Origin of the sequence: Pseudomonas frederiksbergensis, assembly GCF_003732275.1 — a bacterium.
GTDB classification, from domain to species: Bacteria; Pseudomonadota; Gammaproteobacteria; order Pseudomonadales; family Pseudomonadaceae; genus Aquipseudomonas; species Aquipseudomonas frederiksbergensis_H.
Genome location: NZ_MOBM01000002.1, coordinates 112,244 through 169,914, shown reverse-complemented (window position 1 = coordinate 169,914; position 57,671 = coordinate 112,244). Strand labels below are relative to the sequence as shown.

44 protein-coding genes, 1 tRNA gene and 1 pseudogene (2 of these 46 running past the window's edge) are annotated in these 57,671 nt (G+C 59.3%); 25 read left to right on the top strand and 21 right to left on the bottom strand.

The genetic code is table 11. The features are described from left to right. The 7 genes from nusA to BK662_RS01075 form a co-directional block, all read left to right on the top strand. Positions 1-1,008, top strand: the 3' portion of a protein-coding gene (gene nusA, locus BK662_RS01105; RefSeq protein WP_123355981.1) for a transcription termination factor NusA. Its footprint begins 474 nt before the window's first position; the window shows 1,008 of its 1,482 coding nt (coding positions 475-1,482); its start codon lies off the left edge, out of view; the stop codon is at positions 1,006-1,008. A 27-nt stretch (positions 1,009-1,035) separates the two neighbouring features. After that, complete coding sequence (gene infB / locus BK662_RS01100; RefSeq protein ID WP_007900470.1) at positions 1,036-3,561, top strand: translation initiation factor IF-2; 2,526 nt, start codon at positions 1,036-1,038, stop codon at positions 3,559-3,561. Between the two features lie 159 nt (positions 3,562-3,720). After that, complete coding sequence (gene rbfA / locus BK662_RS01095) at positions 3,721-4,122, top strand: 30S ribosome-binding factor RbfA (RefSeq protein WP_123355979.1); 402 nt, start codon at positions 3,721-3,723, stop codon at positions 4,120-4,122. A gap of 3 nt (positions 4,123-4,125) precedes the next feature. Next, positions 4,126-5,043: a tRNA pseudouridine(55) synthase TruB gene (gene truB / locus BK662_RS01090; protein ID WP_123355977.1), complete on the top strand. Its 918-nt coding sequence runs from the start codon at positions 4,126-4,128 to the stop codon at positions 5,041-5,043. A 117-nt stretch (positions 5,044-5,160) separates the two neighbouring features. Further along, positions 5,161-5,430: a 30S ribosomal protein S15 gene (rpsO, locus tag BK662_RS01085; protein WP_003176135.1), complete on the top strand. Its 270-nt coding sequence runs from the start codon at positions 5,161-5,163 to the stop codon at positions 5,428-5,430. Positions 5,431-5,625: 195 nt separating this feature from the next. Continuing rightward, positions 5,626-7,731: a polyribonucleotide nucleotidyltransferase gene (gene pnp, locus BK662_RS01080; protein ID WP_052965657.1), complete on the top strand. Its 2,106-nt coding sequence runs from the start codon at positions 5,626-5,628 to the stop codon at positions 7,729-7,731. A 211-nt stretch (positions 7,732-7,942) separates the two neighbouring features. Further along, positions 7,943-8,018: transfer RNA gene (locus BK662_RS01075), tRNA-Thr, on the top strand. A 9-nt stretch (positions 8,019-8,027) separates the two neighbouring features. On the opposite strand, the gene BK662_RS01070 is transcribed toward BK662_RS01075, so the two are convergent. Further along, positions 8,028-8,573 (bottom strand): hypothetical protein, encoded by a 546-nt coding sequence (locus BK662_RS01070; protein ID WP_123355975.1) that lies wholly within the window; start codon positions 8,571-8,573, stop codon positions 8,028-8,030. A 302-nt stretch (positions 8,574-8,875) separates the two neighbouring features. Here BK662_RS01070 and BK662_RS01065 point away from each other — a divergent pair, with 302 nt between their 5' ends. After that, positions 8,876-9,181: a DUF6388 family protein gene (locus BK662_RS01065; RefSeq protein WP_123356110.1), complete on the top strand. Its 306-nt coding sequence runs from the start codon at positions 8,876-8,878 to the stop codon at positions 9,179-9,181. A 114-nt stretch (positions 9,182-9,295) separates the two neighbouring features. Here BK662_RS01065 and nadC read toward each other — a convergent pair whose 3' ends face one another. After that, positions 9,296-10,144, bottom strand: a complete 849-nt coding sequence (nadC, locus tag BK662_RS01060; RefSeq protein ID WP_123355973.1) for a carboxylating nicotinate-nucleotide diphosphorylase — start codon at positions 10,142-10,144, stop codon at positions 9,296-9,298. Positions 10,145-10,501: 357 nt separating this feature from the next. Here nadC and BK662_RS01055 point away from each other — a divergent pair, with 357 nt between their 5' ends. The 5 genes and pseudogenes from BK662_RS01055 to BK662_RS35740 all read left to right on the top strand — a co-directional run bounded on the left by BK662_RS01055 (position 10,502) and on the right by BK662_RS35740 (position 16,427). Then, the gene (locus BK662_RS01055; protein ID WP_123355970.1) at positions 10,502-12,709 is read left to right on the top strand and encodes a DUF1631 domain-containing protein; all 2,208 of its coding nucleotides are present in this window, start codon (positions 10,502-10,504) and stop codon (positions 12,707-12,709) included. Between the two features lie 64 nt (positions 12,710-12,773). Beyond that, on the top strand, positions 12,774-13,343 hold the full coding sequence (ampD, locus tag BK662_RS01050; protein ID WP_123355968.1) for a 1,6-anhydro-N-acetylmuramyl-L-alanine amidase AmpD: 570 nt from the start codon (positions 12,774-12,776) through the stop codon (positions 13,341-13,343). Between the two features lie 2 nt (positions 13,344-13,345). Then, positions 13,346-14,182: a regulatory signaling modulator protein AmpE gene (gene ampE, locus BK662_RS01045; RefSeq protein ID WP_123355967.1), complete on the top strand. Its 837-nt coding sequence runs from the start codon at positions 13,346-13,348 to the stop codon at positions 14,180-14,182. Positions 14,183-14,429: 247 nt separating this feature from the next. Further along, positions 14,430-15,569, top strand: a pseudogene (locus BK662_RS35745) (HAMP domain-containing protein); the annotation flags it as partial. 144 nt (positions 15,570-15,713) lie between these two features. Then, a complete protein-coding gene (locus BK662_RS35740; protein WP_375538977.1) occupies positions 15,714-16,427 on the top strand; it encodes a methyl-accepting chemotaxis protein in 714 nt (237 codons plus the stop codon). A gap of 192 nt (positions 16,428-16,619) precedes the next feature. On the opposite strand, the gene BK662_RS01030 is transcribed toward BK662_RS35740, so the two are convergent. Further along, entirely contained in the window at positions 16,620-17,396 is a 777-nt protein-coding gene (locus BK662_RS01030) for a TatD family hydrolase (RefSeq protein WP_123355961.1), read from the bottom strand. Between the two features lie 3 nt (positions 17,397-17,399). After that, on the bottom strand, positions 17,400-18,395 hold the full coding sequence (cra, locus tag BK662_RS01025) for a catabolite repressor/activator (RefSeq protein WP_007900424.1): 996 nt from the start codon (positions 18,393-18,395) through the stop codon (positions 17,400-17,402). Positions 18,396-18,696: 301 nt separating this feature from the next. On the opposite strand from cra, the gene ptsP reads away from it, so the two are divergent. From ptsP to BK662_RS01005, 4 genes are all read left to right on the top strand, one after another. Further along, positions 18,697-21,558 carry a phosphoenolpyruvate--protein phosphotransferase gene (gene ptsP, locus BK662_RS01020; RefSeq protein ID WP_123355959.1) on the top strand — a complete coding sequence of 954 codons (2,862 nt, stop codon included), beginning with the start codon at positions 18,697-18,699 and terminating at the stop codon, positions 21,556-21,558. Continuing rightward, on the top strand, positions 21,558-22,499 hold the full coding sequence (gene pfkB, locus BK662_RS01015) for a 1-phosphofructokinase (protein ID WP_123355957.1): 942 nt from the start codon (positions 21,558-21,560) through the stop codon (positions 22,497-22,499). Before ptsP ends, pfkB begins: the two co-directional genes overlap by 1 nt. Positions 22,500-22,510: 11 nt before the next feature. Next, positions 22,511-24,250 (top strand): PTS fructose-like transporter subunit IIB, encoded by a 1,740-nt coding sequence (locus tag BK662_RS01010; protein ID WP_123355955.1) that lies wholly within the window; start codon positions 22,511-22,513, stop codon positions 24,248-24,250. A gap of 192 nt (positions 24,251-24,442) precedes the next feature. Then, the gene (locus tag BK662_RS01005; protein ID WP_123355953.1) at positions 24,443-25,984 is read left to right on the top strand and encodes an alkaline phosphatase D family protein; all 1,542 of its coding nucleotides are present in this window, start codon (positions 24,443-24,445) and stop codon (positions 25,982-25,984) included. Between the two features lie 139 nt (positions 25,985-26,123). On the opposite strand, the gene BK662_RS01000 is transcribed toward BK662_RS01005, so the two are convergent. Beyond that, complete coding sequence (locus BK662_RS01000) at positions 26,124-28,652, bottom strand: PepSY domain-containing protein (protein ID WP_123355951.1); 2,529 nt, start codon at positions 28,650-28,652, stop codon at positions 26,124-26,126. 149 nt (positions 28,653-28,801) lie between these two features. Continuing rightward, positions 28,802-31,060, bottom strand: a complete 2,259-nt coding sequence (locus tag BK662_RS00995) for a TonB-dependent receptor (RefSeq protein WP_123355949.1) — start codon at positions 31,058-31,060, stop codon at positions 28,802-28,804. A 206-nt stretch (positions 31,061-31,266) separates the two neighbouring features. On the opposite strand from BK662_RS00995, the gene BK662_RS00990 reads away from it, so the two are divergent. Next, positions 31,267-31,947 (top strand): Fe2+-dependent dioxygenase, encoded by a 681-nt coding sequence (locus BK662_RS00990; RefSeq protein WP_123355947.1) that lies wholly within the window; start codon positions 31,267-31,269, stop codon positions 31,945-31,947. 57 nt (positions 31,948-32,004) lie between these two features. Further along, positions 32,005-32,703 carry a tetratricopeptide repeat protein gene (locus BK662_RS00985; protein ID WP_123356108.1) on the top strand — a complete coding sequence of 233 codons (699 nt, stop codon included), beginning with the start codon at positions 32,005-32,007 and terminating at the stop codon, positions 32,701-32,703. 159 nt (positions 32,704-32,862) lie between these two features. On the opposite strand, the gene BK662_RS00980 is transcribed toward BK662_RS00985, so the two are convergent. The 5 genes from BK662_RS00980 to BK662_RS00960 all read right to left on the bottom strand — a co-directional run bounded on the left by BK662_RS00980 (position 32,863) and on the right by BK662_RS00960 (position 38,255). Continuing rightward, positions 32,863-34,026 (bottom strand): type III PLP-dependent enzyme, encoded by a 1,164-nt coding sequence (locus tag BK662_RS00980; RefSeq protein WP_123355945.1) that lies wholly within the window; start codon positions 34,024-34,026, stop codon positions 32,863-32,865. 778 nt (positions 34,027-34,804) lie between these two features. Then, complete coding sequence (locus BK662_RS00975) at positions 34,805-35,962, bottom strand: osmoprotectant ABC transporter ATP-binding protein OsmV (RefSeq protein WP_052965622.1); 1,158 nt, start codon at positions 35,960-35,962, stop codon at positions 34,805-34,807. Further along, a complete protein-coding gene (locus BK662_RS00970) occupies positions 35,959-36,612 on the bottom strand; it encodes an ABC transporter permease (RefSeq protein WP_007900392.1) in 654 nt (217 codons plus the stop codon). The genes BK662_RS00975 and BK662_RS00970 overlap by 4 nt, the downstream gene beginning before the upstream one ends. A gap of 12 nt (positions 36,613-36,624) precedes the next feature. Beyond that, positions 36,625-37,518, bottom strand: a complete 894-nt coding sequence (locus tag BK662_RS00965) for a glycine betaine ABC transporter substrate-binding protein (protein ID WP_123355943.1) — start codon at positions 37,516-37,518, stop codon at positions 36,625-36,627. A gap of 20 nt (positions 37,519-37,538) precedes the next feature. Continuing rightward, positions 37,539-38,255 (bottom strand): ABC transporter permease, encoded by a 717-nt coding sequence (locus BK662_RS00960; protein WP_007900385.1) that lies wholly within the window; start codon positions 38,253-38,255, stop codon positions 37,539-37,541. A gap of 326 nt (positions 38,256-38,581) precedes the next feature. On the opposite strand from BK662_RS00960, the gene BK662_RS00955 reads away from it, so the two are divergent. Together BK662_RS00955 and BK662_RS00950 are read left to right on the top strand one after the other, a co-directional pair. Next, positions 38,582-40,165: a peptide chain release factor 3 gene (locus BK662_RS00955; RefSeq protein ID WP_123355941.1), complete on the top strand. Its 1,584-nt coding sequence runs from the start codon at positions 38,582-38,584 to the stop codon at positions 40,163-40,165. Between the two features lie 338 nt (positions 40,166-40,503). After that, the gene (locus tag BK662_RS00950) at positions 40,504-40,725 is read left to right on the top strand and encodes a hypothetical protein (protein ID WP_123355939.1); all 222 of its coding nucleotides are present in this window, start codon (positions 40,504-40,506) and stop codon (positions 40,723-40,725) included. Between the two features lie 190 nt (positions 40,726-40,915). Here the strand turns inward: BK662_RS00950 and BK662_RS00945 are convergent, their stop codons facing one another. From BK662_RS00945 to BK662_RS00905, 9 genes are all read right to left on the bottom strand, one after another. After that, a complete protein-coding gene (locus BK662_RS00945; RefSeq protein WP_123355937.1) occupies positions 40,916-41,896 on the bottom strand; it encodes a peptide ABC transporter ATP-binding protein in 981 nt (326 codons plus the stop codon). Beyond that, a complete protein-coding gene (locus BK662_RS00940; protein ID WP_123355935.1) occupies positions 41,896-42,864 on the bottom strand; it encodes an ABC transporter ATP-binding protein in 969 nt (322 codons plus the stop codon). The genes BK662_RS00945 and BK662_RS00940 overlap by 1 nt, the downstream gene beginning before the upstream one ends. Before the next feature lie 10 nt (positions 42,865-42,874). After that, positions 42,875-43,786, bottom strand: a complete 912-nt coding sequence (locus tag BK662_RS00935; RefSeq protein ID WP_123355934.1) for an ABC transporter permease subunit — start codon at positions 43,784-43,786, stop codon at positions 42,875-42,877. Positions 43,787-43,796: 10 nt separating this feature from the next. After that, entirely contained in the window at positions 43,797-44,807 is a 1,011-nt protein-coding gene (locus tag BK662_RS00930) for an ABC transporter permease subunit (protein WP_063341564.1), read from the bottom strand. A gap of 72 nt (positions 44,808-44,879) precedes the next feature. Then, positions 44,880-46,475 (bottom strand): ABC transporter substrate-binding protein, encoded by a 1,596-nt coding sequence (locus BK662_RS00925; protein WP_123355932.1) that lies wholly within the window; start codon positions 46,473-46,475, stop codon positions 44,880-44,882. A gap of 75 nt (positions 46,476-46,550) precedes the next feature. Continuing rightward, on the bottom strand, positions 46,551-47,984 hold the full coding sequence (locus BK662_RS00920; protein ID WP_123355930.1) for an OprD family porin: 1,434 nt from the start codon (positions 47,982-47,984) through the stop codon (positions 46,551-46,553). A gap of 170 nt (positions 47,985-48,154) precedes the next feature. Beyond that, positions 48,155-49,756: an ABC transporter substrate-binding protein gene (locus BK662_RS00915; protein WP_123355928.1), complete on the bottom strand. Its 1,602-nt coding sequence runs from the start codon at positions 49,754-49,756 to the stop codon at positions 48,155-48,157. Positions 49,757-50,055: 299 nt separating this feature from the next. Continuing rightward, positions 50,056-51,681: an ABC transporter substrate-binding protein gene (locus tag BK662_RS00910; protein ID WP_123355926.1), complete on the bottom strand. Its 1,626-nt coding sequence runs from the start codon at positions 51,679-51,681 to the stop codon at positions 50,056-50,058. A 258-nt stretch (positions 51,682-51,939) separates the two neighbouring features. Then, positions 51,940-53,550 (bottom strand): ABC transporter substrate-binding protein, encoded by a 1,611-nt coding sequence (locus BK662_RS00905; RefSeq protein ID WP_123355924.1) that lies wholly within the window; start codon positions 53,548-53,550, stop codon positions 51,940-51,942. Positions 53,551-54,014: 464 nt separating this feature from the next. On the opposite strand from BK662_RS00905, the gene BK662_RS00900 reads away from it, so the two are divergent. After that, positions 54,015-54,383, top strand: coding sequence for a DUF6124 family protein (locus tag BK662_RS00900; RefSeq protein WP_123355922.1), 369 nt, complete (start codon positions 54,015-54,017; stop codon positions 54,381-54,383). 207 nt (positions 54,384-54,590) lie between these two features. Here BK662_RS00900 and BK662_RS00895 read toward each other — a convergent pair whose 3' ends face one another. Then, positions 54,591-55,307: an SIMPL domain-containing protein gene (locus BK662_RS00895; protein ID WP_123355919.1), complete on the bottom strand. Its 717-nt coding sequence runs from the start codon at positions 55,305-55,307 to the stop codon at positions 54,591-54,593. A 386-nt stretch (positions 55,308-55,693) separates the two neighbouring features. Here BK662_RS00895 and BK662_RS00890 point away from each other — a divergent pair, with 386 nt between their 5' ends. The 3 genes from BK662_RS00890 to BK662_RS00880 form a co-directional block, all read left to right on the top strand. Continuing rightward, complete coding sequence (locus BK662_RS00890; protein ID WP_007901384.1) at positions 55,694-56,956, top strand: ATP-binding protein; 1,263 nt, start codon at positions 55,694-55,696, stop codon at positions 56,954-56,956. After that, positions 56,949-57,509 (top strand): response regulator transcription factor, encoded by a 561-nt coding sequence (locus BK662_RS00885; protein WP_007901386.1) that lies wholly within the window; start codon positions 56,949-56,951, stop codon positions 57,507-57,509. The genes BK662_RS00890 and BK662_RS00885 overlap by 8 nt, the downstream gene beginning before the upstream one ends. 96 nt (positions 57,510-57,605) lie before the next feature. Further along, positions 57,606-57,671, top strand: partial view of an ABC transporter ATP-binding protein/permease gene (locus BK662_RS00880; RefSeq protein ID WP_123355917.1) — the 5' portion only. It continues 1,662 nt past the right edge of the window; 66 of the gene's 1,728 nt are visible here — the first part of the coding sequence; the start codon lies at positions 57,606-57,608; the stop codon falls past the right edge of the window.

The following is a 57,671-nucleotide window of genomic DNA, read 5'->3' as shown; positions in this document are numbered from 1 at the left end:
AACGCTGAAGCGTTGCTGGCCCGTGAAGACATCATTTCTCGCGAAACCTTCCGGGTTGGCGTGCGTCTGCGTGCGCTGCTCAAGGAAATCCGCACCGAGAACCGCGGCCCTCAGCTGATCCTGTCGCGTACCGCGCCGGAAATGCTGATCGAGTTGTTCCGCATCGAAGTGCCGGAAATCGCTGAAGGCCTGATCGAAGTAATGGCTGCGTCCCGCGACCCGGGTTCGCGCGCCAAGATCGCGGTCCGCTCCAAGGACAAACGTATTGATCCGCAAGGCGCTTGCATCGGTATGCGCGGTTCGCGCGTCCAGGCAGTGTCGGGCGAATTGGGCGGTGAGCGTGTGGACATCGTCCTGTGGGACGATAATCCTGCGCAGTTCGTGATCAATGCAATGTCGCCGGCTGAAGTGGCGGCAATTATCGTTGACGAAGATGCCCATGCAATGGACATCGCCGTTGGCGCAGACAATCTTGCTCAGGCCATCGGTCGCGGTGGTCAGAACGTGCGTCTGGCTAGCCAGTTGACTGGCTGGACCCTGAACGTGATGACCGAATCGGACATCCAGGCTAAGCAGCAAGCAGAAACCGGCGACATCCTGCGCAACTTCATCGACGAGCTGGAAGTCGACGAAGACCTGGCACAGGTGCTGGTAGATGAAGGCTTTACCAGCCTGGAAGAGATTGCCTACGTACCGTTGGAAGAAATGCTCAACATCGACGGCTTTGACGAAGAAACCGTCAACGAGCTTCGCGCTCGCGCCAAGGATCGTTTGTTGACTAAAGCCATCGCTACTGAGGAAAAGCTGGCAGACGCCCATCCGGCCGAAGACCTGCTCTCACTTGAGGGTATGGACAAGGATTTGGCGATGGAACTGGCGGTGCGCGGCGTAATTACCCGCGAAGACCTGGCCGAGCAGTCTATTGACGACCTGCTCGACATCGACGGCATTGACGATGATCGTGCCGGCAAGTTGATCATGGCCGCCCGAGCCCATTGGTTCGAGTAATTAGGCGCGGCCTGAGGAGAGAAGTGCATGACGCAAGTCACGGTGAAACAACTGGCCGATGAGGTCAAAACACCGGTAGAGCGCCTGTTGCAGCAGATGCGTGAGGCAGGTCTGCCGCACACCGCCGCCGATGAAGGTGTGAGCGATAGTGAGAAGCAGTCTTTGCTGACTCACTTGAAGAGCAGCCACAAGGCGAAAGTGGAAGAACCGCGCAAGATTACATTGCAGCGCAAAACCACCAGCACCCTGCGTGTTGCTGGTAGCAAGAGCATCAGCGTTGAAGTACGCAAGAAGAAAGTCTTCGTACAACGCAGCCCGGAAGAAATCGAAGCCGAGCGCAAACGCGAACTGGAAGAACGCCGCGCAGTAGAAAATGCTGCACGTCAGAAGGCTGAAGAAGAAGCCAAGCGTCGCGCCGAAGAAGAAGCGCGTCGCCAGCCTGCTGCTGCGCAAACCGCTACTAACGACGCCGTTGCAGCGCCTGCTGCAGTTGCCGAACCAGTGCGTGAAAGCGCGCCGGTTGTTGCAGCTGCACCAGCACCTGCGGCCGACACTCGCAAACGCGACGAGCAGCGTCGTCCGGACAAACCACGTGCCGACGATAGCAATCGTCGTGGCAGTGGCGATGGCGAGCGCAAAAACGCTCCGCATCGTGCTTCGGTCAAGGAAAAAGCGCCTGCTCCACGTGTTGCGCCACGTACTACCGACGAAGAAAGCGATGGCTTCCGTCGTGGTGGTCGCGGCAAGGCCAAGCTGAAGAAACGCAACGCCCACGGTTTCCAGAGCCCAACCGGCCCTGTTGTGCGCGAAGTGAAGATCGGCGAGACCATCACTGTTGGCGATCTCGCCCAGCAGATGTCGGTCAAGGCTGCTGAAATCATCAAGTTCATGTTCAAACTGGGTACTCCAGCGACCATCAACCAGGTACTGGATCAGGAAACTGCCCAACTGGTTGCCGAAGAGCTGGGCCACAAAGTGACCCTGGTCAGCGACACCGCCCTGGAAGATTCCCTGGCCGAGTCCCTGAAGTTTGAAGGTGAAGCGTTCTCCCGTGCACCGGTTGTGACCGTAATGGGCCACGTTGACCACGGTAAGACCTCGCTGCTCGACTACATCCGTCGTGCCAAGGTAGCTGCTGGCGAAGCCGGCGGTATCACCCAGCACATCGGTGCGTACCACGTTGAAACCGAACGCGGCATGGTCACCTTCCTCGACACCCCTGGTCACGCCGCGTTTACCGCCATGCGTGCCCGTGGTGCCAAGGCGACCGACATCGTGATCCTGGTGGTTGCAGCGGACGACGGCGTAATGCCGCAGACCGTTGAAGCCGTTCAGCACGCCAAGGCTGCTGGTGTTCCGCTGGTTGTTGCAGTGAACAAAATCGACAAACCGGGCGCCGATCTCGATCGCATCCGTAGCGAACTGTCGGTTCACGGCGTGACCTCGGAAGAGTGGGGCGGCGACACCCCGTTCGTATCGGTTTCGGCGAAAGTCGGTACTGGCGTGGACGAGTTGCTCGAAGCTGTTCTGCTGCAAGCTGAAGTTCTCGAACTGAAAGCGACCCCTTCGGCTCCTGGCCGTGGCGTTGTGGTTGAATCGCGTCTCGACAAAGGTCGTGGCCCGGTTGCAACCGTTCTGGTTCAAGACGGTACCCTGCGCCAAGGCGACATGGTGCTGGTCGGTTCGAACTATGGCCGCGTTCGCGCCATGCTCGACGAGAACGGCAAGCCAATCAAGGAAGCCGGTCCTTCCATCCCTGTCGAGATTCTCGGCCTGGACGGTACCCCGGACGCTGGCGACGAGATGAGCGTTGTTGCCGACGAGAAGAAAGCCCGTGAAGTGGCTCTGTTCCGTCAAGGCAAGTTCCGCGAAGTCAAACTGGCCCGTGCTCACGCCGGCAAGCTTGAAAACATCTTCGAGAACATGGGTCAGGAAGAGAAGAAGACGCTCAACATCGTCCTCAAATCCGACGTCCGTGGTTCGCTGGAAGCGTTGAACGGTGCCTTGAATGGCCTGGGTAACGACGAAGTGCAAGTGCGTGTGGTCGGTGGCGGTGTCGGTGGTATCACCGAATCCGATGCCAACCTGGCACTGGCCTCCAACGCTGTACTGTTCGGCTTCAACGTGCGTGCCGATGCTGGCGCTCGCAAGATCGTCGAGCAGGAAGGTCTGGATATGCGTTACTACAACGTGATCTACGACATCATCGAAGACGTCAAGAAAGCCCTCACCGGTATGCTGGGCAGCGATGTTCGCGAGAACATCCTGGGTACCGCTGAAGTGCGTGACGTGTTCCGTTCGCCGAAGTTTGGCGCGATCGCCGGTTGCATGGTTATCGAAGGTGTTGTTCACCGTAACCGTCCAATCCGTGTACTGCGTGAAGACATCGTTATCTTCGAAGGCGAGCTGGAATCCCTGCGCCGCTTCAAGGATGACGCTTCCGAAGTACGTGCCGGCATGGAATGCGGTATCGGCGTGAAGAGCTACAACGACGTCAAAGTCGGCGACAAGATCGAAGTCTTCGAGAAGGTGCAGGTTGCTCGCAGCCTCTAACTCGCGCACTTCAAGGGCCACGATGAGCCGCCGCATGCAGATGCGCGGCGCAACGTCCGGACTCTAAACGCAACGCCCGGTCTGGCTTTTGTCAGGCCGGGCGTTTGCCGCTTTCAGACCCCTCGGGTTTCACCGTGGGGCAGTAACAGGTAACAAGACATGGCAAAAGAATACAGCCGTACCCAACGTATCGGCGATCAGATGCAGCGTGAGCTGGCACAGCTGATCCGTCGTGAAGTCAAAGACCCGCGCGTCGGCCTGGTCACCATTACCGCTGTTGAAGTCAGCCGTGACGTCGGTCACGCCAAGATCTTCATCACCGTGATGGGCCAGGACAGCGCTGAAGACATCGCGCAAAGCATCAAGGTGCTCAACGCAGCCGCAGGTTTCCTGCGTATGCAGTTGGCTCGCGAAATGAAGTTGCGCAGCGTTCCGCAGTTGCACTTCCATTACGACGAAAGCGTCGTGCGTGGTGCGCACCTGTCGGCCCTGATCGAGCGTGCGGTGGCTGAAGACAATCAGCACCCGGTAGCGGCTGAACCCGAAGACGCCAAGGAGTAATCGGTGGCTCAGGTCAAACGTATCCGTCGTAACGTCAGCGGCATCATCCTGCTCGACAAGCCGCTGGGGTTCACCTCCAACGCGGCATTGCAGAAGGTCCGCTGGTTGCTCAATGCCGAGAAGGCCGGGCACACCGGCAGTCTTGATCCGCTGGCCACCGGCGTGCTGCCGTTGTGCTTCGGTGAGGCCACCAAGTTCTCGCAATACCTGCTCGATTCCGACAAGGGTTATGAAACCCTGGCGCAACTGGGCAAGACCACCACCACGGCCGATGCCGAAGGTGAAGTTTTGCTGGAACGCCCGGTGACCGTTGGTCGCACCGATATCGAAGCTGTGCTGCCGAAATTTCGTGGGCAAATCAGTCAGATACCGCCGATGTACTCGGCGCTCAAGCGTGATGGCCAGCCGCTGTACAAGCTGGCCCGTGCAGGCGAAGTAGTGGAGCGCGAACCGCGTTCTGTTACTATTGCGCGCTTGGAATTACTGGCCTTTGAGGGTGATACTGCGCGGCTTGCGGTGGATTGCAGCAAAGGCACCTATATCCGTACCCTGGTGGAGGATATCGGTGAGCAACTCGGTTGTGGCGCTTACGTGGCTGAATTGCGACGTACCCAGGCCGGGCCTTTCACGCTTGCACAGACCGTCACTCTGGAAGAGCTTGAAGCGGTACATGCCGAAGGCGGCAACGAAGCGGTCGACCGCTTCCTGATGCCATCGGACAGCGGCCTGCTGGACTGGCCACTGTTGCATTTCTCGGAGCACAGCGCGTTCTACTGGCTTAACGGCCAACCGGTCCGCGCCCCGGATGCACCGAAATTCGGCATGGTACGGGTACAGGATCACAACGGTCGCTTCATCGGTATCGGTGAAGTGAGCGAAGACGGGCGCATCGCGCCGCGTCGACTGATTCGGTCAGAATGACCGAACGAGTGTGGCTGTTAACAGGCACGGTCACTACTCATTTTTAGATACAGGGATTTGTCCCTGGCCTGTTGAAGCTGTTTCTTTGAAACAGTTTCCTGATAAAAGGATTGCCTCATGGCTCTCGACGTTCAAGAAAAAGCTCAAATCGTAGCTGACTACCAGCAAGCTGTTGGTGACACTGGTTCGCCAGAAGTGCAAGTTGCACTGCTGACCCACAACATCAACAAACTGCAAGGTCACTTCAAGGCCAACGGTAAAGATCACCACTCCCGTCGTGGTCTGATCCGCATGGTAAACCAGCGCCGTAAGCTGCTGGACTACCTGAAAGGCAAGGATCTGGGCCGTTATCAGGCTCTGATCGGTCGCCTGGGTCTGCGTCGCTAATAAGCGATTGCGCTAGAGGTTGGTTGTCTGTCGTGCGTCAGTGGGTTTCCCGCTGGCGCATGGCAGGCTCCCAGCCTCAAGTTTTATCTGGATATACGTTTTACCCTGGACAGGCGTTGGGCCGATTCCCGACATTGCCCAAGAATTTCGCAAGAAGACAAGTTCCCCAAGAGCCACAAAAGAAGGTAGGACACCGTGAACCCGGTAATCAAAAAATTCCAGTTCGGTCAGTCGACCGTTACCCTCGAGACTGGCCGTATCGCCCGTCAGGCCTCCGGCGCAGTATTGGTCACCGTTGACGACGACGTCAGCGTATTGGTGACCGTTGTCGGTGCCAAACAAGCCGATCCAGGCAAGGGCTTCTTCCCTCTGTCCGTTCACTACCAGGAAAAGACTTACGCTGCCGGTAAGATCCCTGGCGGTTTCTTCAAGCGCGAAGGCCGTCCTTCCGAGAAAGAAACCCTGACTTCCCGACTGATCGACCGTCCGATCCGTCCGCTGTTCCCAGAAGGCTTCATGAACGAAGTGCAGGTTGTCTGCACCGTCGTTTCCACCAGCAAGAAGACCGATCCGGACATCGCTGCGATGATCGGTACCTCGGCTGCCCTGGCCATCTCCGGCATTCCTTTCGATGGCCCGATCGGCGCTGCCCGCGTTGCGTTCCATGAAAGCACCGGCTACCTGCTGAACCCGACTTACGAACAGCTGAAAGCTTCGAGCCTGGACATGGTCGTTGCCGGTACTTCGGAAGCCGTGTTGATGGTTGAATCGGAAGCCAAAGAGCTGACCGAAGACCAGATGCTGGGCGCTGTACTGTTTGCTCACGACGAGTTCCAGGTGGTGATCAACGCCGTCAAGGAACTGGCCGCTGAAGCTGCCAAGCCAACCTGGACCTGGGCTCCACAGCCAGAAGCCACCGCCCTGTTGGGTGCTATCCGCGCCGAGTTCGGCGAAGCGATCTCCCAGGCTTACACCATCACCGTCAAAGCCGACCGTTATGCACGTCTGGGCGAGCTGAAAGACCAGGTTGTTGCCAACCTGTCCGGTGAAGAAGGTCAGCCGACTTCCGCTGAAGTCAAAGCGGCTTTCGGTGAAATCGAATACCGCACCGTTCGCGAAAACATCGTTAACGGCAAGCCACGTATCGACGGTCGCGATACCAAGACCGTACGTCCGCTGAACATCGAAGTCGGTGTTCTGCCGAAGACCCACGGTTCGGCACTGTTCACCCGTGGCGAAACCCAGGCCCTGGTAGTCGCGACTCTGGGTACTGCCCGTGACGCACAGCTGCTGGACACCCTGGAAGGCGAGAAAAAAGATCCGTTCATGCTTCACTACAACTTCCCTCCGTTCTCGGTAGGTGAGTGTGGCCGCATGGGTGGCGCTGGTCGTCGCGAAATCGGTCACGGCCGTCTGGCCCGTCGTTCGGTTCAGGCCATGCTGCCTGCTGCCGACGTGTTCCCGTACACCATTCGTGTGGTTTCGGAAATCACCGAGTCCAACGGTTCGAGCTCCATGGCTTCGGTCTGCGGTGCTTCCCTGGCTCTGATGGATGCCGGCGTTCCGATGAAGGCACCGGTTGCCGGTATCGCCATGGGTCTGGTTAAAGAAGGCGAGAAATTCGCCGTCCTGACCGACATCCTGGGCGACGAAGATCACCTCGGCGACATGGACTTCAAAGTAGCGGGTACCGCCAAAGGTGTTACCGCGCTGCAGATGGACATCAAGATCAAGGGCATCACCGAAGAAATCATGGAAATCGCTCTGGGCCAAGCCCTGGAAGCGCGCCTGAACATTCTCGGTCAGATGAACCAGATCATTGGCCAGTCGCGTACCGAGCTGTCGGAAAACGCTCCGACCATGATCGCGATGAAAATCGACACCGACAAAATCCGTGATGTCATCGGTAAAGGCGGCGCGACCATTCGTGCGATCTGTGAAGAAACCAAGGCTTCGATCGATATCGAAGACGACGGTTCGATCAAGATCTTCGGCGAAACCAAGGAAGCGGCTGAAGCAGCACGTCAGCGCGTTCTGGGCATCACCGCAGAAGCCGAGATCGGCAAGATCTACGTTGGTAAGGTTGAGCGCATCGTCGACTTCGGCGCATTCGTCAACATCCTGCCAGGCAAGGACGGTCTGGTTCACATCTCGATGCTGAGCGATGCTCGCGTTGAAAAAGTGACCGATATCCTGAAAGAAGGCCAGGAAGTGGAAGTACTGGTACTGGACGTGGACAACCGCGGCCGTATCAAGCTGTCCATCAAAGACGTAGCAGCAGCCAAGGCTTCGGGCGTTTAATCACCCCCTTAGCCTGACCGCTTCAACGTTATAAAAAATGCCCCGCCGTGAAAACGACGGGGCATTTTTTTGTGTGCAGAAAGATCAAAAGATCGCAGCCTTCGGCAGCTCCTACATTGGCTCGTGTAGGAGCTGCCGAAGGCTGCGATCTTTTGATTTTGCGGTGCGCCAAGTTGCCGGACCCCGAAGCCAGTGCTAGGTTTAGCCCACAGCCCGTGTAGCTCAGCCGGTAGAGCAGCGCACTCGTAACGCGAAGGTCGCAGGTTCGATTCCTGTCTCGGGCACCATTCTCTTCTTCACTTCACCTTTCTGCTCAGGTCCTCGACGGTGCGTTTGAGCTGATCCATCGCACGATCCTGATCGCTCATCTCCCGTTTTAGACTGGAGATTTCGCTGTTGTTCGAGCTTGAGCTGGAGCCGCTGTTGCGCTTTAGCTCTTCCACTTGCTTGCCAAGGTTGTTCAGATCGCGTTCCTGCTCATTGACCGTGCGCTTGAGATCGTCAATCTCCTTGCTGCTGGAGTTTGAGCTGGAACCGCTGTTGCGTTTGAGTTCTTCGATCTGACGGGCCTGCTCGCTGAGGGTGCGCTTCTGGCTTTCCAGTTCGGCGGCATTGGCCTTCGCGGTTTTTTGCAGGCTTTCCAGATCATCGATGCTGACGCTGGTTCTGACGAGTGTGTCCTTGCCGAATGAATTGTGGAGGGCGGAGATTTTGTCGGAGTACAGCGAAGGGTCAGAGGTGACTTCGACAGCCGCTTGAGCAGCGCTGGCCAATGTCAGGCTGCCGAGCAGCAGGGTAGCGGTGGCAAGCTGGGCAGACAAAAGCCTCGAAAAACTGCGCATCACTGGGGTTCCTTGTGAAGTGCCGATATGGCACATCGCTATGACTTGGGATTTCGACTTATGTTCCCAAGGGCTCCTGCACCTTATGCTCGTGGCTTTTTGTGGAATAGATGTAAAGACCCGTGTGAATCCTCGACAAAACGTCCTATATTCGTTGTCTGCATGAGCATCGCCCAGCAGTTTTCAGATGATCCCGAATGGTTCTGAAGGCCAGACAAACCGGGCTTCAAACGGTTTTTTGCGTCAGAGAGATCCTTGATGATCCAGATCCATCTTCCATTCCCCAGATCAGCGAGAACGCCATGACTGTTAAAGAATTGAGCCAAGAAGCCAGACACGAAGAAGCGCTTAAAAAGTACCTGCTTGAGTCGCCCCAGCTAGCCGAAGAGATCAAGGACTTGCCAGCCGACGATCAGAAAGACCAGATCCAGTGGGCGTTTGAGGATGAAGCAGAAGCTCAGGGCTTGCAGCCGTGGGAACTGACGCTCAAGTACACCTCAAGCCCGGAAGAGTACGAGGCTGCGCGCCTGGCGCTGCACAAGGAGGCGGCCGAGGTATTGGGCGTCGAGTGGGAAGAGTACTGCGAGATGAATAATCTGGTGGTCTGACCTGTGGGAGCGGGCTTGTTCGCGAAAGCGGTGAGTCAGGCGACAATTACGTCGACTGACTCACCCTCTTCGCGAGCAAGCCCGCTCCCACCTTTGAATCGGGCGTTTTCTCGGTCAGAGGCTTAAGCGCATCGACAGGTCCACAGCCTTCACATCCTTGGTCATCGCACCAATCGAAATATAATCCACCCCGGTTTCGGCAATTGGCAGCAACGTGCTTTCGTTGATACCGCCGCTGGCCTCCAGTTTTGCCTTGCCAGCGTTCAGGCGCACGGCTTCGCGCATGTCATCCAGGCTCAGTTCATCGAGCATGATGATGTCGGCACCCGCCGCCAGTGCTTCCTTCAGCTCCGCCAGGCTTTCCACTTCGATCTCCACCGGTTTGCCCGGGGCGATCTTGTGCGCGGCTGCGATAGCCTCAGGAATGCCACCGCAAGCGGCGATATGGTTTTCCTTGATCAGGAAGGCGTCATACAGGCCGATGCGGTGGTTGTGGCAGCTGCCGCAGGTTACGGCGTATTTCTGGGCCAGACGCAGCCCCGGCAAGGTTTTGCGTGTGTCGAGCAACTTCACCTGGGTTTCGGTGACGAAATCGGCAAGGTATTGCGCGCGAGTGGCCACGCCGGACAGCATTTGCAGGAAATTAAGAGCACTACGCTCACCCGTCAGCAGCGAGCGCGCCGGGCCTTCGAGATGAAATAGCACCTGATTGGGTTTCACCCGTTCGCCGTCGCGCACCTGCCAATGAACGGCAACTCGCGGGTCCAATTGCCGGAAAACCGCATCCACCCACGCGGTGCCAGCAATGACAGCCGCATCGCGAGTGATGATGGTGGCTTTAGCCAGGCGTTCGGCCGGGATCAATTGTGCGGTGATGTCGCCGCTGCCGATGTCCTCGAGCAACGCACGGCGCACGTTGGCTTCGATTTCGGCGGTCAAATCGGCGAGACGTAGATTCGGCATAACGGGCTCCACAAACAAAGTGGCCCGATTATAGGGCCATGCTGCGAGGCAACCCAAGGCGTCAGCGGCCATTCCATCGTTCGTGAACCTGCATTTGGTCGATTCATGCGAGCAATCCGCGCTAAGCAAGGGTCTTTCTTAGGCGTCTATTTCTTGGGGGCGGGCAGAGTCTGCTGGCACAAGGAGAGTCTTTTGCAGATAATTCGCCTTGCATTTGACGTCATAGCTTTGACGTAACGTTGAGTTCCCGATTATTGAATGACAACGGGTGGTGACTGTCCGTTGAGCATGGGCTGTATGGCGTGCTCGACTTTCTTATCGAACCGAACCGAAGAATCACCGTTTCAGGAGGCTTGGATGCACAACGACGGGAATGTAGTGCCTTTGCACAAGGCCGCTACCGACCAGGCGACTCACTCGCCGCTCGCCCGCCTGCCCGTGATTCTGCTTCAGGTTCGCGACAAGGCCGCTCAACAACTCAAGCAAGGTTTGCAGGAATTGTTCGATAACGCCGACGACACCCTGTTCGAAATGGCCGACCGGGCCCGAAATGATGTCGAGCAAAACATCTTCTTCGAGGCCATGCGCGATTTGCGCCTCAAGCGCAAAAGCATCGAACGCGGATTTCTCGAGCAATTCTTGGAGGCCTTCGTCAGCCTCGCGCAGTACGACATTTCCCAAGCTGCCTTGCCCCGGGCATTGGCTTTCGATGCCTCGGCGTCGATGCCCAATGACGACATGGAGCGCAACGTGGCGGTGGAGGCGATGGTCGGCAAAGTGCTGAATCGCGACGGTTTCGCCCTCGACCAGCTCACCGCCCGACTCAGCACACTGTTGAGCAAGACGCTGGTCGAGCAGTACAACCCCTTGGGGCCGACGCTGCTTTGCGAGTATTTCTTGCAGGCCGGGCGCAACCTGGGCATGGAGATCAAGGTCAAGCTGATCATCCTCAAGCTGTTCGAACGTTATGTGCTCAGCAATGCTGATCAGCTTTACGCCGAAGCCAATCAACTGCTGATCGCCACCGGCGTGCTGCCGGACCTCAAGCCCGCCCCGGCGCGGCGTGCCACCGATCGGGCGGCTGCGAGTGTTCGTGCTGACCCCGCCGAGACAGGCGTAAGGACTGGCAATACACAGATTGACGAGGGCGTGCAGGAAGTCTTCGCCGCCTTGCAGGAATTGCTGTTCCACGTGCGTGGCAGCGTTGCGCCGACCCTGGAAGTCAGCGCCCAGACCCAGCCCATTTCAACCCGCGACCTGCTGCGCCTGCTCTCGCACTTGCAGCAATACGTACCGGAGCTGGCGGCTCCGGACGACTTCGATCTGCGTAATCAGCTCGAACAACTGCTGACCCGGGTCAGCGTCAAAAGCGGCAAGTCGCGCGTGGTGGGGGTGGCCGACGAAGACGTGATCAACCTGATCGCCATGCTCTTCGAATGCATCCTCGATGACCGTAACCTGCCGGACTCCCTCAAGGCGCTGATCGGCCGTTTGCAGATCCCGATGCTGAAAGTCGCGGTGCTCGACAAGAGCTTCTTCAGTCGTAGCAGCCATCCGGCCCGGCGTTTACTCAACGAAATCGCCGCTGCGGCCATGGGCTGGGGCGAGTGCGATGACCATGAGCGCGACAGCCTGTACCTGCGCATCGAGCAAGTGGTGCAGCGTTTGCTGAACGACTTTGTCGATGACCCGGCGATCTTCTCCGAATTGCTGGCGGATTTTCTCGCCTTCACCAGTGACGAACGCCGTCGCAGCGAATTACTCGAGCAACGCACCCGTGACGCCGAAGAAGGTCGTGCCAGGACCGAACTGGCGCGTCAGCGCGTCGAGCAGGCGCTGAATCAGGCATTGGTGGGCAAGGTGCTGCCGCACCGCGTGGTGGCGTTTGTCCAGGAGGCCTGGAGCAAAGTGCTGTTGCTGACCTGCCTCAAGCACGGTGATCAGTCCGCCGAATGGCATGCAGATGTGCAGACCATGGCGCAATTGATCTGGAGCGTGCAACGCCATGACGAACCCGACGCGAGCCTGCGCTTGTTGTCGCTGGTGCCGGGGTTGCTCAAGTCGTTGCGCGATGGCTTGAACAGCTCGGCATTCGACCCGTTCGCCACCGGCGAGTTTTTCAGCGAGCTGGAAGTTTTGCACCTTCAGTTGTTCGAACGTCCGGGCCAGAAAAGCACGGCTGTTGACGCACCGATGATGGTCGAAGTGCAGCAGGAAATCGTGCTTCGCACCGCTGACGAAGGCCCGGTCGAAACGGCATCGATGCGTTTGCCGGAGGACGATGTTGCTCTGCTTCAGGTCGATCAGCTGCACCTGGGCTGCTGGGTCGAGTTTCAGGAAGACGAGGAAAACACCCTGCGCGGCAAGCTGGTGGCGATCATTGAAGCCACCGACAAATACATCTTCGTCAACCGTACCGGGATGAAAGTGCTGGAGCACAGCCGTACCGGCCTGGCTCTGGAATTCCGGCGTGGCGCGGTGCGAACGCTGGACGACACCTTGCTGTTCGACCGGGCGCTGGAGTCGGTGTTGGGCAACCTGCGGCGTCTCAATCGCGGCAAGTGATCGCGCGCGGAGGGTCTATCGCGGCATACTGGGTACCAACACAGTCGTCGTTGAAGGAACCTGTATGCAGTTGGACCCCGCGAGCGGTTGGTGTCAGGGCGTGCGCGTATGCCCCTCGCCCAACTTCAATGCACGCCCCGAGGGCGAAATTTCCCTGCTGGTGATCCACAACATCAGTCTGCCGCCAGCGCAGTTTCTGACCGGCAAGGTGCAGGAATTTTTCCAGAATCGTCTGGATGTCACGGAACATCCCTACTTTGCAGGGATCGCCGACCTGCGGGTGTCTGCGCATTTTCTGATTGAACGTGACGGCACCGTCACTCAGTTTGTCTCTTGTCTTGAGCGTGCCTGGCATGCTGGCGTCTCGTGTTTCGAAGGACGGGAAACCTGTAACGATTTTTCCGTGGGCATCGAGCTTGAAGGCACGGATGATCTGCCGTTCACCGACGCCCAATATCAAGCGTTGACGGCCCTGACGCGACAGCTGCAAAGCGCCTTCACGGGTATCACCGCACAACGTATCTGCGGGCATAGCGATATCGCACCCGGGCGCAAGACTGATCCGGGACCGGCGTTTGACTGGGCACGCTATCGCGCGGCTCTGGCAAAAGCTGCTCTGGAAAAAAAGGAGTAACAATGAGTTTTCTGGTGCTGCTGTTGGCGGTGTGGATCGAGAAGTTCTCGGCCCTGCGCCATCGGGTTCAACGTGATGGCGGCTGGGTGCGCGAGCTGAACAAGCTTGAAACCAACCCACGCATGACAAACCGTCCGTGGCTGATACTGGTGGTGCTGGTGTTGTTGCCGGTGGCGCTGCTGGGTTTGCTGTTGCTGGTGCTGGAGCCGGTGGCTTACGGCTTGCTGGCGTTGCCGGTGCATCTGCTGGTGGTGATTTACAGTCTGGGCCGTGGTGATCTGCTGGCCGACCTGGGGCCGTTTCGCGATGCCTGGCGCCGGGAAGACCTGCAAGCCGCCGCTCATGTGGCCAAACGCGACCTGAATATTTGCGCTGACAGCGGCGAGCAACTGCTGGAGCGAGTTGAAGGGCATCTGCTGTGGCAGGCCTATCAGAGCTTTTTCGCGGTCATCTTCTGGTATTTCTTGCTGGGCCCGGTTGCCGCACTGAGTTATCGACTGCTGGCGCTGGCCGAGGAGCACGGGCAGAACCCGGCCGTGGTCGAGCGAGCGGCACAGCTGCGTCATGCGTTCGATTGGGTGCCGGTGCGACTGCTGGCGGCGAGTTTTGCGCTGGTCGGCAACTTTGTCGCGGTCGGCCGGGTGATGCTGCACGAGCTACTGAATTGGAACATCAGCGCCACTCAACTGATCGAGAAGGTCGGGTTGGTGGCCGGTGAAATTCCGGCGCCGGTGGTCGGGCCGGACGGTATCAACAGCCTCGACCGGATCTGGGAACTACTGCTGCGCGCGGCAGTGCTTTGGTATGCCGGGTTTGCGTTGTGGACTGTTTTGTCCTGACTTCTGCTTTGAATCGAAAAGATCGCAGCCTTCGGCAGCTCCTACAGGAATCGTGTGAATCTGTAGGAGCTGCCGAAGGCTGCGATCTTTTTCGTTAACCTTAAGTTACAAAACCCTCCGTCGATTTAGGCTATACAGAGATAGCGCCAATAGTGGCTATCTGCTGTCTCTGCGCGCCTGCCATAAAAATAAGAAATCAAAGGGAGACTTCACAGTGAAGAGCTTGCTCTATCCCGCCGTCGCGCTGATGAACCGCTTGAGCTTCGGCATGAAGTTCAGCCTGATCAGCGTGCTGTTCCTCGTGCCGATGCTGGTGACCAACTTCTATCTGGTGCGCGACTCCTATCGCGAATTCCAGGGCACTCGGGTCGAGCTGCAGAGCCTTGACCTGCTGGGCAGCGGCCTGAGCCTGCGCCGGGACCTGGAAACCCTGAACAACCTCGTGCAGATCAACGTCACCCTTGGCCAGTTCGGCAAGGCCGGTCATGTCGAATCGAATATCAGCGCTCTGGAGCAAAGCGTTCTGACCCGTTTGCAAGGGCTGGCGGCGATGACCACTGACCCGGAGCAAATCACCTTTTTCGATGGCAAGCGCGATGAAATGATCGCCGCGTTCAAGGCCCAGCAAACGGAAACCTCCCTGCAAAGCAAAAGTGCGCTGATCGGCAAATTGCTCGGCAATGCGCAGATTTTCAGCCAGGTCATTGCCAGTCAGGCCGGCCTGAGCCGCGACAGCCAGAGCGACATGCGTCAGCTGAGCGAGCTGATTACCAACGTCACGCCAGCCGTCACCCAGACACTCGGCGAAGGCCGGGCGATGGGTTCATACTCGTTAGGGCAGGGCTTTCTCAATTCGGCGTCGAGCACCCGTTTTGATGAGTTGCTGGCGCAGATCGAAAAGCTTCAGGCCGAATACGGTCTGAAATTGCAGGATGCTCTGGGCTCCAGTAAAGCGGCGCACGAAACCCTGGCCGCTCAGGCCGAAAGCAGCAAGGCCTCCCTAAAAAAGGCCAGTGAACTGTTCGAAGAACAGGTGGTGATGGCTGACACCCTCGATGCGCCGTGGCAGGGCTTTTACGATCAGGTCACGGCCCTGATCGACCAGACCTACCAACTCAATGAAGCCACTTTGAAGTTTCTCGGTACCCAGTTGCAGCAGCGACTGGAGCAACATCGCACCCACATGATTTTGCAGGCGGTGGCATTGGCGGTGGTGTTTGTGTTGATTTTTTACCTCTATGGCGGTTTCTACGCCTCGACCCGCACCACCCTCAAGCGTCTTGGCGCGGTGATGGACAAGGTGGCGGCCGGCGACATGACTGTGACCTTCAGCGCCAACAGCCGCGATGAACTGGGCGAGTTGGGCGAGGTATTCACCGGCACCGTGAAGAAGATCCATGACCTGATCGAGCGGGTGGGCCAAACCGTCAGTGAGGTCGAGCGCCAAGCCGGCCAGGTCGAAAACGTGTCTGCCCAGAGCAATCAGGCGGTAACGGGGCAGCGCACGCAGATCGAGCAGGTCGCCACCGCGATGAACCAGATGTCAGCCACGTCGCTGGAGGTGGCGCGCAGTGCCGCGGCGGCCGTCAGCAGCGCCCACAGCGTCAACGACGAGACCATTAGCGGGCGCGGGCTGGTGGAGTCTCAGCAGGGCAGTATCGCTGCACTGGCCAGTGAGATCGATCAGTCGGTGCGGGTGATCAATCAACTGGCCAGCGACAGCCAGTCCATCAGTCGTGTGCTGGAAGTGATCAAAAGCATCGCCGAACAGACCAACCTGCTGGCGCTCAACGCGGCCATCGAAGCCGCGCGTGCGGGCGAGCAGGGCCGTGGTTTTGCGGTGGTGGCGGACGAGGTCCGGACCCTGGCCAAACGCACCCAGCAATCGACCGAAGAAATCGAGCAGATGATTGCCAAGCTGCACAGCGGTGTCGGGGCGGCGGTCAAGGCGATGGGCACCAGCCATCAGATGGCCAAGGGCACAGTCGGGCAGTCGGAAAAGGTCCAGCAGGCGCTGGAAAACATCCTCGGTGCCGTCGGCATGATCGTCGACCAGAACCAGCAGATCGCCGCCGCCGTAGAGCAGCAGACAGCGGTGGCTCACGACATCGACCAGAACATCGTCGAGATCAATCGCGCCGGTGAGCGCACCGCCGACGGCGCGCACCAGACTGAAAATGCCAGCCGAGCGTTGTCGGCGCAGGTGGTGGAACTCAAACAATTGATCAGCGCGTTCCGGGTTTAAAAAGCACCCCGGAACAAATGTGGGAGCGGGCTTTTGTGGCGAGGGGGCTTGCCCCCGTTGGGTCGCGAAGCGGCCCCCGGCGTCCGTCCAGACAGATCAAGTTGTCTGGTTTACGACTGCTTCGCAGCCGAACGGGGGCAAGCCCCCTCGCCACAAAAGCCCGCTCCCACAGGGAATGTGTGTGGCGACTGACTACCAGTTGAACAACTCACACGCATTGGCCGTGCTGGCGACAGCCAGTTGTTCGGGGCTGATCGCCATGAGGGCGGCCAGTGCCTCGCAGATCGCCGGTAAATGAGCCGGGCTGTTGCGTTGGCCGGGGAACATCGCGGGCGCCATGTCCGGTGAGTCGGTTTCCAGTACCACCGATTCAACGGGCAAACCGGCGAGCACTCGGTGCATGCGCAGGGCCTGCGGCCAGGTCGCGGCGCCGCCGAGGCCGAGTTTGAAACCCAGCTTGATATATTCGCGGGCCTCTTCTTGGCTACCGGCGAAGGCATGAATGATCCCCGCGCGTTTCAAGCGAAACCGTTTGAGCGTGGCAATCACCGCCGCGTGGCTGCGTCGCACATGAATCAGCGCCGGCAGATTGAAGTCCGCCGCCAGTTGCAGTTGGGCGTCGAACAGCACTTGCTGGCGTTCGCGATCCAAAGTTTCGATTAAGTAATCCAGACCGATCTCGCCCACCGCACATAGCTGTCGATGGCCCGCCAGACGCGTCAGCCAGTCACCGAGTTCGGTCAAATCCTCAGGGCGATGGTCATCCAGATACACCGGGTGCAAACCGAACGCCGCATGCAGATCTGGATCGCTTTGCACCAGGTCCCAGACCCGCTGCCAATTGGCCTGATAAACCCCCAGTACCACCATCCGCCGCACGCCGAGGGCGCGGCTCTCGGCCAACAGCGCCTGACGATCCACGTCGAAATCCGGGAAATCCAGATGAGTGTGGGTGTCGATCAGTTCCACGGCTCAGTCCTGATGAATACGCTGCTTGAAGGTCCGCGCGATGGCCTGCACGCCGGGTTGGTAATCGGCCTGTTCAATGGCCGCCAACGCCAGTTGCAAAGCCTTGTCGGCGATCAGTTGATGCTGCTGGGACATGGCGTTGACCGGCAGTGGCAGGAAGTCCAGCAACTGCGTATCACCGAAAGTGCCCAGACGTAGCGGGCGGGTTTTCAGCGGGAAGTCGTGCAAAGCATCGAACACGCCCTGAAGCAGCACGTAGGAGGTGGTCACCAGCGCATCCGGCAAATGGCCCAGGCGCTGAAGCAACTCTTCCATCAATTGTTTGCCGCACTCACGACTGAACGACTCGCCGTGCTCGATCAGCGCCTCGCCTTTGAAGCCGTTCAGCGCTTCCTTGAAACCTGCCGCCCGTTCCTGGCTGATACTCAATTCGGGACGGGCACCGATCAGCGCGATCTGCTTGGGCAACGGGTCCAACAGGCTGCGGGTAAGCTGCAGACTGGCTTCGCGGTCGTCGCTGATCACCGAGCAAAAGTGCTCAGGCTCCATCACCCGGTCGATGGCGATGATCGGAATGCCTTTGGCCTGCAACTGGCGATAACTGTCGTCGCCGGCCGGCAGGCAACTGGCGACGATCAGCGCATCGCAGCGCCGGGCGCGGAACAGTTGCAGCAATTGCCGTTCGCTGTCCGGCGCATCGTCGGAGCTGGCGATCAGCAGTTGATAGCCGCGAGCCCGGGCGCCTTGTTCCAGCAGTTTGGCGATTCGCGCGTAACTGGGGTTTTCCAGGTCCGGCAGAATGAACCCCAGGGTGCGGGTGTGCCGACTGCGCAACCCGGCGGCCTGAGGGTTGGGTGTGAAGCCATGTTGTTCGACCACCGCGCGCACGCGCTCGACGGTGGCGCTGCTGATGCGTTGCTGTTCAGCCTTGCCGTTGATGACATAACTGGCGGTGGTCACGGAGACGCCGGCCAACTGTGCAATATCACTGAGTTTCAACCCGGGTTTTCCTTTTTTGTTCGAGTTTGCCCGACATTTTCGTCAATCCTACCCGATTCGGGCAGGCGACCATTGTCGCAGCAGATCCGACAATTGGACTTCAAGGATGAGACATTATCGAGTAACGTGCCTAACATTCTAGATTAAACGTTTCAGCAGGCGTATTTTCTACGTTATAGGTCGCTTTGGTCGGTTCTGCCGCGAAACCGCCAAAACTGCCCCTGAAAAGGCGCTCCCAAAGGCTTAAGCTGAATCAATCAAAACAATACCTGGCGTCATACGGCGCCAAAAAGGAGAAAGCATGCTCGAGCTCACCATAGAGCAGATATCCATGGGCCAGTCGGCTGTGGATAAAGCCACCGCCCTGCAATTACTCGCTGACCGGCTCGTGACCGATGGCCTGGTGGCCGACGGTTACCTCGCGGGCTTGCAGGCCCGGGAAGTCCAGGGCTCGACCTTTCTCGGCCAAGGTATTGCCATCCCACACGGCACCCCGGAAACCCGTGATCAGGTGTTCGCCACCGGCGTGCGGCTGATGCAGTTTCCTGACGGCGTGGACTGGGGCGATGGCCAGATCGTTTATCTGGCGATTGGTATCGCCGCCAAATCCGATGAACACCTGCGCCTGCTGCAACTGCTGACCCGCGCCCTCGGTGAAACCGATCTGGGCCAGGCCCTGCGCCGCGCCAGTTCCGCCGAAGCCTTGTTGAAACTGCTGCAAGGCGCGCCGCAGGAACTGGCGCTGGACGCACAGATGATCGGCCTCGGTGTTTCCGCTGATGATTTCGAAGAACTGGTCTGGCGCGGTGCTCGCTTGCTGCGTCAGGCCGATTGCGTGAGCAACGGTTTTGCCGGTGTCTTGCAGCAGGTCGACGCGCTGCCGCTGGGCGATGGCCTGTGGTGGCTGCACAGTGAACAAACGGTGAAGCGTCCGGGCCTGGCATTCGTTACCCCGGACAAACCCATGCGCTACCTCGGTCAGCCGTTGAGCGGGCTGTTCTGCCTGGCCAGCCTCGGTGAAGCCCATCAGGCGCTGCTCGAACGTCTTTGCGCGCTGCTGATCGAAGGCCGTGGTCATGAATTGGGCCGAGCCACCAGCAGCCGCGCGGTGCTGGAAGTCCTCGGCGGTGAAGTGCCGGCGGATTGGCCGAGCGCACGCATTGCCCTGGCCAACGCCCACGGTTTGCATGCGCGTCCGGCGAAGATCCTCGCGCAACTGGCGAAAAGTTTTGAAGGCGAAATCCGCGTGCGTATCGTCGATGGCCACGACAGCGCGGTGTCGGTGAAGAGTTTGAGCAAGCTGCTCAGCCTCGGCGCCCGTCGCGGTCAGGTGCTGGAATTCATCGCCGAACCCACTATCGCTGCCGACGCCTTGCCGGCCTTGCTGGCGGCCATCGAAGAAGGCCTCGGTGAAGAAGTCGAGCCGCTGCCGGCAGTGAGCCAACAGCGCGAAGTGATCGCCGATGTTGCTGAAGTGCTGCTTGCACCGGCCTCCGGCAGTTTGATTCAGGCGATTGCTGCCGCGCCGGGGATCGCCATCGGCCCGGCGCATATTCAAGTGCTGCAAGTTATCGATTACCCGCTGCGCGGTGAGTCTGCCGCCATCGAGCGCGAACGTCTCAAGCAAGCGTTGGCGGATGTGCGTCGCGACATCGAAGGCCTGATCGAGCGCAGCAAGGCCAAAGCGATTCGCGAGATTTTCATCACCCACCAGGAAATGCTCGACGATCCGGAACTGACCGACGAAGTCGACACCCGTCTCAAGCAAGGCGAAAGCGCCGAAGCGGCGTGGATGGCGGTGATTGAAGCGGCCGCCAAACAACAGGAATCGCTGCAGGACGCCTTGCTCGCCGAACGTGCCGCCGACTTGCGCGACATTGGCCGTCGGGTGCTGGCGCAATTGAGTGGCGTCGAAACCCCGGCCGAGCCAGAGCAGCCATACATTCTGGTGATGGACGAAGTCGGCCCGTCCGACGTGGCGCGTCTCGATCCGACGCGCGTCGCCGGTATCCTCACCGCTCGCGGTGGCGCCACGGCCCACAGCGCCATCGTCGCTCGTGCCCTCGGTATTCCAGCGCTGGTGGGCGCCGGTGCCGCCGTGTTGCTGCTGAAACCGGGCACACCGTTGTTGATCGATGGCCAACGCGGTCGCCTGCACGTGGACGCCGATGCCGCGACTTTGCAGCGCGCCACCGAAGAACGCGACACCCGCGAACTGCGCTTGAAAGCCGCTGCCGAACAACGCCATCAACCGGCGCTGACCACCGACGGCCACGCGGTGGAAGTGTTCGCCAATATCGGTGAAAGCGCCGGCGTCACCAGTGCGGTGGAGCAGGGTGCCGAAGGCATTGGCCTGCTGCGCACCGAGCTGATTTTCATGGCCCACTCGCAAGCGCCGGACGAGGCGACTCAGGAAGTCGAATACCGTCGCGTCCTCGATGGCCTGGCCGGTCGACCGTTGGTGGTGCGCACCCTTGACGTCGGTGGTGACAAACCGCTGCCGTACTGGCCGATCGCGAAAGAAGAAAACCCGTTCCTCGGCGTGCGTGGCATTCGCCTGACCCTGCAACGTCCGCAGGTCATGGAAGCGCAGTTGCGCGCCTTGTTGCGAGCGGCAGACAACCGTCCATTGCGGATCATGTTCCCGATGGTCGGCAGCGTCGATGAGTGGCGTCAGGCTCGGGACATGACCGAACGTCTGCGTCTGGAAATCCCGGTGGCGGACCTGCAACTGGGGATCATGATCGAAGTGCCGTCGGCCGCGTTGCTGGCGCCGGTGCTGGCCAAGGAAGTGGATTTCTTTAGTGTCGGCACCAACGACCTGACGCAATACACCTTGGCCATCGACCGTGGTCATCCGACCTTGTCGGCCCAGGCTGATGGCTTGCATCCGGCGGTGCTGCAACTGATCGACATCACCGTGCGTGCGGCTCATGCTCATGGCAAGTGGGTCGGCGTGTGCGGTGAGCTGGCGGCCGATCCGCTGGCGGTACCGGTGCTGGTGGGCCTGGGTGTGGATGAGTTGAGCGTGTCGGGCCGCAGCATTGCCGAGGTCAAGGCGCGCATTCGTGAACTCAGCCTGACCCAGACTCAAACCCTTGCCCAACAGGCCCTGGCCGTGGGCAGCGCGAACGAAGTCCGCGCATTAGTGGAGGCCCTGTAATGGCCAAGATCTTAACCCTGACCCTTAACCCGGCGCTGGACCTCACGGTTCAATTGCCGCTACTTACCCCCGGTCAGGTCAATCGCAGCGACGAAATGCACACCCACGCCGCCGGCAAAGGCGTGAACGTGGCGCAGGTGCTGGCCGACCTCGGGCATCAGCTGACCGTCAGCGGTTTTCTCGGGGAAGACAACCTTCAGGCGTTCGAAACCCTGTTCGCCAAACGCGGTTTTACCGACGCGTTTGTCCGCGTCCCCGGCGAGACCCGCAGCAACATCAAACTGGCGGAAAGCGATGGGCGCATCACCGACATCAACGGCCCGGGGCCGAGGGTCAGTGAAGCGGCGCAGCAGGCTTTGCTCGATCGTCTCGACCAGATTGCTCCCGGGCATGACGCGGTCGTCGTGGCCGGTAGTTTGCCCCGTGGCGTGAATCCTCAGTGGTTGCGGGAGTTGATCCAGCGCTTGAAAAAACGCGGTTTGAAAGTGGCGCTCGACACCAGCGGTGAAGCCTTGCGCGCAGGTCTGGCGGCCGGTCCATGGCTGATCAAACCCAACACCGAAGAATTGGCTGAAGCGCTGGGTTGCGAGGTGGTTTCCGTGGGCGCCCAAGCCGAGGCGGCGAGCCGTTTGCATGCACATGGTATCGAGCACGTGGTGATTTCCGACGGTGCCGATGGGGTGAACTGGTTCAGTGTCGGCTCGGCCATGCATGCCACGCCGCCCAAGGTCAGCGTGGTTAGTACCGTCGGTGCGGGGGACTCGCTGCTGGCGGGCATGCTGCACGGTTTGCTCAGTGCCGACACGCCCGAACAAACCTTGCGCACTGCCACCGCGATTGCCGCCATGGCCGTTACCCAGATCGGTTTTGGTATCGGTGACGCCGCGCAACTGGCGCACCTCGAACAGGGCGTGCGCCTGCGCCCCCTGACAGAACAATAAGAGGGTTTGCAATGAAGTTAGCCATTGTTACGGCCTGCCCGAACGGCATGGTCACCAGTGTGCTGTGCGCTCGTCTGCTTGATGCAGCGGCCCAGCGTCAGGGCTGGAGCACCAGTGTCGAAGTCGTTGATGCGGCCCATCCGGAACGTCAACTGTCGGCCGCCACCATCGAAGCCGCCGAGTGGGTGTTGCTGGTTACCAGCGCGCCGGTAGATATGTCGCGGTTCGTCGGCAAACGCGTGTTCCAGAGCACCCCGGCCCAGGCCCTGCAAGATGTCGAAGCGGTGCTGCGTCGCGGGGTGGAGGAGGCCGAGGTTTACGTCGCGCCCGAAGCCGTCGCCGAGCCGGCTGCCGTGGTTAAACATGCGCCACGCCTGGTGGCTGTCACCGCGTGCCCGACCGGCGTCGCCCACACCTTCATGGCCGCCGAAGCCTTACAACAAGCGGCCAAGCGCTTGGGCTACGACCTGCAAGTGGAAACCCAGGGCTCGGTCGGCGCTCGTAATCCACTCAGCGCAGAGGCGATTGCCGATGCCGATGTGGTGCTATTGGCGGCAGACATCGAAGTCGCCACCGAGCGGTTCGCCGGCAAGAAAATCTACCGCTGCGGCACCGGCATTGCGCTGAAACAGGCCGAAGCGACGCTGAACAAGGCCTTGGCCGAAGGCAAACAGGAAAGCGCTTCGACCGGCGCCAAAGGCCCGGCCAAGCAAGAGAAGACCGGCATCTACAAACACCTGCTGACCGGTGTCTCGTTCATGTTGCCGATGGTGGTGGCGGGCGGTCTGATGATCGCCTTGTCCTTCGTGTTCGGCATCACCGCGTTCAAGGAGGAAGGCACGCTCGCGGCCGCGCTGATGCAGATCGGCGGCGAGACCGCGTTCAAACTGATGGTGCCGCTGCTGGCGGGCTACATCGCCTACTCGATCGCTGACCGCCCGGGCCTGGCGCCGGGGATGATCGGTGGTTTGCTGGCGAGCACCCTGGGCGCCGGTTTCATCGGCGGGATCATTGCCGGTTTCATCGCCGGCTATGCGGCCCAGGCGATCAACCGTTATGCGCGTTTGCCGCAGAGCCTCGAGGCGCTGAAGCCGATCCTGATCATTCCGTTGCTGGCGAGCCTGTTTACCGGTCTGGTGATGATCTACGTGGTCGGCAAACCGGTGGCCGGGATGCTTGCAGGGCTCACGCACTTCCTCGACAGCATGGGCACCACCAACGCCATCCTGCTCGGTGTGCTGCTGGGCGGCATGATGTGCGTCGACCTCGGCGGGCCGATCAACAAAGCGGCTTATGCGTTTTCGGTGGGGCTGCTGGCGTCGCAAAGTTATGCACCGATGGCCGCGACCATGGCCGCCGGCATGGTGCCGCCGATTGGCCTGGGCATCGCCACGTTCATTGCCCGGCGCAAGTTCGCTCAGACTGAGCGCGAGGCCGGTAAAGCGGCGCTGGTGCTGGGGCTGTGCTTTATCTCCGAGGGGGCGATTCCGTTTGCAGCGAAAGACCCGCTACGGGTGATTCCGGCAAGCATCGCCGGCGGTGCGCTGACCGGCGCGTTGTCGATGTACTTCGGCTGCAAACTCATGGCACCGCACGGTGGGTTGTTCGTGATGCTGATCCCGAATGCGATCAACCATGCGCTGTTGTATCTGCTGGCGATCGTGGCCGGGAGTCTGCTGACGGCGGTGACGTATGCGCTGCTCAAGCGGCCCGAAACGGTGGAGCTGGCGTTGGAACCGGCCAACGCTTAAAAGCAAAAGACGCCAAACCCTGTGGGAGCGAGCCTGCTCGCGATGAGGTCAGCACATTCAACATTGATGTTGGCTGTCAGACCGCATCGCGAGCAGGCTCGCTCCCACAAGGATTTGTGGTGTTGCCTGATTGTTGTGTCATACCTGATTCACACGGCCATGCTTAAGTTTTCCTTTTTCAGGGAGAACACCATGAGCGAATTCGACCTCAGCCGTCGTCGTGTCATGCAGGTCGTTGGCGCTGGGCTGTTGATGCCCAGCCTGGCCCCTGCGGTGATTGCTTCGGTCAAGGATCGACCGCAACTCACCGATGGCGTGCAGTCCGGCGACCTGTTGGGTGACCGGGCGATGATCTGGAGCCGTAGCGACCGTGCGGCGCGGATGGTGGTGGAATGGGACACCCGCAGCCTGTTCAGTAACCCTCGTCGATTCGTCTCGCCATTGGCCGATGCCCGCACCGACTTCACCGCCCGGGTCGAGCTCACTGGCCTGCCCGCCGATCAGGCGATTTTCTACCGCGTGACTTTCGAAGACGCCCAGAGCGGTGTCGCCAGTGAGCCCTGGTTCGGTCATCTGCGCAGTGTGCCCACCGCCCGACGGAATATTCGGTTTGTCTGGAGTGGCGACACTGTCGGCCAGGGCTTCGGCATCAACCCGGACATCGGCGGCATGCGCATCTACGAAGCCATGCGTCTGCGCCTGCCGGACTTTTTTATCCACAGCGGCGACACCATCTACGCCGACGGCCTGGTGCCGGCGCAACTGACCACCGAAAGTGGCCGGGTGTGGCGCAACCTCACCAGCGAAGCCAAGAGCAAAGTCGCCGAAACCCTCGACGACTATCGCGGCAATTATCGCTACAACCTGATGGACGAAAACATCCGCCGCTTCAACGCCGAGGTCCCGCAAATCTGGCAGTGGGACGACCACGAAGTGGTGAACAACTGGTCGCCGGGCAAGCAACTGGATGAGCGCTACAAGAGCAAAGATATCCACAGCCTGGTCGGCCGTGCGCGCCAGGCCTGGCTGGAATACGCGCCGATGCGCTTGCAGAGTGCCGATGACGGCGGGCGGATTTATCGCAAGCTGAGTTATGGGCCGATGCTTGATGTGTTCGTGCTCGACATGCGCAGTTATCGCGAAGCCAATGACGACAACCTTGGTGCCGCCAAACCGTTTCTCGGTCGAGAACAATTGGACTGGCTCAAACGCGAATTGAAAGGCTCCCAGGCGCAATGGAAAGTCATCGCCGCCGACATGCCCATCGGCCTCGGCGTACCCGACGGTGAAGTCAGCCCCGGTGTGGCGCGGTGGGAAGCGGTGGCCAATGGTGACCCTGGCCCGGCTCAGGGCCGCGAAGTGGAAATCGCTGAATTGCTCGGTTTTCTGCGGGCGCAGCAGGTGCGTAATTTCGTATTCCTCACGGCGGATGTGCATTACTGCGCCGCGCACCATTACCACCCCGACCGCGCGGCGTTTCAGGACTTCGAACCGTTCTGGGAGTTTGTCGCAGGGCCGCTGAATGCGGGGAGCTTCGGGCCGAATGCGCTGGATAAAACCTTCGGCCCCGAAGTGGTGTTCGAGAAAGCACCATCGGCGCAGAACACCTCGCCGTTTGCCGGGTTTCAGTTTTTTGGCGAGGTGAATATCGACGGGCAGACGGGGGAGATGAGTGTGGTGTTGCGGGATCTGGATGGGGTGGGGGTGTTTGAGCGCAAGTTGCAGCCGGTTTGAGGACCGCACGCTTTTCATGAACGATATCAAACCAATGTGGGAGCGAGCCTGCTCGCGATGACGGTTTTACATTCAACAAATAAGTTGGCTGTCAGACCGTAATCGCGAGCAGGCTCGCTCCCACATTGATTGTGCGGTGTCAGTAGACGTCGCGGCGGTAGCGGCCTTGTTCGATCAGGCGGTCGACCTCTTCAATGCCGAGCAATTCGTTGAGCGCGTGATCCACCCCTGAAGCCATCCCCTGCAAACTGCCGCAGATGTAAATCACGGCGCCATCGGCCAGCCATTTTTTCAACTCGTCGGCCGACTTGCGCAGGCGATCCTGCACATAGATTTTCTCGGCCTGATCTCGGGAAAACGCCAGGTCCAGTCGTTCCAGATCTCCGGCAGTCAACCATTCCTCAAGCTCTGCGCGGCACAGGTAGTCATGCTCGCGATTACGCTCGCCGAACAGCAGCCAGTGACGCTGCTGCCCGTCGGCAATCCGTGCTTTGAGCAAACTGCGCAACCCGGCCAGCCCGGTGCCGTTGCCCAGCAGGATCATCGGCACCGGTTCGTTCGGTAGATGGAAACCACTGTTGCGGCGTACCCGCAAACTGATGCTGCTACCCACGGGCGCGTGTTCGGTCAACCAGCCGGAACCGACGCCCAGGCTGCCGTCGGCGTGCAATTCCTGACGCACGATCAACTCCAGCACGCCGTCGGCGGCGATCGAGGCGATGGAGTATTCGCGCATGGCCAACGGCACCAGGGCGTCCGCCAGCGCTTGCGCGTGCAGGCCGACCAGATGGGCGCGGTTCTCGGGCAGTTGGCGGCTGGCCAGAGCTTGTTCCAGCGTTTGCGACAGGCCATCGAACTCAACCGTGGCCCGACCGTCAATCCCCAGGCCGTCGAGGAAATGCTCGATGGCCCACGGACAATTGCGCGGCAGTACTTCCACCAGATCCCCGGCCAGCCAGCTGCTGGTGGTGGGGGCGCTGAGGCCGAGCAAATACACGGGTGAACCGCTGCTGTCCGGGTTCATCAATTCGCGACGGGTCAGGGTCCAGTTGTCGTAGCTTGGCGCTTGCCAGGTATCTACCGGCGCCTGACCCGTCAGCAGACCGAGTTGCTGTTGCCAGTGGCGCAGGGCGTAAGGATCGCCGCTGTCGACCTCCACCGGGGCGAACAGGGTCTTGCCGCCGTGCTCGCCCAACCAAGTGTGCAAGCGGCGGGCGAAGCCGCAGAAGTGTTGATACTGGCGGTCACCGAGGCCGAGCACGGCATAGTTAAGGCTGTCGAAGCTCAACGCACGGCCCAGCACTTTGCGTTCGAATCCTCGAGCGCTGTCAGGTGCCTCACCGTCGCCAAAGGTGCTGACCACAAACAGCGCGTTGCTGGAATCCTGCAGGTCCTGTTCGCTGACATTGGCCAACGGTTGAACCTTCACCGGTAACCCGGCGGCCTGCAATTGCCCGGCGGTCTGCCAGGCGAGCTGTTCGGCGAACCCGCTCTGGCTGGCGAAGCCGATCAGCCATGCCGGCGCGTCGCTGCCCGGTTGCGCGAGGCCTTTGCGGGCGTCCTTGATCTGACGTTTCTTGCGTCGACGGTCCAGGTACAGCAACCAGCCAGTGACGAAAAACAGCGGCATGCTCAGCGCGGCGATCGTCAGGATAATGCGCCCGATAATCCCGAAATAGCTGCCGACGTGCAGCGCATAAATACTGGTCAGCAGCTGCGCCTTGAGGCTCTTGTCGCTGTAGCGGTCATGACGGCTGACGATGCCGGTCGCCGGATCGAGGGTGATCTGGTTCAGCGCGCGGTCGTGGGGTGAATTCTTCAGCAGGTAGAACACGGTTGCCGGTTGCCCGGCCACGGGCGGCATACGAACGTTGTAGGACGAAAGCCCAGGGCCGGCGGCGCTGTAGATGCTGCTCCATATCGCGGCGTAATCGGCAGTGGGGGCCGGGCCGCTTGGCGCAGGACCGCGACCACTGCGCACTCGTTCGTTTTGCGGCGAATCGGAAAGCAGCCGGGTCAGGCCCTTGTTGTACCACTCGTACGACCAGGACAGCCCGGTCAGCGCCGCCAAAAGGTAGAACACCAGGCACCAGGTACCGGCCACCGAATGCAGATCCCAGTTGAAGCTGCGACCCTTTTTATTCCAGTCCAGGGTCAGCCAGGCGCGCCAGTTTTTCCACTGACGCGGCCAGCGCAGGTACAGGCCGGACAGACAGAAGAACACCAGAATCAGCGTACAGGCGCCGGTGATCTGCCGGCCGATATCGCCCATGGCCAGGACCCGGTGCAGTTGCAGCATCAGGCCAAAGAAATCCTGGCCCGTGACGTCGCCCATGAACTCGCCGGTGTACGGGTCGAAGTAGCGCATCGGCCCGCGACGTTCACCGGGTGGCGCGGTGAAGATCACCCGCGCGGCGTTGCCGCTGTCGGTCTCGACCCAGAGCATCGAGACTGTCTTGCCCGAAGCGCCTTCGATTTTCTCTACCAGCTCGGCAGGCGGCAGTACGCCGGCAATCTGCTTCTCGACGTGCAGCACAGAGGGGTTCAACGCTCGCAGGATTTCATCCTGGAACGATACCGTCGCCCCGGTGATGCCCATCAGGGCCAGGACCAGTCCGGCGCTGATGCCGAAAAACCAGTGCAACTGGAACAGGGATTTCTTCAACACGTCGCTCGCCTTGTTCGTTCAAAAGTCATCATCACGGCGCGCATTATGCCGTGAGTTGTCGAGAAGGATTCTTTTTTACAGGCAAAAGCCCCGTTCACTTCGATGAACGGGGCTTTTGCCTTAGAGCTTTGGCCTTCACGCTTCTGTGATCAGAAGTGGAAGTTGGCACTCAGCAGGGCGGTACGGCCCGCCGCCACGTGGGCGTAGTGGTTCTGGAGTATCTGGTCGAAGTAACGCTTGTCGGTCAGGTTCTGTACGTTGAGCTGCAGGTCGACGTTCTTGGTCAGACGGTAGCTGGCCATCGCGTCGTAACGCCAGTAGGACGGGATCTCCACCGAGTTGGCGACGTTGCCGAACTGGGAATCGACGAAGGTCGCACCGGCACCGATGGTCAACTTGTCCGGCACCAGATCGTAGGTCGACCAGAACGTGAAGTTGTTACGTGGGGTGCTTGGCATGTGGTTGCCTTCATCGGCGGCGAGGGTGGTTTTGACCACTTCGCTGTCCATGTAGGTGTAGCCGCCGAAGACTCTCCAGTTACGGGTCAGCTTGCCGGCATAGCTCAATTCCAGGCCATTGACCTGCTGTTCGCCGTCCAGCACTTGCGTGGTGCCGCCGTCCGGATCGTTGATTCGCGCGTTGGTTTTCTCGGTACGGAACAGTGCGGCGGTCAGCGACAGATCGTCACCGAAGAAGTCCCACTTGGTGCCGATTTCGTAGTTGCGGTTCTTTTCCGGATCCAGACTGGCATTGTTCGCTGCCAGTTCCAGGCCACCGTTGCCGCTGGTTTCGCCGGCCGGGTTGCTGGAGGTCGAATAGGCCGCGTAGATGCTGCCATTAGGCAACGGGTTGTAGACCACGCCGATCTGGTAGTTCACCAGGTCGCTGGTGTTCGCACGGGAGAAATCGTTCGCTGGCGCTGTGCTGCTGGCGTTGGCGTGGCCGCTGGATTCGACCTGGTAGTTGTCATAACGCAGACCCAGGTTCAGGGACCATTGCTCGTTGAACTTCAGGGTATCGAACACGTAGGCTGCGGCGGTTTTGGTGTCGGTGTCAGTGAACGCGGTGCTGTCGGTGATCGTGCCGTTCCAGTTATCCCCAGGCGTCGGGTTGTACAGGCTGGTGCAGTCGCCGGAGGTGAACAGGGCGCCGTTGCATCGGGTGCCGCTGGCGGTGGAAGTCAGGGTGTACGGGCGGTTGTGGGTGTCCTGATAGGAAAACTCCAGGCCGGTCACCAGGCTGTGCTCGATGGAGCCGGTGTTGAACTTGGCGCTAAGGTCGGTCTGGTTGATCCAGCCGCTGGACGTCGAGTTACGGCTCTTCGCGCCACGGTAAACGTTGCCATTGACCACGTTGCCCTTGCTGTCGTCCGGGTTGGTGACGATGTAGTCCAGGGTCGAACGGGACATGCGGAAGCTGTTCGATACGGTCAGGTCTTCATTCAGATCGTGTTCGATCTTGAGGGTGCCGCTGTCATTGGTGGTCTGGCGAAAGTCGCGACCGGTGAGGCCGTAGAAGTTGTCGCGGTCAACATTGGCCGGCTTGTCGACCTGATGCTTGCTACGGTTGGGGCTCAAGGTCAACGGGATGCCGTAGTCGGGCATGTCGTCGGTTTCGACGTGGTAGTAACCGACGGTCAAACGGGTATCGGTGCCCAGGCCGAAGGCGAAGGACGGCGCCACACCCCAGCGGCTGACGTCCACGGTATCGCGGCCGGCGACGTTGGCTTCGTGCTTCATCAGGTTCAGGCGCAAGGCCGAGGTGTCGGTCATCTGCTGGTTCAGATCAAGGGTGGTGCGCTTGGTCTGGTCCGAGCCCCAGGTGAAGCCGCCGTTGTAGGAATTGCCCAGCTTGGGGGTCTTGCTCACCAGGTTCAGGCTGCCACCGGTGGAACCGGCGCCGGTGAAGGCCGACCCCGGGCCCTTGCTGACTTCGATCGATTCAACGTTGAAGATCTCGCGGCTCTGGGACGCCGGGTCGCGCATGCCATCGACAAACGTGTCACTTTCGGCGTTGAAGCCGCGAATGATCGGACGATCGCCGGCCGGATTACCGCCCTCGCCGGCACCGAAGGTGATGCCTGGAGTGGTGCGCAAGGCGTCGACCAGGCTGGTGGCGCCGGTGTCGCGAATCACTTGTTGCGGGATCACGGTGACGCTTTTCGGCGTCTCGCGCAGTGGCGCGGTGTACTTCTTGGAGGCCGAAGTATCGGTCTTGTAGGAGGTGTCATTCTGCTCGCCCACAACGCTGGTCGCGTCCAGGGAAATCGCATTGTTGGGCGCTTTCTCGTCAGTCTTTTCGGCCGCGAAAACCATATGGCCCGCAGAGCCGGCAGTGATCGCCAGGCCAATTGCAGACGCGAGCAAACGCGGTGAACTGACCGTTGATTGTAGTTGTTGGCGTGACATGTGAATTCCCCTCCCCTAGGATTTGAGGCCGCGGAATATAGGGTAAACACGTATTTGTATCAATTGCGAAACGTTATTATTCGCGACAAATTTACATTCTTTACAATTTACCTTTACGGTTTTTGCCGTTTCATTCGTCCTACGGGTTTTACACAGGCAATAAGAATCAATACCATTAGAGCCCCTTTGCCTTCAGGTGTCTTTCCATGTTGCTGCACATTCCCGGCGTGTTCGCGAAAGAAGAAGTGCAGCGCATTCGCGAGGCCCTGACGCAGGCGGATTGGGCCGATGGCAAAATCACCGCCGGTTACCAGTCGGCCAAGGCCAAGCACAATCTGCAACTGCCGGAAGGGCATCCGTTGGCCAAGGAAATCGGCGCGGCGATGCTCGAGCGATTGTGGAAAAATCCGCAGTTCATGTCGGCGGCATTACCGCACAAGGTCTTCCCGCCGTTACTGAACTGTTACACGGCCGGTGGCAGTTTTGACTTCCACATCGACAACGCCGTGCGTCAACCCAAGGGCAGCATCGAGCGAGTGCGCACTGACCTGTCGGCGACGCTGTTCTTCAGTGAACCGGAGGATTACGACGGCGGCGAACTGGAAATCCAGGACACCTTCGGCACCCAGCGCGTGAAATTGCCCGCCGGCGACATGGTCCTGTATCCCGGCACTAGCTTGCACAAGGTCAACGCCGTTACGCGCGGCACCCGTTACGCCTCGTTTTTCTGGACGCAAAGCCTGGTGCGTGAAGACAGCCAGCGCGCCTTGCTGTTCGAGATGGACGGGGCGATTCAGCAACTGACCCAGGACATGCCCGACCATCCTTCATTGATCTGCCTGACCGGCACCTATCACAACCTGTTGCGTCGCTGGGTCGAGGTGTAAGTGACGGACTTTCGGTTGCACCGCGAGGAAATTCTCGACGGCGACCGCCTCAAAGCCATGCTCGAAGAAAGCCCGGCGCGCGCGGCCCAGGCGATTCTGATCGCGGCCCGTAAAGGCGTGCTCGATGCTCAGGCATTGCTCGGGCAGATCCTTCTGGACGGGCGAGGGATTGAGCAGGATCAGCCACTGGCTGTGCGCTGGTTCGAGATTGCCGCTCAGCATGGACATCTTATGGCGCGCAACATGTTAGGTCGTTGCCATGAACATGGCTGGGGTTGCACCGCCGATGCTTCGATAGCCGCGGGGCATTATCGTGTTGCCGCTGAAGCCGGACTGGATTGGGCGATGTACAACTACGCCAATCTGCTGGCTACTGGTCGTGGGGTGATCGAGGATCAGGTGCAAGCGCTGAATCTGTATCGGCGGGCAGCTGAATTGGGCCACGCAAAGTCGATGAACCTGCTGGGGCGTTATCTGGAAGAGGGGCGGGGTTGCCTGGCTGCTCCACAAGCTGCTCGTGACTGGTATCGACGCTCGGCGGTCGGCGGGGATTTTCGTGGGCAGTTCAGTTATGCAGCGGTGTTGGCGGATGAAGGCAAGATCGACGAGGCGCTGGGTTGGCTGCACAAGGCACTGGACGGCGGGAATCTGAATTTTTTGCGGGTGGCGAGCAAGGCGCTGTTGAACGCGGTGAATCCGCAAATTCGTAAGTTGGCCGAAGACTACACGCTACGCTGCGCCGAGCTGAACCCGTAGGAGCTGCCGAAGGCTGCGATCCTTTGCTTTTAAGAGCAAGATCAAAAGATCGCAGCCTTCGGCAGCTCCTACGGGAAAAATGCGGGTTTCCCGAGGCGTATTTCAGACACAAAAAAGCCCATGACACGTCATGGGCTTTTTCATTTCTGCGCGTGATTTTTACACGTAGAACGACTTCAGCGGCGGGAAGCCATTGAATTCAACCGCGCTGTAACTGGTGGTGTAAGCACCCGTCGACAACCAGTACAAACGATCACCGATCGCCAGGTTCAACGGCAAACCGTACTTGTAGTTCTCGTACATGATATCGGCGCTGTCGCAAGTCGGGCCGGCGATGACCACTTCTTCCATCTCGCCTTTCTTCTCGGTCCAGATCGGGAACTTGATGGCTTCGTCCATGGTTTCGATCAGGCCAGAGAATTTGCCCACATCCGTGTACACCCAGCGCTCGACGGCGGTACGGGATTTACGCGCCACCAGCACCACTTCACTGACCAGAATGCCGGCGTTGGCGATCAGCGAACGGCCCGGCTCCAGGATGATTTCCGGCAGGTCGTCGCCGAAGTCTTCCTTGAGGAAGCGGATGATTTCTTCGGCGTAGGTTTCCAGGCTGTTGGTGCGGGTGATGTAGTTGGCCGGGAAGCCACCACCCATGTTGATCAACTTCAGGTGGATGCCGTCTTCTTCTTTCAGACGCTCGAAGATCACTTTGACCTTGGCGATCGCCGCGTCCCAGACGCTGATGTCGCGCTGCTGCGAACCGACGTGGAAGGAAATACCGTACGGCACCAGACCCAGGTCGCGAGCGAGGATCAGCAGGTCCATGGCCATGTCGGTCTGGCAGCCGAATTTACGCGACAGTGGCCAGTCGGCGGTGGTCGAGCCTTCAGTCAGGATACGCACATAGACTTTCGAGCCGGGAGCCGCCTTGGCGATGTTGCGCAGGTCGGCTTCGGAGTCGGTAGCGTACAGACGCACGCCCTTGTCGTAGAAGTAGCGAATGTCTTTGGATTTCTTGATGGTGTTGCCGTAGCTGATGCGATCCGGGCCGACGCCCTGGTTCATCACTTTATCGAGCTCGTAGATCGAGGCGATGTCGAAGTTCGAGCCTTTCTCTTTGAGCAGGTCGATGATTTCAACGGCCGGGTTGGCCTTGACTGCGTAGTAGACCTTGGCGAATTCGAAACCGGCGCGCAGGTCGTCGTAGGCCTGGCTGATCATCGCGGTGTCGATCACCACGAACGGGGTTTCTTGTTTGTCGGCGAAAGCCTTCATTTTCTGGAAGGTATCGCGCGCGAAATAGTCTTCGACGTTGATCGACATGCTGGGAACTCCTACTGGCAAACTGAAATTATCAATGGGTGCGAGGGTGTGTCATCAATGAGTTCGCGAGTGCGTTGTCGCCTGAGCGCGTGCCAGGCAAGGCGCAGGACGCCGCTAATGGTTATTCCCTTCGCAAGGCCTGCAACGCAGCATGGCGCGCGCTCAGGCACAACCCGGAGGGCCGGGCCTGCTTTTGCGCAGGGCTGCGTTACTCGTCCCTTATTTGGAACAACCAAACTTCGGTCCTCGCGCCTTGCCCTGCGCAAAAGCAGACTCCGGCGCACTCGTGAACTCATTGATGACACACCCTCCTGAACGCCCTCCGTATCCCCACTTTGGTTCGCCTACTTCCCAAGGCATGTCGCCGAAAGCAAAAAGGCCACGGGAGGCGGTGCTTTCCCTTGGCCTTGCTGTCTCGTCGTCAGTACTTGAGCCGGATGGATCGTTTCCAGCATGGACGTTCGGCGCGAACTTTAGGGCGTGAGGAGCTCGAGATCAACAAAAAATGTCGCGTTTTTGCACGCTTCCGTCGTGCGGTCCCGGACAGCTACTGATGTAACCGACCTGCATGACAGTGTGATGTTCCCCGAATGAGGAATTTTGGAGGGATTTGCATTGCCTTTGTGGCGAGGGAGCTTGCTCCCGCTGGGTCGCGGAGCGGCCCTAAAATCAGCCGATGCGGTTCTTCGGGCGAACCGCATCGGCTGACTTTACGACTGCTTCGCAGCCGAGCGGGAGCAAGCTCCCTCGCCACAAAAGCACTTAAGCCTCAGACAGATCAGGCGACAGCAGTCTCGGCTGGCGAAACAATACTGGTCTTGCCCCCACGGGACTTACCAGAGCTCAAGTACTCGGCAATCGATTCCTGAGTCACCTCACCCAGGAACACCCGCTCGGCATCCATCACCGGCAGCCACGAGCGGTTGAACTCGTACATGCGCGACAGCAGGATGCGCAAATGCTCGTCGTACACCGCGGTGGCATTAAACTCGCGCAGGTATTGCGCGCAAGTGCCGGTCTGGCGGTGCAGGTCGCGACGGCGCACGTAGCCCAAGGCCTTGTTCTCGGCGCAGGTAACCACCACGTAGCGACGGTCCAGTTCGTCCATCAATTCCAGCGCCTCGGCCACCGGAGTTCCCGGGCTTACCGATGGCGCGTTGTCCGCCGCATCTTCGGCTTTCACCAGCAACAGACGCTTGAGGGTGCTGTCCTGGCCGACGAAGTTGCTGACAAAGTCGTCCGCCGGGTGCGCCAGCAGGGTGTCCGGGTGATCGATCTGCAGCAGTTTGCCCGCACGGAAAATCGCAATCTTGTCGCCAAGCTTGATCGCTTCGTCGATGTCGTGGCTGACCATGATCACAGTCTTGTTCAGCGCCCGTTGCATCTCGAAGAATTCGTTCTGGATCATCTCGCGGTTGATCGGGTCGACCGCGCCGAACGGTTCGTCCATCAGCAACAACGGCGCATCCGCCGCCAGAGCACGAATCACGCCGATCCGTTGCTGCTGGCCACCGGATAGTTCACGCGGATAGCGAGTCAGATACTGCTTGGGTTCGAGCTTGATCATGCTCATCAACTCGCGGGCGCGGTCGTGGCATTTCTGTTTGTCCCAGCCGAGCAGGCGCGGAACGATGGTGATGTTTTCCTCGATGGTCATGTTCGGGAACAGACCGATCTGCTGGATCACATAACCGATGTTACGGCGCAGGGTCACGGCGTCGAGGTCAGTAGTGTCTTCGCCGTTGATCAGGATCTTGCCCGAGGTTGGCTTGATCAGGCGGTTGATCATCTTCAGCGTGGTGCTTTTGCCGCAGCCCGATGGCCCCAGGAACACACAGATTTCGCCTTCATTGACGGTCAGGCTTACCGAATCCACGGCTTTCACATCTTTGCCGTTGCTTTGGAAGGTCTTGCTGAGGTTTTGAAGTTCGATCATTTCAGGAGTCCTTTTGGAGTCAGCGTGCGTTGCAGCCATTGCAGAAGCAGGTCGGCGAAGATGGCCAGGAGACTGACCAGCACGGCGCCGACAATCAGCATCGACATGTCGCTGCGGCTGATGGAAGCGAGAATGAGTACACCGAGGCCACCGGCGCCGATGGTCGCGGCGATGGTCATCACACCGATATTCATCACCACGGCGGTGCGCACACCGGCGAGGATCACCGGCACGGCGATGGGCAATTCGACCATGCGCAGGCGCTGGCCGAAGGTCATGCCGATGCCACGCGCTGCTTCGCGAATGCCCGGTTCGACGCCGGTCAGCGCCAAATAGGTGTTACGCATAATCGGCAGCAGCGAGTACAGAAACACTGCGGTGATCGCCGGCATCGGGCCGAGGCCCTGGCCGAATTTGGAATAGAACGGCAGCAACAGGCCGAACAGCGCAATCGACGGCACGGTCAGCAGCACCGTGGCGCTGGCTTGCAAGGGGCCGGCCAGTGTCGGGAAACGGGTCATCAGGATGCCCAGCGGCACGCCGACCAGAATCGCCAGGGTCACGGCGATGCCAACCAGGGTGATGTGCTGCCAGGTCAGGTGCAAAACCTGCGGCCAATCGAGATGGGAAAAGGCGTTCAAAAATTCCATGGCTTTTCCTCCTCAGTTGATGGGGTGCTGGCGCAGGAAGTCTGCAGCAACGGATGAAGGGCTTTCATGATCGACATCGACCCGCGCGTTCAGCTGGCGCATGGTGGCGTCGTCGAACAGTTGGGCCAGTGGCTTGAGCTCTTCGGCGAGTTTCGGGTGGGCGTCGAGGTAGACCTGACGCACCACCGGCGCGGCGGTGTAGTCCGGGAAGTAATGTTTGTCGTCTTCCAGCAATTTGAGCTTGAAGGCGTTCAAACGACCGTCAGTGGTGTAGACCAGACCGGCAAACACCTGGCCATTGCGCAGCGCGGTGTAGACCAACCCGGCATCCATCTGGCGAATGTTGTTGCGGGTCAGGTTCATGCCATAGAGATCGACCATGCCGGCCAGACCGTCGGAACGGTTGGCAAACTCGGTGTCCAGAGCGACGAGGTGATTGGTCTTCGCCTCAGCCTGCAGCACCGTGTTCAGCTCGCTCATGGTGTTGATCTGTGGGTAAGCCTTCGCGGTGTTTTCCGGCAGGGCCAGGGCGTAGGTGTTGCTGAACTTCGAAGGGGTGAGCCAGACCAGACCTTTTTTCGCGTCGAGTTCTTTCACCCGGGCGTAGGACTGAGCGCTGTCGAGCTTGTCAGTGACATGGTTGTAAGCCACCAGCGACACGCCGGTGTATTCCCACATCAAATCCAGCTGACCACTTTCGTGGGCGCTGCGGGCCAGGTTGCTGCCCAGACCGCCGGTCACTTGGGTGTCGTAACCCTTGGTGCGCAGGTATTGGGAGGTGATTTCCGCCAGCAGGGTTTGTTCGGTGAACACCCGGGCGCCGATGCGGATAACGGGTTTTTCAGCGGCTTGGGCAAATCCTGCGAACAGCAGAACGCAGCCTATTAAAAAGCTTAATTTCTTCATAAAAATTCCTTTGCCGAGGCTTAAGACGGGCGCAAGCCGCGTTCGAGCCAGAGGCGGCTGGCGAGTGTCACCAGGCCGTCGAGCAGCAAGGCCAGCAGGGCGGTGCATGCCGCGCCGAGCAGCAGTTGCGGCTGATTGTTCAGGGCGATGCCGGGGAAAATCAGGCTGCCCAGACTGTTGGCGCCGATCAGGAACGCCAGCGGTGCGGTACCGACATTGATCGCCAGCGCCACGCGCACACCACCGATGATGATCGGCACGGCGTTCGGCAGTTCGACCCGCCATAGCACCTGAGTCGGTGTCATGCCGATGCCAACGGCCGCTTCCTTGAGTGAACCCTGAACGTTTTTCAGACCTTCATAGGTGTTGCGCACAATCGGCAACAGTGAGGCGAGGAACAAAGCGAAAATCGCAGGACCGCTGCCAATGCCGAGGATCCCCAGGGCGATGGCCAATACGGCGAGAGGCGGCACGGTGTTGCCGATGTTGAAGATCTGCATGAAGCGTTCGGCGCGTCCAACCATGGTCGGGCGGCTGAGGAAGATACCGGCGGGTATGCCCACTACAAGGGCGGCCAGCATGGAAACGAGGACGAGAATCAGATGAGCTTGCAGGTAAAACAACAAATCGTCGCGGTACTGTTCGATCGTGTTGATGCCAATCCAGTGGACCAGCAGGGCCAGAAGGGCGACGACAACCGCACCTCCTATCAGCCCTTTGCCATAGCGAATAGCCACAGGCGGACTCCTTTTTTCAGTCGGCGGACGCAGTCCCGTGTGGCATGCCATTCCTGGCTGCCGGGAAATCAACGTTCGCGAGAAGCAGCTCTTCATGCTCGTGAAACCGCATGAAATCGAGCCATAAGCGCAGCCTCGTCAGGCTAACTTGCTGATTTTTCAACCCTGACGAATAGCCGTAACAGGGGAGTGGACGCCTCCACGCTCCGAAAGGTTCCCATCTGAAGCAGCATTTGGCCACCCCTAATGTGCTCAACGGTTCGGTTATTCGATGAAGTTGGGCTATAATCGCGGCCCTTTTTGAATCACCTGCCAGGCGATTTCCCATGACCAAACAGGCCGCCGAAGTCGCGAAACGCCGCACTTTCGCCATTATTTCCCACCCCGATGCCGGTAAGACCACCATCACCGAGAAGCTCTTGCTGATGGGCAAGGCGATTGCGATTGCTGGCACGGTGAAGTCGCGTAAATCCGACCGCCATGCCACCTCCGACTGGATGGAAATGGAAAAGCAGCGTGGTATCTCGATTACCACGTCGGTCATGCAGTTCCCGTATCGCGATCACATGATCAACCTGCTCGACACCCCGGGCCACGAAGACTTCTCCGAAGATACCTACCGCACTCTGACGGCAGTGGACTCGGCATTGATGGTCCTCGACGGCGGTAAGGGCGTAGAGCCACGGACCATCGCGCTGATGGACGTCTGTCGTCTGCGTGACACGCCGATCGTCAGCTTCATCAACAAACTCGACCGTGACATTCGCGACCCGATCGAACTGCTCGACGAAATCGAAGCGGTCCTGAAAATCAAGGCTGCGCCGATCACCTGGCCGATCGGTTGCTACCGCGATTTCAAGGGTGTTTATCACCTCGCCGACGACTACATCATCGTCTACACCGCTGGTCACGGCCACGAGCGCACCGACGTGAAAATCATCGAGAAGCTTGACTCCGATGAAGCCCGCGCGCACTTGGGCGATGAGTACGATCGCTTCGTCGAACAGCTGGAACTGGTGCAGGGCGCCTGCCACGAATTCAATCAACAGGAATTCCTCGACGGCCAACTGACACCGGTATTCTTCGGTACTGCATTGGGCAACTTCGGTGTCGATCACGTGCTCGACGCCGTGGTCAACTGGGCGCCGAAACCGCTGGCCCGTGTCGCCAACGAGCGCACCGTGGAACCGGTTGAAGAGAAATTCGCAGGCTTCGTGTTCAAGATCCAGGCGAACATGGACCCGAAACACCGCGACCGCATTGCCTTCATGCGTATCTGCTCCGGCAAGTACGAAAAAGGTATGAAAATGCGCCACGTGCGCACCGGCAAAGACGTGCGGATCGGCGATGCGCTGACGTTCTTCTCCTCTGAGCGTGAGCAGCTGGAAGAAGCGTTTGCCGGCGACATCATCGGCCTGCACAACCACGGCACCATCCAAATCGGCGACACCTTCACCGAGGGCGAAGTCCTGGGCTTCACCGGCATCCCGCACTTCGCCCCGGAACTGTTCCGTCGCGTGCGTCTGCGTGATCCGCTGAAATCCAAGCAACTGCGTCAGGGCCTGCAGCAATTGGCCGAAGAAGGCGCCACTCAGGTGTTCTTCCCCGAGCGCAGCAACGACATCATCCTCGGCGCCGTCGGTGTGCTGCAGTTCGATGTGGTCGCCAGCCGTTTGAAAGAGGAATACAAGGTCGAGTGCTCTTACGAGCCGATCACCGTTTATTCCGCGCGCTGGATTGATTGCGACGATAAGAAGAAGTTTGAGGAATTCCGGGTCAAGGCCGTGGAAAACCTTGCGGTCGATGGCGGTGGTCACCTGACCTACCTGGCCCCGACCCGGGTCAATCTGGCGTTGATGGAAGAGCGCTGGCCGGATGTGAAATTCCGTGCGACGCGTGAGCATCACTAAGCGCTGAGCCGTAACCCCCAAAGCCCCGATGCGTAAGCCTCGGGGCTTTTTTTGTGCCACCTCGGTCAACTGTGGGAGCGGGCTTGCTCGCGAAAGCGGCCTTTCATTCAACATTGATGTCGACTGACCCGACGCCTTCGCGAGCAAGCCCGCTCCCACATGGAATCATCATCGTTAGTGGGTTTGGATATAAGGTTTATTCAAAACCAATCTCTTCGCCAACGACATTTTCTGCTACCCGGTAGCGTCCTATCTGGAGAACCCGGTCAATCGGAACTAAATTTCACTCAGTACCTTTCAGGCATCCACGTGTCACCCAAGAAAGGATGGAATCGGCTATGAGTATTTTTCAACGCGTTGTGTTGTTGCTTAAGGTTTTGGTGATGCTGTCCCTCGGCACGTCGGCGGTGGCGTGGGCAGAATGTCAGGACCATGAAAAACAGGCCCTGAACGGGCAAGGCGTGCATAGCGAGCTGATGATCGCTGCGACCGAATCAGACGATGACGATTCGACTGACGACCCAGACTCCGATGAGGAAGAGGAAGACAAGCAAACGTAAATGACGGACCAAAGAAAAACCCCTCCTGCCAGACTGATGCGCAATCGAAGCCGAAGGGGTTGGTCAACGCTTTAGATATTTCGTGCCGCTAAATACCTGTGGGAGCGAGCCTGCTCGCGATGGCGTCATACCCGTCGACATTAATGCCGACTGATACACCGCTATCGCGAGCAGGCTCGCTCCCACATTGTTACGCCGCGCCGTCGAGGAATTGCTCGGCGTAGTGGCAAGCCACTTGGCGGGTGTCGAGCAGGCGCAGGGGCGGCTCTTCGACGCTGCAGCGCTCGGTCGCGTACGGGCAGCGCTTATGGAAGGCGCAGCCGGACGGCGGGTTCAGCGGGTTCGGCAGTTCGCCGACGATCTTGATTTTCGGCTTGTCCGGATCCGGGTGGATGGTCGGAGTGGCCGACAACAGCGCCTGAGTGTACGGGTGCAGAGGACGGGTGTAGATGTCCTCTTTCGGGCCCATTTCCACCGGGCGGCCGAGGTACATCACCATCACGTGATCGGCAACGTGACGCACCACGGCCAGGTTGTGGGAAATGAACACGTAGGCGGTGTTGAACTCTTGCTGTAAATCCATGAACAGGTTGAGTACCTGCGCCTGAATCGATACGTCCAGCGCCGAGGTCGGTTCGTCCGCGACCAGCACTTTCGGTTGCAGCATCATCGCGCGGGCCAGGGCAATCCGCTGGCGCTGACCGCCGGAGAACATGTGCGGGTAGCGCTGGTAGTGCTCCGGACGCAAGCCCACCTGTTTCATCATCGCCTGGACTTTCTCGCGACGTTCCGAGGCGCTCAGGTTGGTGTTGATCAACAGCGGCTCGGCGAGTTGGTCACCGACTTTCTGCCGTGGGTTCAGCGACGCGTATGGGCTCTGGAATACCATCTGCACGTCTTTGCGCAGTTGCTTGCGCTGGGCCTTGTTGGCACCGGCGACTTCCTGCCCGGCGATTTTCAAGGAACCGGAGGACGGTTCTTCGATCAGCGTCAGGGCACGGGCCAGGGTGGATTTGCCGCAGCCCGACTCACCCACAACGGCGAGGGTCTTGCCGGCTTCCAGTTCGAACGACACACCGTTGAGGGCGCGTACGGTTGCATGGCCCTTGAACAGGCCGCGGGACACTTCGTAGTGACGGGTCAGGTTTCGGGCGGTTAGTACGACGGCCATTACGCCACCTCCTGATTCAACGGGTAGAAGCAGCGGGCGAGGCTGTTGCTTTTCTGGTCAAGGGGCGGACGCTGGGTGCGGCAGTTGTCCTGCACGTAGGGGCAGCGCGGCGACAACAGGCAGCCTTGCGGACGGTCATAACGACCGGGAACGATGCCCGGCAACGTCGACAGGCGCGAGGCACCCAGGCTGTGTTCCGGAATGGCCTTGAGCAGTGCTTCGCTGTACGGGTGCGCCGGAATGTCGAACAGTTGTGGCACCTGACCGACTTCAACCGCTTGGCCGGCGTACATTACGCACACGCGTTGGGCGGTTTCGGCCACGACCGCGAGGTCGTGAGTGATCAGCACCAGGCCCATGTTCTGTTCTTTTTGCAGGGCCAGCAGCAGGTCCATGATCTGCGCCTGAATCGTTACGTCGAGTGCAGTGGTCGGTTCGTCAGCAATCAGCAGTTTCGGTTCGCCAGCAATCGCCATGGCAATCGCCACGCGCTGGCTCATACCGCCGGAGAGTTGGTGCGGGTAGGCGTCCATACGGCTGGCGGCGCCCGGGATTTCCACTTTTTCCAGCAGTTCGATGGCACGCTTGCGGGCTTGCTTGCTGGACATTTTCAGGTGCAGGCGCAGCACTTCTTCGATCTGGAAGCCGACGGTGTAGCTCGGGTTCAGCGCGGTCATCGGGTCCTGGAACACCATGGCCAGGTCTTTGCCGACGATCTGCCGGCGCTGACGATTGCTGAGCTTGAGCATGTTCTTGCCATCGAAATTCAGGGCGTCGGCGGTGACGATCCCCGGATGCTCGATCAGGCCCATCAGGGCCATCATGGTCACGGACTTGCCGGAACCCGATTCGCCAACGATGGCCAGCACTTCGCCCTTGTCCACGGTAATGTCGAGACCGTCGACCACCGGAACGGCATTCTTGTCGCCGAAGCGAACGTTGAGATTCTTGATTTCTAACAGTGACATTTGAATCTCCTCAGGCGGCGTTCTTGAGTTTCGGGTCCAGCGCATCGCGCAGGCCGTCGCCCATCAAGTTGATTGCCAGCACGCTGAGCAAAATGGTCAAACCAGGCAGACTTACCACCCACCAGGCGCGTTCGATGTAGTCGCGAGCCGAAGCCAGCATGGTGCCCCACTCAGGCGTTGGCGGTTGTACGCCAAGGCCGAGGAAGCCCAGTGCCGCGGCATCGAGAATCGCCGAGGAGAAGCTCAAAGTGGCCTGAACGATCAGCGGCGCCATGCAGTTGGGCAGCACCGTGACGAACATCAGGCGTGGCAGACCGGCACCGGCCAGGCGCGCGGCGGTTACGTAGTCGCGGTTCAGTTCGCCCATCACCGCGGCGCGGGTCAGACGAACATAGGACGGCAACGAAACCACGGCGATGGCAATAATGGTGTTGATCAGGCCAGGGCCGAGGATGGCGACAATCGCCACCGCCAGCAGCAAGGACGGCAGGGCCAGCATGATGTCCATCAGACGCATGATGGTCGGGCCGAGCACGCGCGGGAAGAAGCCGGCGAACAGACCCAACAGGATGCCCGGAATCAGCGACATCACCACCGAAGACAAGCCGATCAGCAGGGACAGGCGCGAACCGTGGATCAGCCGCGACAGCAGGTCGCGACCCAATTCATCGGTGCCGAGCAGGAACTGGATTTGTCCACCTTCCAGCCAGGATGGCGGGGTCAGCAGGAAGTCGCGGAATTGCTCGCTCGGGTTATGCGGCGCGACCCAAGGGGCAAATAGCGCGCAGAAAATCACCAGCAGCATGAACATCAGGCCGGCGACGGCGCCTTTATTCCTGGAGAACGCGTGCCAGAATTCTTTATACGGGGACGGATACAGCAGGCTTTGATCGACTGCTACCGGTGTAGTGAGAGTGGTCATGATCTTGATCTCAGCGCTGATGACGGATGCGTGGGTTGGCAAAGCCGTAGAGGATGTCCACCACGAAGTTGACCAGAATCACCAGGCAGGCGATTAACAGGATGCCGTTCTGCACCACGGGATAATCCCGTGCGCCAATGGCTTCGATCAGCCATTTGCCGATGCCGGGCCAGGAGAAAATGGTTTCGGTCAGGACCGCACCGGCCAGCAACGTGCCGACTTGCAGGCCGACTACGGTCAGTACCGGAATCAGCGCGTTACGCAGGCCGTGAACGAACACCACGCGCGACGGCGACAGGCCTTTGGCACGGGCGGTACGGATGTAGTCTTCACGCAGCACTTCGAGCATCGACGAACGGGTCATCCGCGCGATCACTGCCAGCGGGATGGTGCCGAGCACGATGGCCGGGAGGATGAGGTGATGCAGGGCATCGAAGAACGCCCCGACATCATCGGCCAGCAACGTATCGATCAGCATGAAACCGGTGCGCGGCTCGATGTCGTAGAGCAGGTCGATCCGCCCGGACACCGGCGTCCAGCCCAGGCTCACCGAGAAGAACATGATCAGGATCAGGCCCCACCAGAAGATCGGCATCGAGTATCCCGCCAGGGAGACGCCCATCACCCCATGGTCGAACAGGGATCCTCGCTTGAGTGCCGCGATCACCCCGGCCAGAAGGCCCAGGATGCCGGCGAACAACAGGGCGGCCATGGACAGTTCCAGGGTCGCGGGGAATAGAGAGCTGAACTCGGTCCAGACGCTTTCACGGGTACGCAGGGATTCGCCGAGATCGCCGTGGGCCAACTTGCCGATGTAATCCAGGTATTGGGCATACAGGGGTTTGTTCAGACCTAGGCGTTCCATTGCCTGAGCATGCATTTCGGGGTCGACTCTGCGTTCGCCCATCATTACTTCCACGGGGTCGCCTGGAATCATGCGAATCAACGCGAAAGTCAGCAAGGTGATGCCGAAGAACGTGGGGATCAATAACCCCAATCGGCGGGCAATAAAACTAAACATCTTGTGTGGTACCTCATCAGCCGGTTAGGCGTGCCCGGCATCGCTGGGTCAGCGATGCCGGGCGTTTCTTATCTACTTCACCTGGGTGGTGGCGAAGTTATTCGTGGTGAGGGGGCTAATGTGATAGCCCTCTACGTTGTTGCGCATTGCGGTGAACATTCGGGTGTGCGCCATGCTGATCCACGGCTGGTCCTGATTAAAAATGGCCTGGGCCTGTTCGTAGAGCGCCGTGCGTTCGTCCGGGTTCACTTTAGCCCTTGCTTCGTCGATCAGCGCCTGGAACTTTTCATTGCACCAGCGAGCGTAGTTTTCGCCGTTCTTGGCGGCTTCACAACTGAGCATAGGCGTCAGGAAATTATCCGGGTCGCCGTTGTCGCCCGCCCAGCCGGCGGACACCATGTCGTGCTCGCCGTTTTTCGCGCGCTTGAGCATTTCGCCCCATTCCATGACACGAATATCGACCTTGATCCCGACCTTGGCCAGGTCGGCTTGCATCATCTGCGCGCCGAGCATCGGGTTCGGGTTGGTCGGGCCGCCGCCGTTACGGGTGAACAGGGTGAACGCGGTGCCATCCGGTACACCGGCTTCCTTGAGCAGGGCGCGAGCCTTGTCCAGATCACGCGGCGGGTTGGTCAGTTTGTGGTTGTAGCCCAGCAGGGTGTCCGGGTATGGGTTGACCGCCACGGTCGCGTTGCCTTTGCCGAACAGCGCGTTGACGTAGGCTTCCTTATCGAACGCAATGTCGATCGCTTTGCGCACTCGCACATCACTCATGTACTTGTGAGTGGTGTTCATGGCGATGTAGGACACGGTCATCGCGTTCAGTTCATCGACCTTCAGCTTGTCGTCTTTCTTAATGCTCGGGATGTCATCCGGTTTCGGATACAGCGCGATCTGGCACTCGTTGGCCTTGAGCTTTTGCAGGCGCACGTTGTTGTCGGTGGCGATCGCCAGAATCAGCGAATCAGCCGGTGGTTTGCCGCGGAAGTAGTCCGGGTTGGCCTTGAAGCGGACTTGAGCGTCCTTGGCGTAGCGCTGGAAAACGAACGGGCCGGTGCCAATTGGCTTGCTGTTCAGGTCGCCGGCCTTGTTGGCCTTGAGCAACTGGTCGGCGTACTCGGCGGGGAAGATCGAGGAGAAGGCCATGGCGATATCGGCCAGGAACGGCGCTTCACGGCGGGTCAGGGTGAATTTGACCGTGTTGTCGTCGACCTTCTCGACGCTTTTGAGCAGCTCTTTGAAGCCCATGCTTTCAAAGTACGGGAAGCCCACGCTCGACAGTTTGTGCCATGGGTGTTTCGGGTCCAGTTGACGCTGGAAGCTCCAGACCACGTCGTCGGCGTTCATGTCGCGGGTCGGCTTGAAATAGTCGGTGGTGTGAAACTTGACGCCTTTGCGCAGGTGGAACGTGTAGGTCAGACCGTCGTCGCTGATGTCCCACGACTCGGCCAGTGCCGGGATCACTTCAGTGGTGCCGGGCTTGAAGTCCGCCAGACGATTGAAGATGGTTTCGGCCACCGCATCGGCTGTGACTGCAGTCGTGTACTGAACCATATCGAAGCCTTCCGGGCTGGCTTCGGTACAGACCACCAAGGGTTTGGCCGAGACGCCAACAGCGGCACTCAGCAACGCGGCGGCGATGGCCGCTCGTAGGGGAAGCATTTTCATCTAGAGCCCTCTGCAATCGGTTGAACAGAAAAGCCAGACGGCCGACTCATCATGAGTCAGCCGCAGGCATGCGTTTTACAAAATGTTGAACGGGATGGTGGTCACGAGACGGAACTCGTTGATGCTGCCATCCGCCTGGTTTTCGCTGGCGCGGTGAGCGGTGTAGGTCGCGCGGATAGCGGTGGCCTTGAGTGGACCGCTCTGCACGGCGTACGAAGCACCGATGCCGTATTCATAGTGGTGTTCGCCATCCTGACTCTGGATACCGTCGTAACCCTTGCCTGCTACGCCTTCGTTGCCGGTGTAGTGAGTGCCGTCGATGCCCCAGCCGCGAGCCTGGTAGATGTTGAATTTCAGGCCAGGCACGCCGTATTCGGCCATGTTCAGACCGTAGGCAATCTGGAAGGACTTCTCGTTCGGGCCGTTGAAGTCCGACAGCAGGGAGTTGGCCAGGTAAATGCCGTTGGTTTCGTGCAGGTAGTCGAAGTACTCGTTACCGTTCACTTCCTGATAGGAGAAGGTCAGGCTATGGGCCTGGTGGGTCAGGCCGAACGACAGGGAGTAGGTGTCGTTGTCGATTTTGCCTATGAGGGCTTTACCTTCTTCCTGTGTTTTGTAGTAGTTCAGGCCGGTGGTCAGGCTCAGGACCTGGCTGTCGCCCAGCACATGACTGGCGCCGAAGTAGTACTGGTTCCAGATGTCTTCGGCCTGGGTCGCCCAGAGGCTGGTGGTCAGGCTGGCGAATGGGGTGTAGGTGATACCGCCCGTGTAGACGTGATCGGTTTCAACGATGCCGTTGGCGTATTCGGTACGGAATTTACGCTGGCTTTCTTCGGTACGCGGAGAGTTGCGATCGAAGGTGGCCAGGTCAAAAGCCAGGTTGTTCAGCTCTTCGCTATGGATGGCCACACCTTGGAAGCTCGAAGGCAGCGCACGGTTACCGATGACATCGACCATCGGGCTGCTGAAGTTCTGGCGGCCAGCGGTCAGGGTGGTGTTGGAGACACGGGCCTTGACGTTGGCCAGGCCCAGTTTGCTCCACTGGCCGACGGCGTCGCCACCTTCTTCGGTCAGGGTACGGTTGTTGCCTGCGCCAGGACGGGTACCCGGTGCGCCGCCGTTGTTGGACGCCAGATCCTTGCGATCACGATCCAGAGCGATGGCGTTGTAGGCCGCCACTTCGGTGCTGAAACCTACGGTGCCTTCAGTGAAGCCGGAGTTGTACTTGAGGATGGTGCCCTGAACCCAGTTGATACGACGATCAGTCGGGGTCGATACACCGTCTTTCTTGTAGCTGAACGTGGCACCACGTTTCAGTTGTTCGTTGGCGTACCAGTTACGCGTGCTGCCGGTGACCGATTGGCCTTCGACAAAGCCGGTTGCCTCGGCTTGAGCGCTTTTGGTGTTGACCGTAACCGGGGTGAAAGCCTGGCTCTGGGATTCAGCGTAAGCCGTGGCGGTCACGCTGCTGATGGCCAAGGCCAATAACGCGGTGCTGCTCAGTTTCATGGGTGACGCTCCTTTCTTTCTTTTTTTAATGCCGGTCTTTTTTGGTGATCCGGCTATTTGGTTTTGAACTCATGCAGGCATCGCAAACGTTTGCTAGAGGCCAAATTGGCGAATTACGGCAATACGCTTGCGTGAGGGCGGAATCCGCCCCCAGCGTTCTGGCTAATCGGTTATTGGTCGATACTGACGCCCGAGAACACGTTACGGCCGAAAGGACTCACCTTGAATCCTTCGACTTTGGCGCTCAACGGCTGGTTGACCGTCGAGTGGGCGACTGGCGTGATCGGCACCTGCTGCTTGAGGTACTGTTGCGCCTGTTTGTAGAGCACGGTGCGCTGGTCGCGATCGGTCACGACCTTGGCCTGCTTGATCAGCTTGTCGTAAGCCGGATCGCACCACATGGAGTAGTTGTTGCCGCCAATGGCATCGCAGCTGTACAGCGTGCCGAGCCAGTTGTCCGGATCGCCATTGTCACCGGTCCAGCCGATCAGGCTGATGTCGTGCTCGCCGTTCTTGGTGCGCTTGATGTACTCGCCCCATTCGTAGCTGACGATCTTCACTTTGAGGCCGATTTTTGCCCAGTCAGCCTGGAGCATTTCGGCCATCAACTTGGCGTTGGGGTTATACGGACGTTGAACCGGCATGGCCCAGAGGGTGATTTCGGTGCCTTCCTTCACGCCGGCAGCCTTGAGCAGTTCCTTGGCTTTTTCCGGGTTGTAGGCGGCGTCTTTGATAGTGTCGTCGTAGGACCACTGGGTCGGTGGCATGGCGTTGACCGCCAGTTGACCGGCGCCTTGATAGACGGCGTTGAGAATGCCTTGCTTGTTCACCGCCATGTCCAGCGCCTGGCGTACTTCGAGCTGGTCGAACGGTTTGTGCCGCACGTTATAGGCGATGTAACCAAGGTTGAACCCGGGCTTTTCGATCAGTTGCAGTTTCGGATCGTTTTTCAGCGCGGTCACGTCGGCGGGGCGCGGGTGCAGGGTGATCTGGCATTCGTTGGCCTTGAGCTTCTGCACGCGCACCGAGGCGTCGGTGTTGATGGCGAAAATCAGGTTGTCGAGCTTGACCCGGCTCGGGTCCCAGTACTGTTTGTTGCCGCTGTAACGGATGTTGGAATCTTTCTGGTAGCTCTTGAACACGAACGGGCCAGTGCCGATCGGCTTCTGGTTGATGTCGCTCGGCTTGCCGGAGGCCAGCAACTGGTCGGCGTATTCGGCAGAAAGGATCGCGGCGAAACTCATGGCGATGTTCTGGATGAACGCGGCGTCGACACTGTTGAGCGTCATCACCACGGTCAGCGGCCCGGTCTTCTCGACCTTGGCGATGTTCTTGTTCAGGCTCATCCCGTTGAAATACGGGAACTCGGTCGGATAAGCCTTACGGAAGGGTTGCTGCGGATCGAGCATGCGATTGAAGGTGAACAGCACGTCATCGGCGTTGAAGTCGCGGGTCGGCGTGAAGTATTTGGTCGTGTGAAATTTCACCCCTTCGCGCAAGTGAAAGGTGTACTTGAGGCCGTCTTCGGAAATATCCCAGCTCGTTGCCAGGCCTGGTACGACGTTGGTGGCGCCTTTTTCAAACTCTGCCAATCGGTTGTACAGCGGCTCGGCGGCGTCGTTATCGGTCGCAGTGGTGTACTGCGCCGTGTCGAAACCGGCGGGGCTGCCTTCAGAGCAGAACACCAGGCTGTTGTTGGCGGCCTGGCTGATGGAAGTGGCGGCCAGCAGGCCGGTGCCCAGCAATGCGGATAAAACCAAGGTATGGCGCATGACGCTCCCTCTTTTTTAGTGTTGTGCAATGCGCCGTTGTCCCGTCCGGGGACGTGGGGCTTCATTGCTCTCAAACCATTGCATGCAGCAAACCGAGAGCCCACGCATGAACTGGTCAGATCCCGACGGTATGAGCCGTGGGTCTGGCAGTAAATGTGTAGAGTCTGAAAGACTCGTAGGAAAAGGCGACGCGTCCTAAACCTCTGCTGTGGTACGCAGTGGATTTGGCTGTCAGTGAATTCCTACTTTCTCGGTAGATAAAGCAACGGCGACGTGAATAACGTCGCCGTTGCAAAACCTTATTTGCTGACGCTGACGCCGTAGAAGGAGTTCAAGCCAAACGGGCTGATCTTGAAGTCCTGCACGTTGTCGCGCATGGGTTGGAACACCGTCGAGTGAGCGATAGGTGTCATTGGAACGGCGTCTTTGAGGACGTGTTGCGCCTGCTTGTACAGTTCGGTGCGCTTGCCCTGATCGGTAGTGCGTTTGGCTTCCTTGACGATGCCGTCGAATTTCTTGTCGCACCACTTCGAGAAGTTGTTGCCCTGCAGAGAGTCGCAGCCGAACAGTACGTTCAGCCAGTTGTCCGGGTCACCGTTGTCGCCGCTCCAGCCAATCAGCATCGCGCCGTTTTCGCCGCCTTTGGAGCGCTTGATGTACTCGCCCCACTCGTAGGTCACGATCTTGGCTTTGATACCGATCTTGGCCCAGTCAGACTGCAGCATTTCTGCCATCAGTTTGGCGTTCGGGTTGTATGGACGCTGTACCGGCATCGCCCACAGGTTGATCTCGGTGCCTTCCTTGATGCCGGCTTCCTTGAGCAGCGCTTTAGCTTTCTCAGGGTTGTACGGCGCATCCTTGATGGTGGTGTCGTAGGACCACTGGGTCGGAGGCATGGCGTTGACGGCCAGTTGGCCAGCACCCTGGTAAACCGAGTCAATGATTTGCTGCTTATTGACGGCCATGTCCAGTGCCTGACGCACTTTCAACTGAGCCATCGGGTTCGGCTGGTCGCTGCCCTTGATTTTGTCCATCACGTTGTAGGCGATGTAACCCAGGTTGAAACCAGCCTGGTTAGGCACCTTCAAAGTCTTGTCTTCTTGCAGCGCCTTCAGGTCGGCCGGGCGTGGGAACAGCGTGATCTGGCACTCGTTCTTCTTCAGCTTCTGAATACGCACCGACGGGTCGGTGGTGATGGCGAAGATCAGGTTGTCGATCTTGACGTCGTCAGGCTTCCAGTAGTCCTTGTTCCCGGTGTAGCGGATGTTGGAGTCTTTCTGGTAGCTCTTGAACACGAACGGACCCGTGCCGACCGGCTTCTGGTTGAGGTCGGGGGCTTTGCCTTCCTTGAGCAACTGGGCAGCGTATTCGGCGGACTGGATCGAGGCGAAGCTCATGGCCATGTTCTGGATGAACGCGGCATCAACTTCTTTCAGGGTGAACTTGACGGTTTTGTCGTCGACTTTATCGATCTTGGTGATGTTGGTGTCCATCCCCATGTCGGTGAAGTACGGGAATTCAGTCGGGTACGCTTTGCGGAACGGGTCGTCCTTATTAATCATGCGATTAAAGGTGAACAGCACGTCGTCGGCGTTGAACTCACGGGTCGGCTTGAAGTACGGGGTGGTGTGGAACTTGACGCCTTCACGCAGGTGGAAGGTGTAAGTCAGGCCGTCATCGGAAATGTCCCACTTGGTCGCCAGGCCAGGAACAACGGCGGTGCCGCCGCGCTCGAACTGGGTCAGGCGGTTGAACATGGTTTCTGCAGAGGCGTCGAAGTCGGTTCCGGTGGTGTACTGACCAGGGTCGAAACCGGCCGGGCTCCCTTCGGAGCAAAACACCAGGTTAGTCGCAGCGACGGCGAAAGGTGCGCTGGCTAATAAGCTTGCGCCGACTAAAAACGGAATGACCGCGTGTTTAAGCATGGTGGCCTCATGATTTGTTGTCATTTTTGGAATTAGAGGACGACCTCGTGAGTCGACCTGCGGATACTTATGCAGGGGCCATACCCAATGCAAGATCCTGAATGGCAACAAGTCTTAAACAGTGGCACGAACGTACCTTAATGTCGCATTTGTGTAACTATCGATGTATTTGACCGTTTGCGCAGGTTTTTTACGGTGCAAATCGCGCACCGACAAGGGGCAACCGGGGCATCTGATGCACCCGGTTGGAGCCTGGTGTTACTTATTTATACCCACTCCATAGAAGGGGGTAAGGCCGAAAGGGCTGATCTTGAAGTCGGTCACTTCCTTGCGCAGTGGCTGGAACACCGTCGAGTTCGCAATCGGTGTGATCGGCACTTGTTGCTTAAGGATTTGCTGTGCCTGTTGGTACAGATTGACCCGCTGCTGTTTGTCCGTGGACACCTTGGCTTGCTGCACCAGCTTGTCGTAGACCGGGTCGCACCACTTGGCGTAGTTGCTGCCTTTCACTGCGGCGCAGCTGTAGAGCACGCCGAGCCAGTTGTCCGGATCACCGTTGTCGCCGGTCCAGCCGTAGATCATCGCGTCGTGTTCACCGTTCTTGGCGCGCTTGATGTATTCGCCCCATTCATAGCTGACGATGTTGGCCTTGATCCCGACTTTCTCCCAATCCTGCTGGATCATCTGTGCCGACATTCGCGCGTTGGGATTGGAGGCGCGCTGCACGGTCATGGCCCACAAATCGATGGTGGTACCGGGCGCAACCCCTGCTTCTTTTAGTAGCGCGCGGGCTTTGGTCGGGTCGTGCGGTGTGTCTTTGATACTCGGGTCATACGACCATTGCGCCGGCGGCAAGGCGTTCTGCGCCAGTTGCCCGGCACTCTGGTAGACCGCTTTGATGATCGCCGGTTTGTCGATGGCCATGTCCAGTGCCTGACGCACCTTGAGCTGATCCAGCGGCGGGTGGGTCACGTTGTAGGCGAGGAAGCCGAGGTTGAAACCGGCTTGCTTGAGCACGATCAGGTTCGGGTCTTTCTCCATCACTTCGATGTCCGCCGGGCGCGGGTAGCCGCTGACCTGGCACTCGCCGGCCTTGAGCTTCTGCAAGCGCACGGCGGCGTCCGGGGTGATCGAGAAAATCAGGTTGTCGAGTTTAACGTCCTCGGGTTTCCAGTAAGCCTTGTTGGCGGTGTAGCGGATCTGCGAGTCCTTTTGATAGCGCTTGAACACGAAGGGGCCGGTGCCGACCGGTTTCTGATTAAGGTCGGCGGCTTTGCCTTCTTTCAACAATTGCCCGGCGTATTCGGCGGATTGCACCGAGGCGAAGCTCATGGCGAGGTTTTGCACGAACGCGGCGTCGATGTTGTTCAGGCTGAAGCGCACGGTGTGATCGTCGAGTTTGTCGATGCTTTTGATCGTGGTGTTCAGGCCCATGTCGGTGAAGTACGGTGACTCGGCGGGGTAGGCTTTGCGGAATGCATTCTGCGGGTCGAGCAGGCGCTGGAAGGTGAACAACACGTCGTCGGCGTTGAAGTCGCGGGTCGGGGTGAAGTAGTCGGTGGTGTGGAATTTCACGCCGTCGCGCAGGTGGAAGGTGTAGCTGAGCCCGTCCTTGGACACTTCCCAGCTGGTGGCCAGACCGGGTTCGATTTCGGTGCCACCGCGTTTGAACTGGGTGAGGCGGTTGAAGACGGTTTCGGCGGAGGCGTCGAAGTCGGTGCCGCTGGTGTATTGGCTGGGGTCGAAACCGGCGGGGCTGGCTTCGGAGCAATAGACCAGGGTGGTGGCGGCTTGGGCGGCTTGGGCGAGTGGTGCAGTTGTGGCGAGGGCGAGAGCAAGCAGAAGTGGTTTGACGGTGGTTCTTTCCATGGAGTCCCCGAGGGTTTGGCGGCGGTGTTTTCCTGAGGGTAGCGTTGTTGGTGAGATTGGCGGAAATATCCGTTTGTAAGGGAGACCCCTCTGTTCGGGCATACCTCTCGGGTCATTTGGGAACTTGACGGCCTGTAGGAGCTGCCGAAGGCTGCGATCTTTTGACGTTGATTTTCAAGATCAAAAGATCGCAGCCTCGTTTCACTCGACAGCTCCTACAGAAGCGTTGTCAGGCGTGGGTTGTGGGGTGAATTTAATTGTCTTTCGCGTTTAATGTTTAATTGGTGTGTCAGGGCGCAGATCTTTCCACGTGTCGTTCAGGTTGTCGGTCGGAAGTGGCTTCTCTAATCTTTGGCTCTCGCTGCAAAACCAGCGAGCAGGAGTGGAAACCTGAAATCAGTAGGGCGAAAGCCCTCACGACCATAATGGCAAGTGATGGCTCCAATTGTGATTAGGAGCTGCAAATGGACAACGACGATTCCGATTCGAACTTCAACAAAACCAACCCAAACGCCGAAGCTTCGCGCACCGAAGAATTACTCAAAGACCGCGAAGCCATAAAACGCGCCCTCGACTACTACCTCGATCCTCCCGTCCCCTATGCCGCAAAACCCCGTCGTCCCAGCACGATGTATATGATTGCCCCCAACATGGATACCGAAAGCCTGCTGGTGCAAGCTTGTGAGTCATTGGCCTCGGCCAGTGTCCTGGCCAGTGATTTCGCCACTAACCTGATCGGCCCGCAGCGCCATACGGCTATGGCGATTCAGCAGATCATCATGTTGGCGGAATTGGCAGTGAACCGAGCGTTGGATAACGTCGATCCGGCGTAGACCGCGTTATCGTTCATCGCGAGCAGGCTCGCTCCCACAGGGATTGAGGGTGTACATGGACTTTATGTACGACACAGATCAAATGTGGGAGCGAGCCTGCTCGCGATGGCGGCAGATTGTTCGCCAAAAAAGCTGACTGGCCTACGACGGGCAATAAAAAACGGCGATCACTTCGGTGATCGCCGTTTTCGTGTCCGGGCTATCGAATCAAGGCATCAACACTTCAATCGCCCCATCCGCCGTCATGCTGACCTGGCTGGTGCCCGCTTCAACCTCGGGGGTCACTGGCGCGGAGTCCATGCCGGCCGCTTTCATCATCATCGGACCGCGCATGTACGGTTGTGGATAACCGTTGCTGTTGAGGTTCAGGTTGACGATTTTGTAGCTCTTGCCACCCAGGGCGTCGGTGGCCAGTTGGGCGCGGGACTTGAAGGCGGTCACGGCTTCTTTGAGCAGGGCGTCTTCGCTGGCCTTGCGGGTTGGGGTGGCGATGGCGAAGTCCATGCCGCCCATTTTCAGGTCGGTGAGCAGTTCGCCGGTGAGTTTGGACAGGGCGGCGAAGTCCGAGCTTTCCAGGCGCAGTTCGGCGCGTTCACGCCAGCCGGTGATTTTCTGGCCTTTGGTGTCGTAGATCGGATAGCTGTTGCGGCTGCCCTGGCGCAGGGTGATGTCTTTGACTTCTTTAGCCTGGGCCAGTGCTTTGTTCATGGCGGTGCTGACGTCGGCGGCGAGTTTGGCCGGGTCGGTGTTTTGCTCTTCGGTGTAGAGGGTCACGATCATCAGGTCGCGGGCCACTTCCTGGCTGACTTCGGCGCGCAGGGAGATCTGGTTGTAATGCAGTTCGTCGACGGCCAGGGCCGGGAGGCTGGCGACGGTGCCAACGCTTAAGGCAAGAAGGGCGGCGCTGCGGCGCAATGTGTGCATGAAAAGCTCCTTGGACGGTGCGCAGGGGTTGAGGTCCGAACCTGCGTGAAACCATCAGACTCTAGCTTCAATGGTCCGGTTCGCACAGTTACAACTTCTATACAGTCTCAAGTGATGCCAGGGCTTTTGTGGCGAGGGAGCTTGCTCCCGCTCGGCTGCGAAGCAGTCGCAAGATCGGTATGCACGGTTTGTCAGTTTCACCCGGTCGCATGGTTGGGGCCTGCTTCGCAGTCCAGCGGGAGCAAGCTCCCTCGCCACAGGGAAACTCATTGCTGAAGGTAAATTCACGTGCAGTAACTGTGGCCGTTTGCCGCACTTTTGCCTGCCAGCCCCTGTGCTTGGTTATACTCCGTGCGATCCGCCTGGAGCGCTCATCAGGAGAGCTCATGCTCGCCCCCGTTCAAATCACTTCCGCCACTCGCCAGAACCTCTGGCGGCTCACGTTCATCCGCACGTTGGTGCTGGCCGCTCAGGCCGGTTCCGTAGGCCTGGCCTACTGGTTCGACCTGCTGCCGTTGCCCTGGCTGCAATTGGCGATCACCCTCGGTTTTTCCATGGTGCTCTGCGCACTGACCGCGATTCGCCTGCGCACGTCGTGGCCGGTGACCGAGCTCGAATACGCCGTGCAACTGGCCTGCGACCTGTTTATCCACAGTGCCTTGCTGTACTTCTCTGGCGGTTCGACCAATCCGTTCGTCTCTTATTACCTGGTGCCGCTGACTATCGCTGCCGTGACGCTGCCGTGGCGCTATTCGGTGATTCTGTCGGGTATCGCCCTGGCGCTTTATACGTTGCTGCTGGCGCGGTTCTACCCGCTGGAAACGTTCCCGATCGCCCGGGAGAACCTGCAGATCTACGGGATGTGGCTGAGCTTCGCCCTGGCGGCAGCGGTGATCACGTTCTTCGCCGCCCGCATGGCCGAAGAACTGCGTCGTCAGGAAGAATTGCGCGCCATTCGTCGCGAAGAAGGCCTGCGCGATCAGCAATTGCTGGCTGTCGCGACCCAGGCTGCCGGCGCCGCCCATGAACTGGGCACGCCGCTGGCGACCATGAGCGTGTTGCTCAAGGAAATGCGCCAAGACCATCCCGACCCGCTGTTGCAGGACGATTTGAGCGTGCTGCAGGATCAGGTCAAACTCTGCAAAGAGACCTTGCAGCAGTTGGTTCGAGCGGCGGAAGCCAATCGTCGCCTGGCGGTGGAGATGCAGGATGTCACCGATTGGCTCGACGAAGCCCTGAACCGCTGGCACCTGATGCGCCCGGAAGCCAGCTACCGCTTTCAGCGCCTGGGCCAGGGGACCGTGCCGCGCATGGCGCCACCGCCGGACCTGACCCAGGCCCTGCTGAATTTGCTGAACAACGCCGCCGATGCGTGCCCCGAAGGCTTGCAAGTGACCCTGGACTGGAATGCCGAGGACTTGACCATCAGCATTCGCGACCATGGCGCCGGTGTGCCTCTGGCCATTGCCGAGCAGATTGGCAAACCGTTTTTTACCACCAAGGGCAAAGGTTTCGGCCTGGGCCTGTTTTTGAGCAAGGCCAGCGTGACACGCGCCGGCGGCTCAGTGAAACTCTACAGTCATGAGGAAGGTGGCACGCTTACCGAGCTGCGCCTGCCCCGTGTCGCCCGAGGAGACGAACATGAGTGACGAGATCCAAGTCGAAGGCGAAGAACTGCCGCATTTGCTGCTGGTAGACGACGACGCAACTTTCACCCGCGTGATGGCCCGCGCCATGGCCCGCCGTGGTTTTCGTGTCAGCACAGCAGGTTCCGCCGAAGAAGGCCTGACCATCGCCCAAGCCGACATCCCGGATTACGCCGCCCTTGATCTGAAAATGGACGGCGACTCGGGCCTGGTATTGCTGCCGAAACTGCTCGAACTCGACCCGGAAATGCGCGTGGTGATCCTCACCGGTTATTCGAGCATTGCCACCGCCGTCGAGGCGATCAAGCGCGGCGCCTGCAATTACCTGTGCAAGCCGGCGGACGCCGATGACGTGCTGGCCGCGTTACTCTCCGAGCACGCCGACCTCGACACGCTGGTGCCGGAAAACCCGATGTCCGTGGACCGTCTCCAGTGGGAGCACATCCAGCGCGTATTGACCGAGCACGAAGGCAACATCTCCGCTACGGCTCGCGCCTTGGGCATGCACCGCCGCACGCTGCAGCGCAAACTGCAGAAGCGCCCGGTCCGTCGCTGAACCGGCGCTGAACAATTGTTGTCACACCTCGTTACAAGCCGAGTCGATCATTTATGATCGGCTCGTGTGTGTTCTTTTCTTTATCGAGCCTTATCCATGAATCAGAACGCTGAATATTCCGCGGTCAACGATGCTGTGCGCGGGCAGTTTTTTCGTAAAGTC

What these genes read in the sequence shown, in the direction of transcription:
- BK662_RS00885 (WP_007901386.1), top strand. Translation starts at nt 56,949, where the DNA reads ATGAGTGACGAGATCCAAGTCGAAGGCGAAGAACTGCCGCATTTGCTG.
- rbfA (WP_123355979.1), top strand. Translation starts at nt 3,721, where the DNA reads ATGGCAAAAGAATACAGCCGTACCCAACGTATCGGCGATCAGATGCAG.
- BK662_RS00995 (WP_123355949.1), bottom strand. Translation starts at nt 31,060, where the DNA reads ATGTCACGCCAACAACTACAATCAACGGTCAGTTCACCGCGTTTGCTC.
- BK662_RS01005 (WP_123355953.1), top strand. Translation starts at nt 24,443, where the DNA reads ATGAGCGAATTCGACCTCAGCCGTCGTCGTGTCATGCAGGTCGTTGGC.
- BK662_RS00955 (WP_123355941.1), top strand. Translation starts at nt 38,582, where the DNA reads ATGACCAAACAGGCCGCCGAAGTCGCGAAACGCCGCACTTTCGCCATT.
- ampE (WP_123355967.1), top strand. Translation starts at nt 13,346, where the DNA reads ATGAGTTTTCTGGTGCTGCTGTTGGCGGTGTGGATCGAGAAGTTCTCG.
- BK662_RS00945 (WP_123355937.1), bottom strand. Translation starts at nt 41,896, where the DNA reads ATGGCCGTCGTACTAACCGCCCGAAACCTGACCCGTCACTACGAAGTG.
- BK662_RS00975 (WP_052965622.1), bottom strand. Translation starts at nt 35,962, where the DNA reads ATGATCGAACTTCAAAACCTCAGCAAGACCTTCCAAAGCAACGGCAAA.
- BK662_RS00930 (WP_063341564.1), bottom strand. Translation starts at nt 44,807, where the DNA reads ATGTTTAGTTTTATTGCCCGCCGATTGGGGTTATTGATCCCCACGTTC.
- BK662_RS00985 (WP_123356108.1), top strand. Translation starts at nt 32,005, where the DNA reads ATGCTCGAAGAAAGCCCGGCGCGCGCGGCCCAGGCGATTCTGATCGCG.
- BK662_RS00910 (WP_123355926.1), bottom strand. Translation starts at nt 51,681, where the DNA reads ATGCTTAAACACGCGGTCATTCCGTTTTTAGTCGGCGCAAGCTTATTA.
- BK662_RS00935 (WP_123355934.1), bottom strand. Translation starts at nt 43,786, where the DNA reads ATGACCACTCTCACTACACCGGTAGCAGTCGATCAAAGCCTGCTGTAT.
- BK662_RS00965 (WP_123355943.1), bottom strand. Translation starts at nt 37,518, where the DNA reads ATGAAGAAATTAAGCTTTTTAATAGGCTGCGTTCTGCTGTTCGCAGGA.
- BK662_RS01055 (WP_123355970.1), top strand. Translation starts at nt 10,502, where the DNA reads ATGCACAACGACGGGAATGTAGTGCCTTTGCACAAGGCCGCTACCGAC.
- BK662_RS35740 (WP_375538977.1), top strand. Translation starts at nt 15,714, where the DNA reads ATGAACCAGATGTCAGCCACGTCGCTGGAGGTGGCGCGCAGTGCCGCG.
- ampD (WP_123355968.1), top strand. Translation starts at nt 12,774, where the DNA reads ATGCAGTTGGACCCCGCGAGCGGTTGGTGTCAGGGCGTGCGCGTATGC.
- BK662_RS00940 (WP_123355935.1), bottom strand. Translation starts at nt 42,864, where the DNA reads ATGTCACTGTTAGAAATCAAGAATCTCAACGTTCGCTTCGGCGACAAG.
- BK662_RS01065 (WP_123356110.1), top strand. Translation starts at nt 8,876, where the DNA reads ATGACTGTTAAAGAATTGAGCCAAGAAGCCAGACACGAAGAAGCGCTT.
- BK662_RS00950 (WP_123355939.1), top strand. Translation starts at nt 40,504, where the DNA reads ATGAGTATTTTTCAACGCGTTGTGTTGTTGCTTAAGGTTTTGGTGATG.
- BK662_RS00915 (WP_123355928.1), bottom strand. Translation starts at nt 49,756, where the DNA reads ATGCGCCATACCTTGGTTTTATCCGCATTGCTGGGCACCGGCCTGCTG.
- BK662_RS00920 (WP_123355930.1), bottom strand. Translation starts at nt 47,984, where the DNA reads ATGAAACTGAGCAGCACCGCGTTATTGGCCTTGGCCATCAGCAGCGTG.
- BK662_RS00895 (WP_123355919.1), bottom strand. Translation starts at nt 55,307, where the DNA reads ATGCACACATTGCGCCGCAGCGCCGCCCTTCTTGCCTTAAGCGTTGGC.
- BK662_RS00890 (WP_007901384.1), top strand. Translation starts at nt 55,694, where the DNA reads ATGCTCGCCCCCGTTCAAATCACTTCCGCCACTCGCCAGAACCTCTGG.
- BK662_RS00990 (WP_123355947.1), top strand. Translation starts at nt 31,267, where the DNA reads ATGTTGCTGCACATTCCCGGCGTGTTCGCGAAAGAAGAAGTGCAGCGC.
- BK662_RS00980 (WP_123355945.1), bottom strand. Translation starts at nt 34,026, where the DNA reads ATGTCGATCAACGTCGAAGACTATTTCGCGCGCGATACCTTCCAGAAA.
- BK662_RS00905 (WP_123355924.1), bottom strand. Translation starts at nt 53,550, where the DNA reads ATGGAAAGAACCACCGTCAAACCACTTCTGCTTGCTCTCGCCCTCGCC.
- rpsO (WP_003176135.1), top strand. Translation starts at nt 5,161, where the DNA reads ATGGCTCTCGACGTTCAAGAAAAAGCTCAAATCGTAGCTGACTACCAG.
- ptsP (WP_123355959.1), top strand. Translation starts at nt 18,697, where the DNA reads ATGCTCGAGCTCACCATAGAGCAGATATCCATGGGCCAGTCGGCTGTG.
- BK662_RS01010 (WP_123355955.1), top strand. Translation starts at nt 22,511, where the DNA reads ATGAAGTTAGCCATTGTTACGGCCTGCCCGAACGGCATGGTCACCAGT.
- BK662_RS00970 (WP_007900392.1), bottom strand. Translation starts at nt 36,612, where the DNA reads ATGGAATTTTTGAACGCCTTTTCCCATCTCGATTGGCCGCAGGTTTTG.
- BK662_RS00925 (WP_123355932.1), bottom strand. Translation starts at nt 46,475, where the DNA reads ATGAAAATGCTTCCCCTACGAGCGGCCATCGCCGCCGCGTTGCTGAGT.
- nadC (WP_123355973.1), bottom strand. Translation starts at nt 10,144, where the DNA reads ATGCCGAATCTACGTCTCGCCGATTTGACCGCCGAAATCGAAGCCAAC.
- BK662_RS00900 (WP_123355922.1), top strand. Translation starts at nt 54,015, where the DNA reads ATGGACAACGACGATTCCGATTCGAACTTCAACAAAACCAACCCAAAC.
- infB (WP_007900470.1), top strand. Translation starts at nt 1,036, where the DNA reads ATGACGCAAGTCACGGTGAAACAACTGGCCGATGAGGTCAAAACACCG.
- pfkB (WP_123355957.1), top strand. Translation starts at nt 21,558, where the DNA reads ATGGCCAAGATCTTAACCCTGACCCTTAACCCGGCGCTGGACCTCACG.
- BK662_RS01070 (WP_123355975.1), bottom strand. Translation starts at nt 8,573, where the DNA reads ATGCGCAGTTTTTCGAGGCTTTTGTCTGCCCAGCTTGCCACCGCTACC.